Origin of the sequence: Nocardiopsis sp. NPDC006139, assembly GCF_040614155.1 — a bacterium.
Taxonomy (GTDB): Bacteria; Actinomycetota; Actinomycetes; order Streptosporangiales; family Streptosporangiaceae; genus Nocardiopsis; species Nocardiopsis changdeensis.
Genome location: NZ_JBEXTT010000015.1, coordinates 1 through 57,671 on the forward strand (window position 1 = coordinate 1; position 57,671 = coordinate 57,671).

Genomic DNA, 57,671 nt, shown 5'->3' on the forward strand with positions numbered 1-57,671 from the left:
ACCTCGTCCACCGACCCCGCCACCACGGCCAGGTCGTGCGAGACCAGGATCAGGGCCATCCCCAGATCCCGGCGCAGCTCGTCCAACAGGTCCAGAATGCGCGCCTGCACCGTCACGTCCAGCGCGGTGGTCGGCTCGTCCGCCAGCAGCACCTTGGGATCGCACATCAACCCCATCGCGATCACCACACGCTGGCGCATACCACCGGAGAACTCGTGCGGATACGAATTGATCCGCTTGGCCGGGAAGGGGATGCCGACCCGGTCCAGCGCTTCGGCCGCGTGCTTGCGGGCCTCCGTCTTGGACACGCCCGGCCGGTGCACGAGCAGCGCCTCGACCAGCTGGTTGCCGATGGTGTACTGCGGGTGCAGCGACTGCATCGGGTCCTGGAAGACCATCGCGATGTCGTTGCCGCGCATCGCCCGCAGCTGCCCGTCGGTCAGCTTGTTGACGTCCTTCCCGGCCACCTCGATGGCGCCGGTGATCTTCGCCCGGCTGCCGCGGTGCAGGCCCATCAGGGCCAGCGAGGTCACGCTCTTGCCCGAGCCCGACTCGCCCACGATGCCCAGCCCTCCCCCGGCGGGCACCTCGAAGGACAGCCCGTCCACCGCCTGGATATCGCCGTCCATGGTCGGGAACGCCACCCGCAGGTCGTCCACGCGGACGACGGGCTCGGGTGCGGATTCGCTCATAGGAGAGGCCTCTGCTCTCTGGGTCCGGAGTGGTGGATGCGGGAAGGGGCCCGCTAGTGGACCCGCACGCGCGGGTCGATGAGCGGGTAGATCAGGTCGACGACCAGGTTGCACACGACGATGAAGAACGCGCCGAACAGGGTCACGCCCAGGATCACGGGCAGGTCGCTCTGGGTGATGGCGTTCACCGCGTAGCGCCCGATGCCGTTGAGGGAGAACACCTGCTCGGTCAGGACCGCGCCGCCCAGGACCAGCCCCAGGTCCAGGCCGAAGATCGTCACGATCGGCGTCAGGGTGGGCCGCAGGGCGTGCTTGAGCACCACCTTGCGCTCGCTCAGCCCCTTGGCCCGCGCGGTGCGGATGTAGTCCTCGCTCAGGACCTCCAACATGCCCGCGCGGGTCTGGCGCGCGTACATGGCGGCGTGCAGGAACGCCAGGGTCAGCCACGGGAGGAACATGCCCGCGGCCCAGCCCAGCGGGTCCTGGGTGAGGGGGACGTAGCGCGGGGTCTGGAACCAGCCCCAGGCGTGCACCGGGAAGGCCAGCACCAGCAGGCCGGTGAAGAAGATCGGCAGGGAGACGCCGGCCAGGGCGATCGCCATCGCGATCCGGTCGAAGAGGCTGCCCTTCCACACCGCCGAGACCACGCCGACGGCGATGCCGCCGACCAGCCAGATGACGCCCGCCCCCAGGGCCAGCGAGAACGTGACCGGCAGCCGGGACACGATCTCGGGGAAGACCTCCTGGTAGGTCTGGAAGGAGTAGCCGAAGCAGGGCGCGGCGCACTCGATGGTGTCCCGGCCGAACCGGTACTCGGCGCCGAAGAAGATCCCGCGCACGAACTCGCCGAACTGCACGATGACCGGCTTGTCCAGTCCCAGCCGGTCGATGGTCGCCTGGATCGCCTCGGGGGTGGGCGCCCGTCCCACGTACATGGTCGCCAGCTGCTCGGTGGTCCGGCCGGCCCACTTGGGCACGACGTAGAAGATGCCGAAGGTGACCATGGTGACCACGGCCAGGAGCAGCAGACCGGCGCCCAAGCGGCGCAGGATATAGGTCAGCAAGGCGCGTGTCTTTCTGTCGTCGGGCCCGCCCTGGAAGGGAAATCGGCAGGGGCGCGAAGTTTCGGCCTGAGACGACCAAGATAACGCAGCGTGTTTGAATGATCACGCTTGATCGCGCGGCGTGTACCTGTGCCCCCGAGACGGCCGGGGACGGCGGCCCGGGCACAGGTGGGGAAGGTGTCCCGCGGCGTCGTCGGCGCCCTCGAATTCCACGGGACCGGGATCGAATGATCCCGGAACCGCCCCCTCCCGCTTCCCCTCAGATCTGCGGCCCGGTCGAGGACACCCCGGCCACCGGGACAGCACGGTTCCGGATATCTACAAGCACTCCACGGAGAAGGGCCGAAAGCGACTGAAGGAGGACTTTGAGGAGCTGTGGGGGGAGTCTTTGGAGGAACGGCGGCGTGGTCCGTGGATTCGCCGGTACCCACTCCGGACCGGTTGTTGAAGGTGCGTGGAACGGGCCGGTAGCGCCCTTCTGCCCCATAGATGCCCCACAAGGGGCAGAGGAACGCTACCGGCCCGCGCCGTACTGGGTTTTACCGGCTGTTTTCTACTCCCCCGTCGTACCGAGCGACATGTAGTCGTACATGCTGTAGCCGGCGTGGTAGTACACGTTGGTCAGGTTCGGCGGCCGGTACATCACGGTGCGCTCGAACACCGCGGGCAGGATGACCGCCTGCTCCATGGCCCGCTGGTCGATCTGCGTGTAGATCGAGGCGCGCTCCTCGGGGTCCTCGACCGTGACGACCTCGTCGAACCAGCCGTTGACCTGGTCGTCGTCGAACTCGGAGATGTTCGCGTTGCCCGCGTCCTGGATGGCGTCGCCGTCCAGGATCTTGCTCATGAACCCGTAGCCGGTGGCCCAGTCCGGGGCCCAGCCGTACACCGTGAGCCCCAGGTCGTTCTCGTGGACGAAGTCCGGGGACCCGGCCTGGGTGTTGGTGTAGGTGTCGGACGGGTACTGCTTGATCTCGACCTCGATGCCCACCCGGGCCAGCGCCTGCTGGACGGCCTCGGCGGTGCTCACGTCCGAGGGCCGGTCGGCGCGGGCGCCGATGGAGGTGGAGAACCCGTCCGGGTGCCCGCACTCCTCCAGCTTCTCCCGGGCCCTGTCCAGGTCGCCCTTGTTGTCGTCGGACGGGTACGGGTCGATGCTCGGGTCGGCGCCGGGCAGCGCCGAGGGCATGATCTGGGTGGCGATGTCCCCACCGGTCTCACCGCCCCAGGCCCGGTGCAGGGCGTCCCGGTCGGCGGCGAACATGACCGCTTCGCGGCAGGCCAGGTTGTTCAGCGGCTCGACCACGGTGTTGATGTTGACGTAGCGCAGGGTGTTGGTCTGCGGGTTGTCGACGCTGGCGCGCCGGGCCTCGTCGGTGATGAGGGTGCCGCGCATCGCCGGACCCACGCCGACACCGCCCAGGTCCACGTCCAGCTCGCCGTTGACCAGGCGCTGGTCGATCTCGTTCTGGTCGACGCCCAGCTGCACCTCGATACGGTCGGGCAGCGCCCGGCGGGTGGGGTCGGTCGAGGCGTCCCACTGGTCGTTGCGGACCAGGTTCAGGGACACGCCCGGCCGGTACTCCCCGTCGAACTTGTACGGCCCGGAGGAGACCACCCGGCTCTGGTACTGCTCGCCGCGGTCGGCGTCGGGCGGCACCGGCGCGGTCTGCGGCTGGATGAGGATGTAGGGGAACTCCGAGAAGCTCTCGTTGAGGTGGAAGACCAGGGTGTGGTCGTCCGGCGTCTCGATGCCGTCGAAGCCCTCCAGCGGGTCCCCGTCGGTGGCGTAGGGCCCCTCGTAGTCCTCGCTGTCCGCCAGCAGCTGCTGGAAGTACTTGGGCCCGTTGGGCAGGGCCTGGTCGCCGAAGTTGCTGCGGGCGATCGCGTACTTGACGTCCTGGGCGGTGATCTCCGTCCCGTCCTCGTACTTGAGCCCCGGCTTGAGGCGGACGGTCCACTCGGTGGAGTCCTCGTTGGCCTCGGGCATGGCCTCGGCCAGGTCGGGCTGGAGCTGGGTGCCCTCCTCCCCCGGAGCCTCGGTGTAGGTGAGCAGGGTGCGCGCGTAGTAGCGGGTGAAGTTCCAGCTGAACGCGTAGTAGGTGTTGCCCGGGTCCGGGGAGTCGAAGTCCGAGGAGATGGCGTACCGGAGGGTGCCGCCGGTCTGGTCGGACGGGTTGACCATCTCCGTCTCGGCCTGGTTGAACTCCGCGTCGACCTCCCCTCCTCCGCCGCCTCCGCCCCCGCCGCCGCACGCGGTCAGCATCAGGGCCAGGGCCGTGCCGGCGGCCGCGGGGGCCGCGAACCGGCGCCTGCGGGGCGCCGGGGGTGTGCCGTGGTGGTGGGTGTTCACCTTGCCTCCAGGATCGGGTTGCTGCGGAACCGGGATCGGTCCCGCCGGGGCCGTGAGCGGTGCACGGCCCGAGGCCGGCCCGCCCTGGGCGGGCGGCGGCCGGGGAGGTCAGTCGGAGGAGCGCGGGTCGAAGGCGTCCCGAAGGCCGTCGCCGAACAGGTTGAACGCGAGCACGGTGACGAAGATGGCCAGACCCGGGATGATCACGAAGTGCGGCGACGTCGTGTAGAAGCGCAGCGCGTTCTCCAGCATGCCGCCCCAGGTGGCCGTGGGCGGGTTGATGCCCACGCCCAGGAAGCTCAGGGCCGCCTCGAACAGGATGTTGGTGGGGATGAGCAGGGTGGAGTAGACGAGGATCGGAGTGACGAGGTTGGGCAGGATCTCTTTGAACACGATGTGCGCGCTGCCCGCGCCCAGGCTGCGGGCGGCCTCGACGAACTCGCGTTCCTTGAGGGTGAGGGTCTGCCCGCGCACGATGCGCCCGATGTAGGGCCAGTTGAAGAACCCGATGATGAAGATCAGCACGCCGATGCGCAGCCCGTTGCCGGTGAGGCCGAAGGCCCCGTCGGGGATGACGCCCACCAGGGCGATGGCGAAGAGCAGCAGCGGGAAGGCCAGGAAGATGTCCATGGCCCGGCTGATGACGGTGTCGACCCAGCCGCCGAAGTACCCCGCCACGACGCCCAGGACGGTCCCGATGACGACGCACACGAGGGTGGCGACGGTGGCGACCAGCAGCGAGGTGCGGGCGCCGTAGACGATGCGGCTGAACAGGTCGCGGCCGTTGACGGGCTCGACGCCCAGGAGGTGGTCGGCGCTGATCCCGCCCCACGGGTCCAGGCCCAGGGCGGGGTTCGCGGGGTCGCGCAGGACCCCGCCGGTGAGGGGGTCGACGAGCTGCTGGTTGAACTGGTTGGGCGGGTAGCCGAACCAGGCGGTCAGCAGCGGGGCGAAGACCGCGACGAGGATGAGCAGGATGACGACGATGCCGCCGGCCATGCCGACCTTGTCCTTGCGGAACCTCTGCCAGGCGATCTGGCGCAGCGAGCGGCCGGCGGCGTTCTTCGCCCCCGCGGCCACGGCTTCGGGCTCGGCGTGCTGGGACGACTCGGGCACGTCCATCGGCGCGGTCATGTGTGGCCCTGCCCCCCGTAGGTCGCTTTACGTAGTAGATCGACTACGTAGAGCTTGCACGAGTGGCGTGCCGATTTCCAACATCCGCGCCGGAACCCCGGCCTGCGCCCGGAACGCGCAGGACGCCCCGGAACCCGCCGTACCGCCGCGGCCCGATCCCGGCCCCGCGTTCCCCCGTTCCCGCCGGTCCGGGGCGTGCGGCGCCCCGGCCGTCACCGCCCCCACCGGCCGCCGGCCCGGAGGCTCGTCGACCCCGGTCCGGGGCTCGGCGGACCGGCAGGGCACCGGGTCCCGAAGGCCGGCGGCCTAGAAGCTCGGCGCCCGGGAAAACAACGGTTCGGGGTTCGGCGGACCGGAAGATCGGCGGCCTGGGGACTCCTGGGTCCGCGGGGCCAGCGGCCCCGAAGGGCACCGGTCCGGGGCGGGGCGGTGCGGTGCGTGAGCCCGCCGGTCTGGAGGTTCCGCGGCCCGCGGGACCGACGGCCCCGAGGGGCACCGGCCCGGGAGGTCGACAGCCTGGGAGGGCGGTGCCCCGGCGCGCCATCCGGGGGCGGGCGCGGCCCGGGGTGCGTCCGCCGGGGCACCGGCCGTACCTTCCCGGGGAGGGACCCGCGGCAGGCCCGGCCCCCGCCCGCGGCGGCGGCGGGGGCGGGGGCCGCCGCCGGTCAGCGTCCGCGCAGCGTGCGGTACCGGGCCACCAGCCCGGCCGTGGAGGCGTCCAGCCCCTCCACCCGCGCCCCCTCGGTCAGCGCCGGCTCGACCCGCTTGGCCAGCACCTTGCCCAGCTGCACACCCCACTGGTCGAAGGAGTTGATGTTCCACACCGCCCCCTGGACGAACACCTTGTGCTCGTACAGGGCCACCAGCTGCCCCAGCACCGATGGGCTGAGCCGCTCGGCCAGGATGGTGGTGGTGGGGCGGTTCCCGGCGAAGGTGCGGTGCGGGACCAACCCGGCCGGGACCCCCTCCCCGGCGACCTCCTCCGCGGTCTTGCCGAAGGCCAGCGCCTGTCCCTGGGCGAACATGTTGGCCATCAGCAGGTCGTGCTGGGGCACCAGCGCCTCGGGCAGGTCGGGCGCCGGCTCTGCGAACCCGATGAGGTCGGCGGGCACGAACCGGGTGCCCTGGTGCAGCAGCTGGAAGTACGCGTGCTGGCCGTTGGTGCCCGGGGTGCCCCACACGATCGGCCCGGTCGCCCACCCGACCGGCCGCCCGTCGCGCTGCACCGACTTGCCGTTGGACTCCATGTCCAGCTGCTGGAGGTAGGCGGCGAAGCGGGACATGTGGTGGCTGTAGGGCAGCACCGCGTGGCTCTCGGCCTCCCAGAACCCGCCGTACCAGACGCCGAGCAGCCCCAGCAGGAACGGCAGGTTGCGCTCGACCGGCGCCGTCGCGAAGTGGGTGTCCATCAGGTGGAACCCGGCGAGCATCTCCCGGAACCGCTCCGGACCGATGGCGACCATCAGCGACAGGCCGATGGCCGAGTCGTAGGAGTAGCGGCCGCCCACCCAGTCCCAGAAGCCGAACATGTGCCCGGTGTCGATCCCGAACCGGGCCACCTCCTCGGCGTTGGTGGAGACCGCCACGAAGTGCCGGGAGACGGCCTCCTCCGCGCCCAGGCCCTCCACCAGCCACCGGCGGGCCGCGGTGGCGTTGGTGATGGTCTCGATCGTGGTGAAGGTCTTGGAGGAGATGACGAACAGGGTGGTGGCGGGGTCGGCGTCCACCAGCGCCTCGTGCAGGTCGGCACCGTCGACGTTGGACACGAACCGGAACTCCAGGCCCCGGTCGCTGTAGGGCCGCAGCGCCTCGTAGGCCATGGCCGGGCCCAGGTCGGAGCCGCCGATGCCGATGTTGACGATCCTCCGCACCGGCTGCCCGGTGTGGCCGAGCCAGCGCCGGGACCGCACCCGGTCGGCGAACTCCGCCATCCGGTCCAGGACCTCGTGCACCTCGGGGACCACGTTCCGGCCGTCCACCTCGATCACCGCCGAGCGGGGCGCGCGCAGCGCGGTGTGCAGCGCGGCCCGGTCCTCGGTGAGGTTGACGTGGTCGCCGCGCAGCATGGCGTCGCGCAGCCCGGCGACCCGGGTCGCCCCGGCCAGGTCGGCCAGCAGGCGCAGGGTCTCGTCGGTGACGAGGTTCTTGGAGTAGTCGGCGTGCAGGCCGCCGACGTCGAGGGTGAACCGGTCGGCGCGGGCGGGGTCGGCCTCGAACAGGTCGCGCAGGTGGGTGCCGGCCAGCCGTTCGCGGTGCGCGCCCAGGGCCGCCCACTCGTCCCTGCGGTCCAGGGCCGGGGCCGTCCCGGCCCGTTCTCCGGTGTCCTCTGTGCGGGGGAGTGGTGTGGCAGACATCCGGTCGCTCCTCGTCGTCCGTAAGGTCCAGGTGCGCGGCGGGCGGCACGGGGCTCGGACCGTGCCCGCACGTCCGCGCCGCGGCTGTGAAGACCACCTTGCCACGTCCGCGGGCCCGCGCGGCGTTTTCCACAACCCCGGCCCCGGCGGCCTTGTTCCGCTCCCGCCGGACGGGGCGGGTCAGCCCCGGCCGACCTCCTCGCGCTCGCGGCGCAGCTGCGCCACCTCGGCGCGCAGGGCGCGCAGCTCGGCGAGGATGAGGCGCTGCCCGTCGGGCCCCTCTCCGTCGGGGCCGGCGCGGCCGCCGCCGACCGGGCCCTCACCGCCGCCCCCGGGCCGGTCGTCGTCCTTCTCCAGCGCCTCCACGGCCACGGCGATGAACAGGTTCAGGGCGACCAGTGTCGACACCAGCACGAAGACGACGAAGAAGATCCACGCCATCGGCATGTGCTCCATGACGTCCTTGGCGATGGTGCCCCACCCGTCGGCGGTGGCGATCTGGAACAGCGTGAACAGCGAGGTGGGCAGGTCGGCGAAGTACTGCGGGGACACGTCGGCGAACAGCCGGGTGGCCATCACCGCCGCCACGTACAGCAGCAGGATGACCAGGAACAGGATCGACAGCATGCCGGGCAGCGCCCGGAACAGCCCGGCGACCACGTGGCGCAGGCTGGGGATGACCGAGAGCAGCCGCAGGACCCGCAGCACGCGCAGCACCCGCAGGACCGAGAACGGCCCGGAGGTGGGCAGCAGGGCGATGCCCACGATCACCAGGTCGAACCAGCTCCACGGGTCGCGGAAGAACTCCGCCCGGTGGGCGTAGATCCGCAGCAGCAGTTCGACCACGAACAGCGCGAGGATGCACAGGTCGATGCCGTGCAGGAGCGTTCCGTGCTCCTCCATGATCCGGGGCGAGGTCTCCACACCGAGGATGACGCCGTTGACGAGGATGAGGGTGACGACGGTGCCCTGGAACCAGGAGGCGTCGACGATCGTGCGGACCCGTTGGCGCAGTGTCACGGGACAGGGGGCTCCGTTCCTGGGGGAGGGTCGGGGTTCGGCCGGAAAAGCCTACCGTCCGTAACCGACACCGCTTTCCCCCTTACCCTGCTCTGTCCGCTCCGGCACTGGAATACCCCGCCTCGACCAGGCATGATCGGAAAGTAGGGATGACCGAGGGTGAGGGGGACGCCCGTGGCCGGAGCAAGCGAGGGGTCGGACGGGGAGCGCTGGGAGCGGTCCGAGGACATCGACGACGTGGACGCCGACATGGACGTGGGCGCCCCGGACCAGGACAGCGCGGTGGCCGAGTACCTGCTCGACCACCCGCACGGCCTGCGGATCGACGAGATCGAGGACCGCGGCTCCCTGGGGATCGGCGACGAGCTGCGCAGGGAGGTCGCCGAGCAGGCGCCCGAGCCGCAGGACGGGACGCAGGACGAGCGGGCGCCCGCGCCGCGGCGCGAGGACCTGGCCCGGGTGCTGCGGGCCGAGGAGTTCGCCGAGCGGCTGCGCGAACGCGGTGTGTGAGGGGCGGCCGCGGCTCAGGCCCCCGGGGCCCCGTCGCGGTCGGCCAGGTCGGCGGCGAGCCAGCGCTCCACCCGCATGACGTGGACGGTGGCGGCGGCGCGGGCCGCGTCGGGGTCGCGGGCCAGCAGGGCCTCGTGGATGCGCCGGTGGTCCTCGCGCAGTTCGTCGGTGAACCCGGCCTCGCGGTGCCCGGCCCACACCCGGGCGTTGAAGGTCCGAGACGACAGGCCCTGGCTGACGGCGGCCAGGGTGGCGTTGCCGGTGCTGGCGACGATGGCCTGGTGGAAGCCCAGGTCGGCGGCGACCGTCTCGGCCTCGGTCGCGGGGGCGCCGTCGATGCGGTCCAGGAGCGTGCCGATGCGCCTCAGGTCGTCGTCGGTGGCGCGGGCGGCGGCCAGGGCGGTGGCGGCGGGCTCGATCATCCGGCGGACCTGGAGGACCTCCAGGAGGGTGTCGCCGCGGGAGACCTCGGCCAGTACGGAGAAGGTCTCCAACAGGTCGGCGGGGCGCAGGGCGGTGACGTAGACGCCGGCTCCGTGGCGGGCCTCCAGGACGCCCAGGGTGGTGAGGGAGCGGATGGCCTCGCGCATGGAGCTGCGGGAGATGTCCAGGCGGGCGGCGAGGTCGCGTTCGGTGGGCAGGCGCTGGCCGGGGCCGACCTCGCCGGAGGCGATCATCTCCTTGATGCGCTCGACGGCCCGCTGGGTGACCGGGGTCCGGTCGTCCATGCAGCACCCCTCCGCTCCCTGTGGTCGTCGCGCCGGGGACGCCTTCCGATCACCTCCCCGGGCAAGTGATCATACCAATTTGATCCGACGACACCTCCATATCCGAACAAAGGGCAGGTTCTTGCTCTTTTCCGTTCGTGTGTGACAAAGTGGTCTGACCACTCAGAGGCTCGTGGCGAGCAGGCCGCCGCCGGTCCGGCGCGGCGCGAAGGAGGCCCATGCGGATCGCGCTCTTCATCACCTGTGTCAACGACACGCTCTTCCCCGATACCGGCCGGGCCGTGGTGCGCCTCCTGGAGCGGCTCGGCCACGAGGTCGTCTTCCCCCCGGACCAGACCTGCTGCGGGCAGATGCACTACAACACCGGCTACCGCCGCCCCGCGAGCAGGCTCGCCGTGCGGTTCGTGCGCACCTTCGAGGACGCCGACGCGGTCGTGGTGCCCTCCGCCTCCTGCGCGGCGATGGTCCGCGACAACTACCCGCGCCTGGGCGGCAGCGGCAGCCGCCTGTCCCGCAAGGTCGCCGCCCTGGCCCCGCGCGTGTACGACCTCACCGAGTTCCTCGTGGACGTCCTGGGCGTCACCGACGTGGGCGCCTACTACCCGCACCGGGTCGTCTACCACCCCACCTGCCACGGGCTGCGCATGCTCGGCCTGGGCGACCGCCCCTACGAGCTGCTGCGCGCGGTGCGCGGCCTGGAGCTGGTCGAGCTGCCCGGGGCCACCGAGTGCTGCGGGTTCGGCGGCACGTTCGCGGTCAAGAACGGCGACGTCTCCTCGGCCATGGGCGCCGACAAGGCCCGCCACGCCCTGGAGACCGGCGCCGAGGTGCTGTGCGCCGTGGACAACTCCTGCCTGATGCACATCGGCGGCATCCTCTCGCGCCAGCGCGCCGGGATGAGGGTCGCCCACATCGCCGAGATCCTGGCGAGCACCGAGAAGGACTTCGAGGGCGCCGGGACCGAACAGACCGGCCGGGGCCGGACCGAGAAGGAGGGCGCGACCCGATGAGCAGCGCCACGTTCCTGGGCATGCCGCCCTTCCCCGAGGCGGCCCGCACCGCCGTGCGGGACTCGCGGCTGCGCTACAACCTGCGCAAGGCCACCCACACCATCCGCGACAAGCGCGGCCTGGTGGTGGACGAGCTGGGCGAGGACTGGGCGCGGCTGCGCGCCGAGGGCGCCGAGATCAAGAACCGCACCCTGCGCCACCTCGACCATTACCTGGAGCAGCTGGAGGAGTCGGTGACCCGCGCGGGCGGGCACGTCCACTGGGCCCGCGACGCCGCCGAGGCCAACCGGATCGTCACCGGTCTGGTGCGGGCCACCGGCGAGACCGACGTGGTCAAGGTCAAGTCCATGGCCACCCAGGAGATCGAGCTCAACAACGCCCTGGAGGCCGCGGGCATCACCGCCTACGAGACCGACCTGGCCGAACTGATCGTCCAGCTGGGCGAGGACCTGCCCTCGCACATCCTGGTGCCCGCCATCCACCTGGGGCGCTCCCAGATCCGCGAGATCTTCCTGGAGCAGATGGCCGAGTGGGGCACGCCCGCCCCGCCCGGGCTGACCGACGATCCGCGGGCGCTGGCCGAGGCCGCCCGGACGCACCTGCGCGAGCGGTTCCTGCGCACCCGCACGGCCGTCTCGGGCGCCAACTTCGCGGTGGCCGACTCGGGAACGCTCGTGGTGCTGGAGTCGGAGGGCAACGGGCGCATGTGCCTGACCCTGCCGCAGACCCTCATCTCGGTGGTGGGCATCGAGAAGATCGTCCCGACCTGGAACGACCTGGAGGTGTTCATGCAGCTGCTGCCGCGCTCCTCCACGGGCGAGCGGATGAACCCCTACACCTCCACCTGGACCGGGGTGACCCCGGGCGACGGCCCGCAGGAGTTCCACCTGGTGCTGCTGGACAACGGCCGCACCGACGTGCTGGCCGACACGGTGGGCCGCCAGGCGCTGCGCTGCATCCGCTGCTCGGCCTGCCTGAACACCTGCCCGGTCTACGAGCGCACCGGCGGCCACTCCTACGGCTCCGTCTACCCGGGCCCGATCGGCGCGATCCTCACCCCGCAGCTGCGCGGGATGGGCTCGGAGGTCGACGAGGCCCTGCCGTACGCGTCCTCGCTGTGCGGCGCCTGCTACGAGGTGTGCCCCGTCGCCATCGACATCCCCGAGGTGCTGGTGCACCTGCGCGAGGAGGTCGCCGGGCGCCGCGGCCACGCGGGCGAGAAGGCCCTGATGGCGGGGGCGGAGACGGTGTTCTCGTCCTCCCGGGCCCTGGGCGCGGTCCAGCGCGCCGCCGGGCTGGGCCGCGGCCTGGTCCCCCGGCACCTGCCCGGGCTCGCCGGGGCCTGGACCGACACACGCGACGTCCCCGACGTCCCGGCGGAGTCGTTCCGACGCTGGTGGAACGAGCGCGACAGTGCGCGGGAGGAGGACCGATGAGCGCCAAGGAGGCGATCCTGGCCCGGGTGCGGGCCGCCCTGGCCGACGTCCCCGCCGACGAGCCGGTGCACCGTCCGCGCGAACGGACCTACCTGGACTCCCACGCGGTCGGCCCCACCCTGGAGGTGTTCGAGGACCGGCTGGTCGACTACAAGGCGCTGGTGCACCGGGTGCCCGCCGACCGGGTCGGCGCGGAGGTGGCCGCGGCCCTGGCCCGGCGCGGCGCCCGCCGTGTGGTGGTGCCCCAGGGGCTGCCCGGCGAGTGGACGGAACAGGCCGGCGTCGAGACCCTGGCCGACTCGCGGGAGGCGCCCCTGGGGGTGCACGAGCTGGACGCCGCCGACGGGGTGGTCACCGCGTGCGCGGTCGCGATCGCCGAGACCGGGACGATCGTGCTGGACGGCGGCCCCGACCAGGGCCGGCGCGCCATCTCCCTGGTCCCCGACTACCACCTGTGCGTCGTGCGCGCCGACCAGGTCGTGGACGGGGTGCCCCAGGCGGTGCGCCTGCTCGACCCGGCCCGCCCGCTGACCTGGATCAGCGGGCCGTCGGCCACCAGCGACATCGAGCTGAACCGGGTGGAGGGGGTGCACGGCCCCCGCACCCTGGAGGTCCTGCTGGTCGAGACCGGCCCCTGAAGCCCTCCGCCGCGCCGGCCCGGGAGAACCCCGGGCCGGTGCGGCGGGCGTTCAGCCGCGGGGCCGCCAGTGCGCCAGGAGCCGGTCCAGCGGGTCGGGGGCCGCCTCCTTCTCCGCGAAGGGCGCCTGGTACCGGGCGCCCGCGCCCTGCGGGGACCGGTGCCTGCGGGGCCGGGGCGCGACGGCCACCGCCTCGGTCCGCTCCCCGTCGCTCCCGTCCTCCCCGCCCGACCGGGCCAGCGGCGCCTGGTACCGGGCGCCCTGGGCCGCGGGGCGGCGCCTGCGCCGGATCCAGGTGCGGGCCGGCCTCCTCTCCCGGGGCTCATCTCCCTGTCCCTGCTCCACCCGCTCGCCGGTGGCGGTGAACCACACCGGCAGCTCCTCCAGCCCGTGCACCGACAGCGAGTGCCGCCACCGCAGGTCGGCCGGCTCCACCGCCAGCACCATGCCGCGCAGCCGGTCCACGGCGAGGTCGACGGCGGTGCGCACCAGCTCCCGGGAGAACGCGGTGGCCGGGCAGCGGTGGGCGCCCGCGCCCCACGACAGGTGGGACCGGTTCCCGGCCAGGACCATCGCGTCCTCGCCGTGCCGCGACACCGACGGGTCGGTGTGCGCCGAGGCCAGCCCGAACAGCAGGGGCTCGCCCCGGCGGATGTGCGCGCCCGAGAACCGGATGTCCATGGTGGAGTAGCGCCCCGCCAGCACCTGGAGGGGAGAGTCCGTCCACATGACGTAGTCGATGAAGTCCTCCGGAGTGAGGGTGCCGCCCAGGTAGGCGGTCCACACGCCGGGGTCCTCCAGCAGCTTGAGCAGGGCGTTGCCGATCAGGTGGGTGGTGGGCTCGTGCCCGGACCGCCACAGCAGGGTCAGCGCCTCGACCGCCTCCTCGTCGGTGAGCGCGTTGGGGTGGGCCAGCAGGTGGCCGGCCAGGTCCTCGCCGGGTTCGCGGCGCTTGCGCTCCACCAGCCCCTGGAAGTAGCCGCGCACCGCCCGCGCGGCGAGCGCCGTCTCCTCGGGGTCCCCGCTCCAGGACCGCTCGGCGAGGTCGGCGAGCATCCGCCCGTACTCGTCGGGCAGGCCGAACAGTTCGTTGAGGACCATCGCGGGCAGCGGGGCGGCGTACCGGCCGATGAGGTCGGCGGCGCCCTCGGCGGCGACCCGGCCCAGCAGGTGCACCGCGGCGCGCTCCACGACGGGGACCAGCTGCGAGGTGCCGACCCTGGCCAGCGCGTCCACGATGGGGATCCGCAGGCGCTGGTGCTCGGCCCCGTCGTGTCCCAGCGCCTCGGTGCGCGCCGGTCCCCCGCCCGCGCGCCAGGGGCGCGGGTCCGCGGAGAAGTGGGTCTGGTCCCGCAGGGCCTGGAGATTCTCCTTGTAGCCCAGCAGGAGCCAGCCCGGGACGCCCGGGTCCAGCTCCACCGGGACCAGTCCGCCGTGGCGTTCGCGCAGCTGCCGCCAGGGCAGCTCGCCTCCCCGGTGCAGTGCCAGGGCCCCGTTCGCACTGTAGGGGCAGCGGGCCGGGCCCGCGGCCGAGGGGCCCTCATGGTCGGCGGGGCCGGTTCCCTGGTTCATGGAGACTCCTCGGTGGCGGCGGATGCAGGAGACGCTAGGACCGGGATGTTTCCGGAATGCTTCCGCGAGGAAAGGTCCACCTTTCCGCGACCGACACTCGATCCCGGTCGGGGGCGAGACCGGATTGAGGGATATGGCACGTGTTCGGCGTTCCGGCGGACCGACGGTGACGTTCCGGCCGTTGCGGACCGGGGCGCACGGAACCGCCGCCGACCGGGCGGATCGGGCGCCGGAAGCGCGATCCGTACGGCCGGCGGGGGCGGTTGTCGGGCGAATGCGCGGCACGGACCCCTTTCCCCGGCGAAGCCGGGGATACTCCGGACCGGACGTTTTTCACGGGTATTTCCGTTCTCTCACGTGCGGGGCGGGCCTGCGCCGCTCGGTAGGATCGTCCACCGACCACGAACGACGGGACACGGGGGCCACGGGTGGGGAGCAGGAAGCAGCGGCGCGCGCCGCGCGAGCGGGCCGTGCCCGACTGGGACGGCCCCGCGCCCGCGTCCCCCGCGGCCGACATCGTCACCGAGGCCGTCGACGCCCTGGTCACGGGTCGCGGCGGCGGTGGCGTCGACCTGGCGGCGGCGCTGCTCGCCGACACCGAGGACCCGGCCCGAGCGCGCGCCGCCGAAGAGGCCCTGACCGCGGCCCTGCGCGACGCGGCCGGGTCGGTGTGGGCGCGCGGCTGGCAGCCCGCCGAGGCCGTGCGCCGCCTGGACCGCCTGCTGGGTCCGGCCGCCGCGGCGGTGGGAGCCCACGCGGCCGCCGCCGACCTGGAGCGCCACTCCCCCGCCACCGTCGACCCCGCCTGGACCGCGCAGGTGCGCGCCCTGGAGACCGTCGCCGACCCGTTGGAGCACCTGGGCCGGGCCCACGGCCTGCTGCGCTTCGAGGCCGTCGAGCTGGTGCTGCGGACCCTGGCCGCGCTGCGCGCGCTGCCGCCGCTGCAGCGCCTCATGGACGTGCCCGGCTCCCACCGCCCCGGCCGGGTACGCCCCTCCCGCGCGCGCACCGAGGTCGACCGGGGCAAGCTCGCCCGGGTCCGGGCCCTGCTGGCCAAGGCCGAGTCCACCGAGTTCCCCGAGGAGGCCGAAGCGCTCAGTGCCCGCGCCCAGGAGCTCATGGCCCGGCACAGCATCGACCGGGCGCTGCTGGAGGCCGACGAGGAGGAGTCCTCCGAGGCCGGGTACGCCCGGCGGGTGCCCGTGGACGCCCCCTACGACGACTCCAAGGCCGTGCTGCTGCACGAGGTCGCCGAGGCCAACCACTGCCGGGCGGTGTGGCACCGCGAGCTGGAGACGTGCACCGTCATGGGCTTCCCCGACGACGTCGACGCCGTGGACCTGCTGTTCACCTCGCTGCTGGTGCAGGCCGAGGCGGCGATGCGGGCGGGCAGCTCGGTGCGCGACCGGTCCGGGCGCCGGGCGGGCAGGGACTTCCGGTCCTCGTTCATGTCGGCGTTCGCGGTGCGCGTGGGCGAACGCCTCGCCGAGGCGGCCCGCAGCGTCCGCGACGCGGCCCAGGCCGAGGCCGGACGCGACCTGGTGCCGCTGTTCGCCGCCCGCGAGCGCGAGGTGGAGAAGGCCGTGGAGCAGGCGTTCGGCGAGCTCACCTACTCGCGGATGCGCGGGCCCTACAGCGAGGACGGGTGGAACGCCGGGCGGGCCGCCGCCGACGCCGCCTCCCTGGGCTCGCGCCGCCCCGTCACCGGCCGCTGAGCCCGGCCGGGGCCGCCCGGCGGGGTCCGGCGGGCACCGGCGGGGGCCGGAAAATCCCTGGCCGCCGGTCCCCGTGCCGCGCTAGAACGGTCCCCATGCACAAGTACCCGCGGACCCGGCACATCCACGGATCGCGCCTGCAGCCCGGTGACCGGGACCTGTCCGCGGTCCCCTTCTCCGCCATCGCCGGACGGCACCTGGTCGTGGAGGAGAAGCTCGACGGCGCCAACGCCGGGATCGGCTTCGGCCCCGGCGGCGAGCTGCTCCTGCAGAGCCGCGGGCACTACCTGACCGGCGGCCCGCGCGAGCGGCAGTTCGCGCCGTTCAAGGCCTGGGCCGCCACCCTCGCCCCGCGCCTGCGCGAGCGCCTGGGTGACCGGTACGTGCTGTACGGCGAGTGGATGTACGCCAAGCACACCGTGTACTACGACGCGCTGCCCCACCTGTTCTGCGAGTTCGACATCCTCGACACCCGCGACGGCGCCTTCCTGGACACCCCCGCGCGGCGGGAGATGCTGGCCGGGCTGCCCGTCGCGTCGGTGCCCGTGCTGCACACCGGCCCCCTGGACCGTCTGGCCGACCTCACCGCCCTGGTGGGCCCCTCCACATGCCGCACCCCGCGCTGGCGCGAGGCCCTGGCCGAGGCCGCCCGCGCCGGCGGCGCCGACCCCGACCGCGCCCTGGCCGAGAGCGACGGCTCCGATCTCATGGAGGGCCTGTACATCAAGGTCGAGGAGGGCGGGCGCACCGTCGACCGCTACAAGTGGGTGCGCGCCGACTTCACCACCGCCGTCCTGGACTCGGGGACGCACTGGATGGACCGCCCCCTCATCGCCAACGGCCTGGCCGACCCGGAGGTGCTCTATGCGGACGCCCACTGAGTACGCCGACCTGGCCGGGCTGTGCCCCGCCCCGCCCTCCTGGGACCTGGACTGGGACCGGGTGCGCGACGCCCTGCCCGAGGTCCGCGCCCTGGAGGGCGTCGAACAGGACCCGGTCCACCACGCCGAGGGGGACGTGGCCGTGCACACCCGCATGGCCTGCGAGGCGCTGGCCTCCCTGCCCGAATGGCGGGCCCGGCCCGCCGACGAGCGGGCGCGGCTGTTCGTCGCCGTACTGCTGCACGACGTCGCCAAACCCCTGTGCACCCGCCGCGAGGACGACGGCCGCGTCACCGCCCACGGCCACTCCCGCCGCGGCGACCTCATGGTGCGCGCCCTCCTATGGCGGCTGGGCGCCCCCGTCGCCGAACGCGAGCACGTGGCGGCGCTGGTACGCCACCACCAGGTGCCGTTCTGGGCACTGGAACGCCCCGACCTGCGCAGCATCGCGTTCCGGGTGAGCCTGACCGCCCGCAACGACGACCTGGCTCTGCTCGCCACCGCCGACATCCTGGGCCGCCACTGCCGGGACGCCGCCGAGGTGCTGGAGAACATCGGCCTGTACCGCGAGTACTGCGCCGAGCAGGCCTGCCTGGACCGCCCGCGCGCCTTCCCCTCCGACCACGCCCGGTTCTGGTTCTTCCGCCGCCCCGACCGCGACCCCGACCACGACGCCTACGACGACACCCGCATGACCGTCACCGTCATGTCCGGCCTGCCCGGCGCCGGCAAGGACACCTGGATCGCCCGCGAACGCCCCGGCCTGCCGGTGGTGGGCCTGGACGCGATCCGCGCGGAGCTGGGCGTGAGGCCCACCGACGACCAGCGGCCCGTGGCGGCCGCCGCCCACGAGCGCGCCCGCGAGCACCTGCGGGCACGGCGGTCCTTCGTCTGGAACGCCACCAACATCTCCCGCTCGCTGCGCGACCGCTGCACCGGACTGGCCGCCGCCTACGGCGCCCGCGTGGAGATCACCGCCGTGGAGGCCCCGCCCGGGGTGCTGCGCGCCCGCCTGGACCGCCGCCCCGCCCCCGTCCCGGCGGCGGTCGTCGACCGCCTCGTCGGCCGCTGGGAGCACCCGGACCCGACCGAGGCCCACCGCCTCACCCTCGTCGGCACCGGGCCCTGATCGACTTCACCCGCTGTTGACGTGTTGCGGGCGCATGCGCTCCCGCAGCGCATTAAGCTGTCGCCGTCCCACTGCGGCGCCGCACGGACGACACACGGTCGCGGCGCCGCCTCACGGCCCATCCGGCCACCGAGGCAGGTAGGAGAAGACGGCACCACGGGGATGCCACCGGGTCCCCGGCCGCCGTCGGACAACGACGTCGACTTCCTTCCGAGGCCATGCCCGAGACCTCCGCATGGACGGGGTGACCGCCCGGACCCGCGCCGCGGCACCGCCCCCCGTTCCCGAGAACACCGGCGCCCGCCCCCCGTGGCGGCGCCACTTCGCCCTGCTGTGGAGCGGCGGGGCGCTCAACGGCCTGGGCACCATGACCTTCACCCTGATGGTGCCGCTGCTCGCCCTGGCGCAGTCGGGTTCGCCCGTGACGGCGGCCTGGATCGCCGCGGCCGGGCTGGTCCCCAACCTCGTGCTGCACCTGCCCCTGGGGGTCCTGGCCGACCGCGGGGACCCGCGCCGGATGATGCTGGCCGCCCAGACGGGGCGGCTCATGGTCATCGTCCTGCTGGTGGCCCCGGTAGTCCTGTGGTCGGCGCCGGTCCACCTGCTCGCCGCGGCGACGGCTCTGCACGCCGTCTGCTCGACGCTGTTCGAGGCGGCGGCGACCATCGCCGTCCCCTGCCTGGTGCCCAGGAGCGAGCTCGCCGCCGCCTCCGCCAAGAACGAGGCCCACGTCCACGGCACCCAGATGATCGGCCGGCCCCTGGGCGGGTTCCTGTTCGGGCTGGCGGCGTGGGCGCCCGTGCTGTCCAACGCCGTCGTGTCGCTGTGCGTGCTGGCGGGGACCGTCTTCCTTCCGCGCGGGATGCGCCCGGAGGACGGGCCCGCGCCCGATCGGCGCCCTTCCCTGGTCCGCGAGTTCTCCGCCGGACTGGTCCTGCTGCTCCGCGACCGCCTGCTGACGCTGACGCTCGTGGTGTGCGCCGTCACCAACGCCGTGTTCCAGGTGGTGTGGCTGGTCATCATGCTGGTGGCCACCGACCGGGGGCTGCCGCCCCACCTCATCGGCGCGATCCTGGCGGCCACCGGGGTCGGGGGGCTGCTCGGCTCGGCCCTGGCGCCGCACCTGGTGAGCAGGGTCTCGGTCCCGCGCATGGTGGCCCTGTGCGTGTGGACCTGGGTGCTGTCCCTGGGCGTGCTGGTGCTGGCCCTGAGCCTGGACCCGCACTGGCTCATGGTGGGGCTGCCCCTGACCTGGGGGACCATCGGGTTCGTCGGCGCCCACATCAACGTCACGCGCGGCACCTACCGCGCCCTGCACGTCCCCCCGCGGCTCCTGGGCCGGGTCGTCGGCACCGACCGGGTCTTCACCAGCGGCGCCCTGCCCCTGGGCATGGTGTGCGGCGGCTACCTGCTGGAGTACCTGTCCCCGAGGACGGCCTCCGTGCTGCTGCTGGCCGGGGTCGGGGTGGTCGCGCTGGCCGTCACGCTCCTGCTCCCTGTTCTGGAACGGTCGGCGGCGGGGAGACCGCGTCCAGCAGGCGCCGCAGCGCCGCGTCCGGCCCTTCCCTGATCTCGTCGGGGGTGATGTGCTCCCGCGAGATCACCCGGGTCGAGACCTCCTCCACCGCCCCCGCCAGCTCCGCGGCCAGGCCGCGCTCCCGCTCGGGCAGGGCCGTCCGCAGCCGCTCGACGGCGGTGAGCGCGGCGAACACCTCGTCGGGCAGCCGCTCCAGCAGCCCGGCCAGGTCGTCCCCTCCCTGTCCCGAGGGACCCGTCCTGCGCACGTGCAGGATCCACCGGGCGGTGACGTTGAAGCGCAGCACCGTGCTGCGGACGTCGTCGACCCGCTGCTCGAAGGACTCCGCCCCGCGGTCCCGGTCCTCCCGCTCCCAGCGGACGCGCTCGGCCTCCAGGGCGTGGCGGGCCCGTTCGCCCTCGGCCCTGACCGCCCGCCCGCCGGTGACGGCCGAGGCGGTGATGGTGGCCGTCGCGGTGGTCACCCCCGTGATGAGCGCGACGAGCACGGTCGGATCGGACAGCTGGGCCAGGACTCCCGTCACCCCTCCTCCGACAGCCGCGCGGCGGTGGACACCTGGTGCGGTGGCAGGGGCGGATGGTGCGCCCTGACCGCGCGTACCGCCAGCCGGGCGGCGAGGTCGCGGTCCCCGCGCAGGCGTCGCACCCGGGCCGCGCGCAGCAGGACAGGGCCGCTGTCGGGGGCCTGGGCCAGGGCCTCGTCCAGCTCCTCCGACCAGGTGCCGACACCGGACAGGGTGGCCTGGGCCAGGGCCCGGGCGGTCCGGGTGGACGGGCTGTCCGGGGTCCGCAGACGTTCCAGGTCGCGCAGCGCGGAGGCGGCCTCCCCCTGGTCGGCGAGGATCTCGCCCCGGGTCCGGCGGGCCTCGGTGCTGGTCGCGTCGCGGGCCAGCACCCTGTCCAGGACGTCCAGGGCCGACTCGGCCTGGCCCGCGTGCCACAGGGCCTGGCCCAGGCCCGTCTGCAGCCCGGGGTCGGTGCCGGCCCGGCCGGCCGAGGCCCCGAGGACGTTCAGCGCGGCGGGCCGGTCGCGGGCCAGCAGCAGGCAGCGGGCCTGTGCGACCAGGACGTACCCCACGGCCGTGCCCTCCCCCGCCGAGGCCCACAGGCCGGCCGCCTCCTGGTACAGACGGGCCGCGGAGGGGAGGTCGCCCTCCTGGAAGGCCAGGTCGCCGAGCAGGGAGACGATCCGGGCGCGCCCCCCGGACCGGGGCACCGGCCGGGCGGCCAGGGCCCTGCGCGCGTGCTCGCGGGCCACCGGGAGATCGCCCTGCTCCCTGTTGCGGCACGCGAAGGAGAAGTGGGCGCCGGCGTCGCGGGGGATCTCGGGAAGCCGGCCCGGGGAGGCCAGGGGCCCGGCCAGGCGGGGGTGCCGCACCACATAGGCGCCGTCGGCGTGGTGCCGGGTCAGCAGGTGCCCGTCCTGGAGCGCGCGGGCGGCGTTCTCGCCGCCGCAGAAGGGCCGCATCCCCTGGTCCCCCGACGCCAGGACGCGGTCGAGCCAGCCCCGCAGCGCGCGGGGGGACAGGAGGCACTCGGCCGCCGTCTCCGCCAGGACGCGGGCCGTATGGGCGCGCAGGGCCCGGTCGGTGTCGGTGTCCGGATCCCCGCTGAGGGACCGGTCCCGGTCGGCGCGTTCCTCCCACATCGCCCGGCCGGCGAGCTGGAGCAGCCCCGGGTCCACTGTCCCGTCGCCGTCCCCTCCCGGGGCCGCGGCGGCCAGCGCCCGGGCGAGCAGCCGTCCCTGTCCCGGGTCCAGTCCGTGCCCCACGCGTTCCAGGGAGCGGTCGACGGCGTCGGCCGCGGCCCGGACCGACAGCGGGCCCAGGGAGACCTCGGCGAACCGCAGGGCGTGCTTGTCGAGCAGGCCGCGCAGTTCGTCCCAGTGGTCGGCCCGCACGCAGAGCAGCAGGCGCAGCTCCCCCGGTTCCTCCAGGCAGGAGAACAGCTCCTCCAGCAGGTCGCGCCGGCTCTGTTCGTCCGCTCCGCCGGGGCGCAGGAGGAACTCCAGCCGGTCCACGGCCGCGAACACCGGGACCGGCAGACCGTAACGGTCGGCGCGGGCGCGGGCACGGACCAGGTCCGCGACGGAGCGGCCGGGAGGGCCGTCGGGGTCCCAGGAGGAGACCAGCGCGCGGGTGTAGGGGTTCTGGTCGGGCAGGACGGCGGCGGGCAGCCCCGCGTCCGACCACCGCCGGCCGCCGTCGGCCAGCACTTCTCCGGCCCGGTCGGTGATCGCGGGGACGGCGCCCGCGTGCAGCAGGGAGGTCTTCCCGACCCCCGTGTCGCCGTGCAGAACGGTGAGGCGGTGGTTCCGCCACGCGGAGACGAGTTCCGCGGTCTCTTTCTCGCGTCCGTGAAAGAAAAGGCGATCCAGGGCACGGAAAGGCCGCGAACCGATGAACGGCCCCGGGGGCTTCTCACGATCGATGTCGTCTTGTTTCATGGAATAGCACCTGACCAGCGACAACAGAACGTCGGAAGCAACCGTGCGAGAAGTGGGGGCGAATCCCGCCCGGCCGCCCTCGCGAACCGGAACGGCTCCCGCACGGAATCCGCCGCCCCTGAGCAGAGGCGCCGGTCCCGGAAGCCTCGTGGACACCGCCGCCCCGGCACCGCGCCGGAGCGCGGTCCCCCTCCCCTACTTGTCGTTCTCGAAGGCGGCCACGGCTTCGCCGTCCGCTCCTTCAGGATCGAGGATCGTCCGCAGCGCGGCTGCGATGGCGGTCTCGCCGAAGGCGTCCACGTCGTGCAAGGTCCATCCCGAGATGGGGAGCTCGGGAAGACACCCGACCGGTTCCTGGATTCTCACCGTCCACTCTTCCCCGCACCTGGGCAAGTGCGATGTTCGACGACTTTCACAGACCATTGTCGCGCGCCTCCCGTGAACTTTCCAGCCCTCTCCCCACTGTCCTTCCACTGGTCGATGTCCTACCCTGAAGTCCACCTGTCTTCATTAATACACCGGGAATCGGAAGCCCCGAACCGCAATCTGCCCCCGAACCGGAATCAGAAGAGAAGTTTCCGGTGTGACATATGTGAATCCGGAGGATAACCGAGTGACCGATGTGCACAAGCCGAAGAGCAACCGGACCTCCGAACGCCTTCCCGAGGTCTGGGGCGGGGTGCCATCACGCAGCAAGAACTTCACCGGACGAACCCGGCAGCTCGAACAGCTCAGGTCGGGGCTGATGAACCAGATCACCGCCGTCGTTCCGCACGCGCTCCACGGCTACGGCGGTGTCGGCAAGACCCTCATGGCGGTGGAGTACGCCCATCTCTACCGGCACGAATACGACGTGGTGTGGTGGATCAACGCCGACCAGCCGGGCCTGGTGCGCTCATCCCTCGCGCACCTGGCCCCCTACCTGGGCCTGCCCGGAGCGAACTCCTCCGGCATCGAGGAGGCTTCAGAGAACGTCCTGGACGCACTCCGCCGGGGGGAACCGCACAGCAGGTGGCTCCTGATCTACGACAACGCGGATGAGCCCGAGGACCTGCACAACGTCATCCCCGAGGGCGGGGAAAACGGGCATGTGCTCATCACCTCCCGCAACCATCGCTGGGAGGCGATCGCCGAGACCGTTTCCGTCGACGTCTTCCCCGAGTCCGAGAGTGTGGAGTTCCTCAAGAAGCGCATCCCGCGCGGCATCAGCCGCAAGGAGGCCGAGGAGCTCTCGGAGGCGCTGGGGCACCTCCCACTGGCCCTGGAACAGGCCGGCGCCCTGCGTGCGGAAACGGGCATGTCCAACGCCGAGTACCTGAGGCTGCTCGCCGACCAGCCGGCCTCCCTGCTGCGCGAGGGCAAGCCGTCCGAGTACCCGGCGCCCATGACCGCCGCCTGGCAGCTGTCGGTGAGCAAGCTCCAGGAGAACCTGCCCGAGGCCACGGAACTGCTCCGATGCTGCTCGTTCTTCGGTCCCGACCCCATTCCCCGGGACATCTTCTTCCCGATGGAGGACGAGCGGATCCGCCCGGTGATGACGGAGCTGCTGAACAATCCCATCCGGCTGAGCCGCGCCATCGGCCACCTGGCCCGCTACGCCCTGATCCGGCTGGACAACGCCAACCGCACCATCCAGGTGCACCGGCTGATCCAGGCCCTGGTGCGAGCGGAGCTGAGCGAGGAGCAGCGGCGTCCCATCCGCGAGGAGGTCTGGGTCCTCCTGGCGGCTGCGGCCCCTCCCAACCTGGTCGACCAGACCTCCCGTGCGCGTTACCTCGAGCTCATCCCGCACCTGAACCCTTCGAACGTCGCCGAGAGCACCTTCGCCGACGTCCGCCAGTTCGCTCTGGGCATCCTGGACTTCCTGTACGCCTCGGGGAACTACTCGATGGTCGAACGCTACGCGAGCGGCTTCATCGACCGCTGGACGGCGGACTCCGGCCCGAACATCCCGGAGGTGCTGGAGGCTCAGATCAAGTACGGCAACCGGCTGCGCGAGTCGGGCCGCTACCAGGAGGCCTACGACCTGAACCGGTCGCTGTTGGAGCGGGCGGAGGAGCACCTGGGACGCAGCCACCCCCTGACCCTGATGGCACTCTCGGGTCTGGGCGCCGACATGCAGGCGGCGGGGGACTTCCACCAAGCGCGGACCCATGCCGAACAGACCCTGGAACTCCACAAGGAGGCCCTGGGCCCCACGGATCCCGCGACTCTGCGCGCCATGCACAACCTGTCCATCGATTACACGCTCACCAGTGAGTTCGAGAAGGCCAGGGAGCTCAGTGAGCGCGTCTACCTGCTGCACAACCGGCAGACACGGACGCCCGGGTCACCGATCCTGCTGGCCTACCTCACGGGCCTGTCCATCGTCATGCGGCTCCTGGGGAACTACACCGAGGCCTGCGACCTGGGAGAGGACGCCCTGGCCTACGGGCGCGAACAGCTCGGCGCCGATCATCCGCGTACGCTCCGGGTCCAGATCGACCTGGCCACCTCCCTTCGGTTGCAGGGGGACGTGGACCATGCCCTGGACCTGGCCCAGGACGGCCATTCCCGGCACCTGCGGCTGTACAACCTGGACCATCCGCACACGCTGGCCGCGGCGATGTGCCTGGCCAACACCTGGCGCATGTCCGGGGCGCTGAGCGAGGCCCTGCAGCTGGCAGAGGACACCGACCAGCGCTACGACAGCGTCTACGGTGCCGCCCACCCCTACAACCACGGCTGCACCAGCAACGTCGCCCTCCTGTACAGAATGCTGGGAGACCCCGAACGCGCCCGGCAGCTCAACGAGAAGTCCCTGGCGGGCCTGGAGGCCAAATTGGGCCGCGACCACCACTTCTCCCTGGGCGTCGCCCTGAACCTGGCCGGCGACCTGGCCGAACTCGGGGACTCCAAGAACGCGGCCCTCCTGGGAAGAGGCACCCTGCGACGGCTTCGCGCGCTGCTCGGCGAGGAGCACCCGCTGACCCTCAACTGCGCCGCCAACCTCTCCCTGGATCTGCGGGCCGAGGACGAGGCGGAGCAGGCGGAGGCGCTGCGCGAGCAGGTCGAGCCGCTGTTCGTCCGGGTCCACGGTCGCGAGCACCAGTTCACCCAGGCCTTCCTCAACGGACGGCGGCTGCACTTCGACTTCGACCCCATCCCGATCTGATACCGGGGCCGGTCGTGTGTTCCGGAACGCACGACCGGCCCGGTCCGCACCCCCGTGGGGAGCCGCACCCTTGGGGAAGGGGGCGGATCAGACCGCCTCCTCTTCCCGGATGCGGGCCACGTCGGCGGCCACGGCGCGGTGGACATGGGTGATCAGGCGTGCCAGGTCCGCGCAGTACACGGACGGGTTGCGGAAGCCGCTGCCGCTCCGGTAGCGGTGCGTGTACAGGCCCCCGCCGCACACCCGGACCAGGGGACAGGCCGTGCAGGTGGCGCTCAGGGCGCGCAGGCCGATCTGCCGGGCGACGATGCCCGGTGAGTACAGGGCTTCGGCGAAGCTGTGGGTGAGGGTGTGGAAGGAGGTGGCGGCAGCCCCCTCGGCCACGGCCTTGAGGGTGTCGACCTGTTCGATCGACCCATCGGTCTCGATCACCGCCATGGCGGCCGGGGACAGGCCGATGGTCTCCGTGCGCGAGTGGGAGCCCAGGACGAGTCGGATGATCTCGGTGAACAGGCGGATGTCGGTCTCCCGCACGGGTGCCCCGTACCAGCGGTCGAAGACGGCGACCAGCCAGTCGCCGTAGGGGGTGCCCTCCCCCGTCAGCCCCGGGGGCGGCGCGTCCCAGGTGCCGTGGGGCAGCAGGAAGTCGACACCGGGCGGGTCGAACTCCAGCAGTGCCTCGTAGGTCGTGACGGGGTCGGACTCCAGGTCGACGGTGGCGAGCAGCCCGGAGAGCAGGCGGCGACCGTTGAGGCGCTCCAGCCCTGCCCTGACCTCGGCATGGGTACCGCGTCCGTTGGCGCGTCGGCGGTGGCGGTCGTGGTCCTCCTCGGCGCCGTCGATGCTGACGCCGACACGGATCCCCTCCTCCTCGAACAGGTCGAGGAAGGCGTCGTCGATGAGGACGCCGTTGGTCTGCAGGCGCAGGGACACGTGCACGTCGGGGTCGCAGGTCTTGTGCAGGGCGTCGGCGACGTAGCGGAGGTGGTCCACCCCGGCCAGCAGGGGTTCGCCGCCGTGGAGGATGACGTCCACCCGGGAGCGGCCGTAGGCGCGGGCGTGCTCGGCGATGCGTTCGGCGACCCTGTCGACGATCGGCCGGGCCATCCGCCGGGGTTGGCGGCGCCACCCCTGGTCTGCCATCTCGTACATGTAGCAGTAGTCGCAGGCGAGGTTGCAGCGGCTGTGGACCTTGAGGATGAACTGGAGGAAGGGTGTGGGGCGCCATCCCTGGGCGAGCAGGTCCTGCACGTCCAGCCCGGCGGGCCATTCCTCCTGGTGGGGACGGGCTGTCGTGACGGGGTCGTCGGTCACGAGTGTCCTCCTGGGGCGAAAGCACACTAAAGGGGGAACGGGACCGATTCCCATTCCTATGTGCTCATATGCGAGCGGGGTCAAACCTTGCTCTCGGACGGTGCCATCGGATGATCCGTCCTCGCCCGCATCCCTACACCGGAGGGGACATGAAAGGAGAGCGTTCGCCTTTCTGCTTCCTTGGAACGGTTTCATCACGTTAAAAGGCGTTTTATCCCTTTGCCACCGATGACACCGCTGACCACCCTTATCACCCACTTCGTTCCTACCGTGGGACGATGACCCGGACCGGCCTGCGCATCCTGTCCCTGCTGACCGCGGCGACCCTGGCCCCGACCGCCTGCTCCGCCCCCCGGGTGGAGAACACCGCCGGCGCGGCCCCGCCGGGCCCCTCCCCCACCGCGCACGTCCCCCGCACCCTGAGCGTGATCGGCGGCGGCGACGTACTGGTGCACGCCTCGGTCTGGGAGCAGGCCCGGCAGGACGGGGGCGGCGAGTTCGACTTCGCCCCGCTCTTCTCCGGCATCTTCCCCGCCCTGGAGGGCGCCGACCTGGCCCTGTGCCACCTGGAGGTGCCCCTGGCCCCGGAGGAGGGGCCCTTCAGCGGATACCCCGTGTTCAGCGCACCCCCGCAGGTCGCCCAGGGGCTCGCCGACTCCGGTTACGACGGCTGCTCGACCGCCTCCAACCACACCCTGGACAACGGCGAGGCCGGAGTGGTCCGCACCCTGGACGCCCTGGAGGCGGCCGGGCTGGGCGCGGCGGGCAGCGCCCGCACCGAGCAGGAGTCGCGGGATCCGCGGATCTATCGGGTCGAACCCGCCGACGGGGGCGACCCGGTACCGGTCGCGCACCTGTCCTACACCTACGGCTTCAACGGGTTCCTGCCGCCGGAGGGCAAGGAGTGGATGGCCGACCTCATCGACGAGGAGGCCATCCGCGCCGAGGCGGCGCTGGCCCGGGAGCTGGGCGCGCAGATCGTGGTGCTGTCGATGCACTGGGGCACCGAGTACGCGCACGAGGCCGACGGGTTCCAGCTGGGACTGTCCGACCTGATCGCCTCCCCCGACATCGACCTGATCCTGGGCCACCACGCGCACGTGGTGCAGTCGGCGGAGCGGATCGGCGGCGAATGGGTGGTCTACGGGCTGGGCAACCAGGTCGCCGGGCAGTCGTCCCCGCCCATCGACTCGCGCCGCGAAGGCGTGCTGGCCCGGGTGGAGTTCACCGAGGTGGAGCCCGGGGTCTGGGAGTCGTCCGCGCTGGAGATGCGGCCGACCTGGGTCGCCCTGGAGCCGCTGCGCGTGGTGGACCTGGCCGACGAGCTGGCCTCGCCCGACCTGCCCGGGCACGAACGGGAGGTGTACCGGGCGGCGGTGGAGCGGATCACCGGGTACGTCGACGGCCTGGGGGTGAGCGGCGACCCGGGCTTCTCCATGGCGGGGTGAGCGCGGGCCCCGGGTCCACGCGCCCTGTGCGGGTGACCGGTGCCCGGACCTGGTGCGTTTTCGGGGTTCCCGGCCCCGCGGGTTCCGCGCACGGCTAGTCTGAAGCCGTGAGTACCACCACTTTCGGTGAGGGGGCGATGACCCAGGGCGTCGCCTCCGCGGTGCGGGCCTGCCTCGACTGGGCGGAGGACGCCGACACCGGACCCGCCCCGGACCCCGGCGCCCTGGCCCTGCTGCTCACCGCCCACCGGGACCTCGGGGCGCCCGAGCCCGGGGACTGGTGCGTCGACGACGTCCGGGAGGTGGCGCGCGCGGTGCGCGCCGGGGCCCTGCCCCTCGACGGCCTGCGCGGCGCCGACGGGTCGGGCGGGGGCGCCGAGGTGCTGCGCTCGACCTGGCTGACCTGGTGCGACCACCTGGTCGACCAGGGCGGCCTGCTCTCCGACGAGAGCCCGCGGCGGCTGCGGGCCGCCGTCGAGGAGGCCGACCTGGACCCGTGCTCCGACGCCGCCCCCGCCGCCGTCCCGGCGGCCGCACCGGTGCTGGCGGACCGGTTCGAGGAGGCGCCGCCGCGCCCGGTCACCCCCGCGGAGCCCGGGGACCTGGACGACGCCGCCCGCCGCTGCCGCACCCTGGCCGACGCCGCCCGCCTGACCGTGTGGGTCGACCGGGGCAGGGTGCTGCGCCCCGACCCCGGGGGCCGCGACGCCCTGTGCGCCGAGGACGTACTGGCGGCCGCCGCCCACCTGGAGACGACGCCGGCCGACGTCGACCACCTGTTCTGCGTGGCCCGCGCCGCCCGGCTGCTGCGCACCACCTACACCCGGGTGCTCACCGGGCGCGCCGCCTACGCCTGGTCCTCGGGGGTGCCCGGGGCGGTCGCCGACGCCTGGGCCGACGCACTGCCCGCGATGGCCGCCGAGCACGGCACCGCCGCTCTGCTGGCGCTCACCGACCTGTTCCTGTCGGGCCGCGAGCGCACCGCCGCCGAGGTGGCCGCCGCCTACCGCGGGCGGGGCGGGGCCGGTCCCGAGCGGGTGCGCGCGGCCCTGGAGGTACTGGCCGAGCTGGACGCGGTGCACCGCGCCGGCGGGCGGTTCCGCATCGCGCGGCTGGGCGACCACTTCATGGTGCGCCAGCTGCAGCGCGCGGGCGCCGCCGTGCGGGTGACCCGCGCCATCTCCGACATGGGCGTCCGCGAGGTGCTGGCCCTGCTGGAGGAGGGCCGCCCGGTGGACACCGACGGGCTGTTGGACCGGTGGGCCCGGGACCGCGACATCGGCGCCGTCGCCGGGGAACTGCTCCAGGCCTGCACCGAGCCCCGGGCCTGGCACCGGCGCAGGAAGGTCTTCGCGCTGCTGGCCGAGCGCGGCGCGGACCCGGAGGTCGCCCTGCGCGCCCACCTGAACCACCCGGTGCTCGGCGGGTGGGTGCGGCGGCTGCGGCCGGGCACCCCCGAACCGCCGACCTCGCCGGTCACCGCGTGGGCCCTGCTGGACGACTACGCCGCGCTCGCCGAGGCGGGGCTCCCGCTGCCCGCCGGCGATCGGGAGCGGCTGGCCCCGCACGCCACCCGGTTCGTCCGCTCGGTGCGCGCGTCCGGGCATCCGGCCGCCGACGGCGTCCTGGACCGCCTGGCCGACGGGGAGCTGGGGCTGGACCTGGCCCGGGCGGCCCGCCGGGTCCGCGCGGGCTGACCGCCGGGCCGCGGGCGGGCGGCCCGGCCCCGCCCTCAGTCCTTGATCACCAGCTCGTAGGTGAGCAGCGTGACGTCGGGCAGCGGGGACCAGTCGCGCTCGGGCACCCGGACGAACCCGCGCGCCCGGTAGACGTACTGGGCCGAGAGCATCTGCGGCTGGGTGGACAGCAGCAGCCGGGAGACGCCCTCCTCGCGGGCCCGCTCCACCAGCGCGTTGACCAGGGCGCGGCCCACCCCCCGGCCCCGGGCCTGGGGCGCGACCGCGAACGCGCGCACCTCCGCCTCGTCCGCGCCCCGGGCGATCTCGCTGCGCGGGGACCAGGGCTCGAACATGATCGTCCCCAGCAGGCGACCGCCGTCCTCGGCGACCAGGACCTCGCCCTCACCGTCGGTGCCCAGCAGCCGCAGCGTCTCGACGTAGACCGGGTTGACATCCAACAGTCCGTCGGCCGTATAGGCGATCACCCGCAGCTCGCTGACGGCGCTCATCTCATCGGGAAGTACTCGACGCACGATCATGGTCGACATTCAACATGATCGGAGGGGGCGGCGTGTGGGTTCGCCGCGCCTCCCAAGGCGCCGAAAACGTCACCGTGAGTGACTTTTTACGTGGGTTCATCCCCTCCTCGGATCGGCCGTGCCGCCCCCTCCGAACAGCGGATCCGAGCCCGGCGCCGGGCCGCGGCCGTCACGGAGCGCGTTCGGGGACGGGCCGCGCGGAACCCCCGGCCGCAGCGGCCGGAAGGGTTGTCCACAGGCCCCCGGCACGATCCCGCCGTCCGTGCCACCCTTTGGGGAGAAGCCCTCCGGAAGGTGCCGCACATGACCACCGACACCGGTCACCCTCCCGTCGTCCGCCTCCTCAGCGACACCGCCGTCCTCCCCCTCGGCGGCTGCCCGGCGCACCGCCGGGTGCGGGCGGACCTCTCCCTGGGCCCAGCCCGCCACCGGCCGCGGGAGGTGCCCGCGGCCGTCCTGCACGCCGTCCTGGACCTGGTCGAGCACCGGGGCTGGTCGCTGGAGCGGGCCTGCGCCCATCCGCCGCCGGGGCGTCCGCCGGTCACCGTGCTGGGCGAGCGGGTGCCGCCCGTGCACGAGGGGGTGCGCCGGTGGGTGCGCCACGCCGCCCGCACCCACCTGGCGGCGACCGCCGGGCGCACCCCCGTCCCCGACTTCCGGGTGCGCCAGTACATGCCCGAACGCGGGGCCCGGCACCGCCGCCCGTACGAGGTGCGCGCCACCGGCCGCTGCTACACCCTCGGCGCGGTCCGCGAACTGTGGGTGCCGGTGCCGGGCCGACTGCGCCGGGCGCCCGCCGACGCGGGGCTCGCGGTCGCCGCGTACGTGCTGGCCACGGGGGCACCGGTCGACCGGGAGGCCTACGCCGCGGCCCCGGAGCGCTTCCACGGCGGCGCCCCGTACCCGATGCGCCGCCGCGACGACCCGCCGGAGCGGGTGCGGGTGATCCGCGTGTCGTGCCTGGACGGCGCCACGGAGGTCCGGTTCGACGGCACCGCCGCCGACGCCGAGGCGCTGTTCGTCGCCCGGGGCCGCGAGGGGCTGCGCTCCGCCCTGGTCGGCGGGGCCCGCGCCCCGGGGGCGGACTGCCTGGCCTGCGCCGTCCGCAGCGGCTGCGGCCGCCTGCCCCGCGCCCCGGGGCTGCTGGGCCTGGGACCGGGCGGCGAACGCCGCTCCTGGTCCCCGGCCACCACCCGCGAGCACGCCCTCTGCCCGGCCCGCGCCCACTTCCGCGCCCTGGGCCTTCCCTCAGCCCCCACCGGCCTCCGGCCACCGGCGCCGCCGCCCGCACCAGGAGGCGCCGGGCCCGCCCCCCGTGCCGCCGCCGCGTCCGGCATGCCCGGAGCAACCGGCCCGTCCGGAAGCCCCGCCCACCGCCCGGGCGCGCGGGAAGCCGGCCCCGTGCCCGAGGGTGCGGTTCCCGCCCTTCGCGGCATAGCCGTCCCTCACAGCGAACCCGCCCCACGCGGGGTGCCCGCCCCGCACAGCGAGACCACCCCACGCAGCGAGGACGCACCCCGCGGTACACCCGTCCCATACGGAGCCCCCGCCCCGCACGACGAGGACATCCAGCGCGGCACGCCCGCCCCACACGAGGAGGTCGCACCGCGCGGCATACCCGCCCCATGCGGCGTACCCGGCCAGCGCGATGAGGCCGTTCCGCGCAACGTTTCCGCCCTGCGCGCCGAGGACCTCCCGCACGGTGTGCCCGCCCCGCATGGCGAGGACGTGGCGCCGGCGGTCCCGGGGCGGGCCGGTGGCGGGGAGCCCGGGGAGCGCGTTCCCTCTCGGGCCGCGGGGGCCGAGCGTCCAGGCGCGGGCGGTGGGTCCGGCGGCGGCCCGCCGCCGGGCGGGCCCGGGGACGGGGTGGTGGCGGGGGCGGTGCGGGCCTGGTTGGAGCGGGCGCACGAACGGCTGCCGCGACGGGCCTGCGAGCCCGCCGACCTGCCGGTGGACCCCGCGCGGTGGGCGTGCGCCGGACGGCGGCTGTTCGGCGCGCGGGCCCGGCGGGCCGCCGCCCTGCTCGCCGCGCACATCCCCGTGTGCCCGCTGCGCGACCTGCCCGCGGGCGACCACGTGCGTTCCGGGCCCACCCTGACCGCCGACGACACCGAGGCCGACGTGCTGGTGGTGTACCGCACCGACGTCCTGCACCACCGGCGCGGCTCCTGGGTCCACCGCAGCGTCCTGATCTCCGAGGAGGGACCGCCCGGGGCGACCGGCCCCGCGCTCTTCGCGCAGGACCCGCGCGCCGCCCTGGGGGTGCTGTTCTTCGCCTCCGGGGTGATCGCCGCCGGCCCCGAACCGGCGGTGGAGGTGGAGGTCCTCGGCCCCGACGGCGCCCGCGTCGACACCATGGACCCGGCCTCGCCGCAGGTCCTGGCGGCCGCCGAGCGCACCGTCCGCGCGCTGGTCGCCCCCTGGCACCGCGACCGGGTTTACGCCCCCGTGCCCGGACCGGCCTGCCGGACCTGCCCCTACCGGGGGTGGTGTCCGCAGGGGGAGGGCGCCTCCCCGTGACCCGGCCCCGCGCGCCACCACCGCGACCGGCGCCCCGCGGCGCCCCATACCGGATCCCGCGGCTCCGCGAGAGGGTTATTCGGATTACGGGTCGCCCCCGGGATTCCCTCCGACAACCGCTCCCCGCGGGACCGGTACCGCTAGTCTCCTTGCCATGACGCAGCACAACGGGACCCCGGGGACGGCCCCCGCCGGTCAGGTCCGGCGACCACGGTTCCACAGGCCCAATCCGGACCTGGCCGCGGCGATGGAGTGCGTCCGCTGCCACGAGCAGGGTGTGGTCAACCCTCCGGGTTGGCCGCCCAAGCCGCCCAGGCGCCGGGAGGGGCCGCCCCCGCCGACCCCGCACCCCAACCGGGACCTGCCCATCACCCTGCACAAGATGGAGTTCCTGCGGGAGGTATGGGCCTACGTCGCCGCCAAGCAGGTGGGCGGCGACCCCGACAGCCGCTACCTCGCCCTGGTCTGCGCCCTGCGGGGGGCGATCCGCGGAGCGGTCTACCTGCTCGGACAGGACATGCGGATCCTGCGCCTGGAGGACCCGCGCGCCTCGCTCGGCGACCTGATCGCCTCGGGCTGGCTGGTCACCACCCCCGAGCGGGTGATCGAGTCCCACCCCTCCGACCCGGCGCTGTGCGACCTGCCCGACCTCCAGGGCAATCCCTGGAACATCGGCCAGGGCGTGCGTTCGCGCGCCTCGGGCTGGGTGGGCCGGGCGATGGGGCACAAGAAGATGCGCAAGAAGCCCAACCGGCTCCGTCTGACCGGCGCCTACCTGGCGTCGCGCGCCCTGCCCGGCGGCCGCATCCGGGTCCCCCGGGTGGAGGTCACCGTGGCGTGCGCGCTGTCGGGCCCCGACGAGCTCACCGAGCTGCTGGAGTGGCTGGAGCGCATCGAGTGGATCGTGTCGGTCCGCGACGACGGCGCGGTCATCGAGGCGGAGCTGGGCGAGACCACCGCCTGGCTGGCACCCCTGGCCCCGCCGCCGCCGACCCCGCCGCGGACCTCCCCGGCGACGACGCCGCTGGACACCCCGGTGTCCGAGCGCGCCGACGCGCTGCTGGGCGGGCGCGCGGCCGAGGTGGTCGACTGGGTGGCCCGGTACCGCTCCGACCACGGGCACGGACCGAGCTGGTCCACCGTGGCCGAGCACTTCGGGTGGCCGCCCCGGTCGGCCCCCGACCACGACGTCACCCAGGAGATCTTCGACCGCCTGGAGCGCACGGGCCGGCTCACCGGCTTCGGCGTGCCCTTCGGCCTCAGACCGGGCGCGGCGCTCGACCGCGAGAACGCCGCCTAGACCCTTCCCCTAGCGGCGGCACCCCGCACCTCCGGTGCCGCCGCCACCGTCGGCCCGCCCTCCGGCAGCCCCCGCGCGGACGGCGGGCCGAGGTGGCGGGGTCCTCCGTGACCTCCGTTCATGGAAGACCCTGCCACCGGCGGTGCACCCTGCGTGTCCGCATGCCTTCGCCGCGTGTTCCCGGCCTCCCCCGGCCCCCGGGGAACCACCGGCGGATACCGCCCCTCTCATCTGGAGAAGGGGCTTCGGCGGTCGGGTCTCCTCCATGTCCCCTGTTCATGAGGAGGCCCGGCCGTCCCCGTCTCGCACGGGTTGAGGCAAAAGGTTCCAGAGTGGCCTCATGTGGCCCCTGAGGAACCGGTGGCATAGACCTCACGTCAAAAGAAACGACCGACCCCGCCACGAGGCGGGCGTCGATTCCGGTCCGTCGAGCCCCGAGTTTCCCCTGCTCACCCCTGACAGGACCACCCCTTCACCGGGGAACGCGGCGCCAGGCCAACGGCCACCCCCGGCGCCCAGTCCGTCCGGTCCTGACCGTCGGTGGGAGATCCGTCCCTCCCCCGCTCCGGTCCCCGGGCGCGCCCCTCCGCACGTCCCCGATCCCCGGCCCCGGGCCGTCACGGCACCAGGTTCCAGGAGGAGATCACCGGCCGACCGTGTTCCCGGTCCAGCGTGCACACCGCCCCGGTCCCCAGCCGGAACAGCGCCCCCTCCCGGCCCTCCAGCCCCAGCCACCGCGCCGTGAGCACCCGCAGTACGTGGCCGTGCGCCACCAGTGCCGTGTCCGCCACCCCCGGGTCCCCCACCTCCGCGGCCAGCGGGGCCAGCACCCGGTCGACCCGCGCCGCCACCTCCTCCACCTGCTCGCCGGGGTGCCCGGTATCGCCCGGGACCACCCCGTCACGCCACAGGTACCAGCCGGGCCGTTCCCGGCGGATCTCCTCGGTGGTCACCCCCTCGTATCCGCCGTAGTCCCACTCCCGCAGGTCGGGATCGGTCCGCGTCACGGTCAGACCGGCGAGTTCGGCGGTGCGCGCCGCCCGGCTCAGCGGGCTGGTGATCACCCGCCCGATCCCGCGGTCCGCCAGCAGCGGCCGCAGCGCCTCGGCCTGCCGCTCCCCCTCCCGCGTCAGTGGAACATCCGTGAGGCCGGTATGCCGATGCCCCTTGCTCCACTCGGTCTGTCCGTGCCTGACCAGTACCAATACACCCATGGTCGGTGTTGTGCCCCGCCCCGCCCTCGGCACTCCGCCCGTTCCCCTTCGACACCGGCGCAACGGTCCACCGAGCACCCCGGGCACGCGTCCCCGCCCCGCGCACCGCGTTCGTCCGGGAGGCGGGCCCGCCGTGCCGCGTCCACGGGGGCGCACGGTGACACGGACGCCCCGGCCGGCCTCCGGCCGCGTCCCCGGCCGCGGCACTCGGCGCACCACCGCCGCACCCCCATTACCCTGGTGTTCCGCGCCGCCCGCCCGGGCCGCGCACCCGGACCGACGACGTGAAGGACATGCGTGGCCACTCACGGTTTCGCTGCTTACCGGCTGTGGGCGGCCCCGCCCGGACGCCCGGACGACCACCCTCCGGTGGACCGCCTCGACGACGAGGGGACCGACCTGCTCGACCTCCTCCACGGCGCCGTGCGCGAACTGCAGGAGAGACCGGTGACCGACCCCGAGCGCCGCTCCCACCTGTCGGTGGGCGACCACCGCCGGACCGGCGACCGCGAGATCGAGATCCGGCTGGACTACGGCAGGTTCGGCACCCCGGGCACCATCCGCAGCGTCGCCGAGGACCGGGACCCCTACCACTACGGGGCGCAGGAGGCCGCCACCACCCACCTGCGCGCCCTGCTGGTGGTGCCCCGGGGCGGCGCGCACGCCCTGGCGATGACCGAGCGCCACCAGGGCCGCGGCGCCGGGACCATCCTGCTGGACCACCTCAAGCGGTGCGTGGACGCCCGGCTGGGCGGGCGCCTGTCGCTGCGCTGCGCCCCGCTGTCGGACTCGGCCGCCTACCGCAGGTTCCTGGAGGGCGCCCACGCCGTGAAGGTGGAGGTCGTGGAGGTCACCCGCGGCGCGGACCTGTTCAACCTGGAGGACCCCCGGCCGATGGGGACCTTCCGGCACGTCCTGACCCCGCCGTCGGGGCAGCGCCACCTGCCCGCCCCGCTGACCGAGCAGATCCTGGCCCGCCGGGTGGACCTGGCCGGGCTGTTCCACCTGCGCAGCGCGGACAACGTCACCGAGGTGCGGCTGACCCTGCGCGACGGCGCCCGGCAGAAGACGGTGGTCCTGGACGACGGCGGTACGGCCCCGCCGCTGACCCACCTGCTGGCCGAGGACGGGGCGCCGCGCCCCTCCGACGACGCGGCCTACCGGCGCATGCGCGAGGTCGCCGCCGAGGCCCCGCTGCCGTGGGCCGACCCGACCCCGCCCGCCGCCGGGGCCCTGCTGCCCGACTGACCCGTACGGGCCGGCCGCGCCCCCGGGCGCAGGGCCTCGCCACGCCCCGTGCCGCCCGGGCGCGGCGACCGGGGGCCGCCGTACGGGCCGCAGAAGGCACGGCCCCGAGCCGGAACGCCGTCGGCGGCCGCGCCGGGCACCGCCCCGCCCTTGGGCCCGGTCCCGCCTCGGCTCCGCGCCGGGGAGGAGATCAGACGGTACGGCCCCGCGCCAGGGCAGGAGTCAGGCGGCGTGGTCCCGGGCCAGGGCGGGAGCCAGGCGCTGCGGTCCCGGCCCGGGGCGGGAGCCAGGCGCCGCGGTTCCAGTTCTGGTCGGGAGTCAGGCGCCGCGGCTCCAGCTGGGGGCAGGGGTCAGGCCGCACGGCCCTGGCCCGGGGCGGAGGGCAGGTGCCGCGACCCCGCGCCAGAACGGGGGTCAGGCGGTACGGTCCCGGGCCGGGGCCAGCCCCAGGGCCTCCCGCAGCCGCTCGCCCTCGGTCGGCTCCAGCCCCTCCCGTGCGCACGCCTCGGACAGCGCCCGGTCCAGGCGTGCCGACCGGCGCGCCACCGCGTCCGGTTCCGCGCCGGCCAGCCCGGCCACCGCGCACCCCAGCGTGTACACCACCTCGTCGAACCCGGCGGCGTCGGCCAGCGCCGCCCGCAGCCACGGCCTCAGGGCGCCGCGCACCCGCTCGTGCGCCCCGAACTCCAGCAGCGCGTACCAGGCCGGGCCCAGCAGCCGCTCCCCCTCCTCGCCGGGTTCGCGCAGGTGCCGGGCCAGCAGCACCGGCACACCATCGGCCTCGGCCGCCATCAGGCCCTCCAGCAGGCGCACCCCGGCGTCGGCCCGCACCGGCGAGGTCGCCTGGGTGTTCCAGGGCAGCGCGCCGCCGATCCACTCCAGCGCCGCCCGCACCAGAGCCGGGTGCAGGCCCTCGTGGCGGGCCAGCTCCCCCAGCGCGGCCTCGGCGTCCTCGTCCACCTCCACCAGCCACTTCAGCCGGGTCAGCGCGCCCACCGGGTCGGCCTTGCCGTACTCGGCGCACACCCGCGCCACCACGCGGGCCGTGACCACCGATGCGGGCGCCCGGGCCTCCTCGTACAGGCGCTCGCGCAGCGCCCGCGCGAACCGGGGGTGCACCAGGGCCGCCGAGGACAGCGCCACCACCGCGTCCACCAGGTCCGGCTCGCCCACCCAGGCGTCGAACAGGCCCACCAGCGCGGCCGGGGCGTCGCACCGGTCGAACAGCGAGAACAGCCGGGCCCCGATCCGGTGCGCGGTCTCCCCGCCGCGGCGCACCGCCTCGGCGGCCGCCCACCGCACCAGGGCCGACCGCACGCCCGGGTGCTCGGCCCACAGGTGCTCCAGCACCCCGTCGGCGCGGTCCTCCCGCTCGAAGAGCACCTCTCCGGCGGCGGTGCGCCGGGCCCCCACGCGCTCCAGGGTCGGCCCGACGCCGGCCCCGGCGATGCCGTCGGTCTCCCGGGGCTCCACCCCCAGTTCCCCGGCCAGGCCACGGGCGCCCGCCAGGGCGGCCTCGACCGGCTCCCCCTCCAGGACGGCCAGCGCCGCGACCACCACCCGGCTCCACACCCCGTCGGGGCCGGTGGCGCCGGCGAACCAGGCGGCGACCTCGCCGCTGCCCCGGTGCCGTTCGCGGATCAGGGCGATCTGCTCCTGTTCGCCCGCCCCGCGCTCGCGGCCGGTGAGCACGGCGTGCGCGCTCCTGGCCAGGGCGGCCGCCTCCCCCGGGGTCGCGCCGCGCAGCATCCCGCGCCCGTCGAGCTCGCGCGCCCAGCGCGCCGCCCGGTGGCGGTCGCCCAGCAGGCACCCCAGGTGCGCGGCCAGCACCTCCCGCCGTTCGGGCGGCCGGACCCGCAGGTGCACGGCCCCCGGGACGGGGGCGGCGTCCCACTGCCCGGGCTCTGCGACCACCACCAGGGCCGCCCCGCCGTGGGCGGCGACTCCGGCGAAGCCGCCCAGCGCGCGCAGGAACGCGTCCGGCAGCGGCCCGGCCCCGGACACGTCCACCAGGTAGCCGCGCCCCTCCTCGGGCCACACCCCCTGGAAGGGGTCGTCCTCGTCGGTGTCGGCCATCAGCGGCCGCACCACCAGCCCGGCCCGGGACAGGGCGGCCACCGCGGTGGCGGTGCGGCCCTCGCCGGGCAGGCCCAGGACCACCCCGCAGCCGGGGCCGCCCTCGCGCAGCCCGGCGCACAGCTCCGCGAACCCGGCACCGTCCCCGGGCACGAAGGAGGAGGCCGTGAACTCCTGGTGCTCGCGCAGCAGCCAGCCCAGGCCGACGCGTTCGGAGGCGGTGAGCCGCACGTCCTCCATCACCAGGGCGCAGTGCAGGACGCCCTCGACGCCGTCGCGCACCGCCAGGCGGCCCCGCCCGCCCTCCATCGGCAGCGCGGCGTCCAGCGGCGACCCGGGGACGACGCGGACGAGCCCCTCACCCGAACCCGGTGCGACGGCCACGGACCCCTCCAAAGAGAAACCTCCGGGCGCCCGCACGCACCCTCAGGGACAGCATCGTAGGCCACGGGCGGGCGCCGTGGGGCGGCGCCGGGGTCCGTCGGGCGGCCGCTCCGGGCACACGATCGGCCCGGCCGGGGCGGGCCGCCGCGGCCGGGGCCGCGCCGTCAGGCCCCCGGTCCGGGGGGCGGCCACGCCTCCCCCTGGCGCTCGCTCCAGAACCTTCCGGCCGCCTCCAGCGCCACCAGGTCGTGGCCGTCCGGCTCCAGCCCGGCCTCGCCGCGCAGCCGGGCCCGCCCCACCAGGGGGCCGATGTCGTACACGCTCGCCCCCGCCAGGGACTCGTCCGGGTGGGCCAGCAGCTCCCGGGCCGCGATGTTGTAGCAGTGCAGCGCCCGGACCGGGTCCCCGTCGCCCTCGAACAGGTCGGCCAGCAGCCCGGCCGGGCCCGGCTGCAGCCCTCCGGTGCGCAGCAGGTCCTCCACCATCCGCTCCGACTCCGTCCCCCGACCCTGCTCGCGCAGGTCGCGGGCGATCTCGATGAGGGCGTACTGGGCGTCCTCGGGGGCCGGCGGGTGGTCGCGCAGGGCCTCCAGCAACCGCAGCCCCTGCTCCCGCTCCCCCTCGTGCAGCAGGTGCTCGGCGGTCTCCACCAGGATGGTGCCGGCCTCCTCCGGGTAGCACTGCAGCTCCCGGAGCAGCCCCTCGCGCAGATCGAGTTTCTCCAGGGTCTCCGCCAGGGCTGCGGGGACCGTTGCGGGGTAGGACGCCCCGATCGTGTCATCGGCCATGGAAACGAAGCTAGACCGCGCGGGGCCGCCGTGCGGGGTGTTCGTCCGAATCGGGACCGACGCCTCCGCCGCCGTCCCCGCCCCCGCCCGGAGCACCGGATGTGAATCCGGCCAACCACCTTTTCGGCTGTGCCCGGACCGGTGTTCGGAACCGCATGTGTACACTCGTGCCCTGTTCGTTCGCCAGCGTGGATGGGACACCTCATGGACACCGGTGACGTGGAGGTGACCTCCGCCGACATCGCCAGGATCGCCGGGGTCAAACCCACAGCGGTCAGCAACTGGCGGCGGCGCCACGACGACTTCCCGCGCCCGGTCGGCGGCACCGACCGCAGCCCCCGCTTCGACCTCGCCGCCGTGGAACGCTGGCTGTCCGCCCACCGCGGCGCCCCCAGCATCGACCCCGACCAGCGCCTGTGGCAGGCGGTGGACTCCCTGCGCTCGTCCATGCCCGCCGAGTCCGCCCTGGCCTGGGTCGGGATCCTGCTGCTGCACCTGCACCGCCACGGCACGCCCGCCGCCGGGGCCGCCGACCCCGACGCCCTGTTCGACGCCGCCCGCACCGGGTTCGCCGCGTCCCTGGCCGACGCGGGCCTGGAGCACCTGGTCGGGCCCGACTCGCCGCCCCGGGCCCAGCTGCCCGTCCTGGCCGACGCCGCCGTGCGCGCCGCCCGCGGCAGCAGCCCCGCCACGGCCTTCGAACGCCTGCTGGCCCACCTGGACCAGCGCGCCCCCTCCGGCTCCCACACCCTGCCGCCCGCCCTGGCCGACCTCATGGTCCGCCTCGCCGGACCCGCGGCCGGCGACGGCGCCGTCGCCGACCCCGCGTGCGGACGCGGCGAACTCCTGCTCGCCGCGGGCCGGGCCGGGCACTCCCCCCTGCACGGACAGGACCGGGACGCCCCCTCCGCCCGGCTGGCCGCCCTGCGCGCCGGGTTCGCCGGCCTGCTGGACCACCGCCTGCACCTGGTGGTCGGCGACGCCCTGCGCTCCCCGGCACCTCCCGTCGGCGGCGCCGGCACCGTCCTGTGCGCGCCGCCCTTCGGCGAACGCAACTGGGGCACCGAGGACCTCGTCGAGGACGAACGCTGGGTGTACGGGATCCCGCCGCGCCTGGAATCGGACCTGGCCTGGGCCCAGCACTGCCTGGCCCTGGCCCGCCCCGGCGGCTCCGTCGTGATGGTAATGCCGCCCGGCGCCGCCGCCCGCCCCTCCGGGCGCCGCATCCGCCGCGAACTGCTGCGCGCGGGCGTGTTCCGGGCCGTCATCTCCCTGCCTCCGGGCCTGGCCGCCCACTACGCCGTCCCCCTGCAGCTGTGGGTGCTGCGCCGCCCCGAACCCGGGCGGGCCCCCGGGCCGGTCCTGCTCGCCGACACCTCCCCCCACGACCCGGGCGCCCCCGCCGACGAGGCCTCCGTCGTCGACCGCGTCGACCGGCTGTGGCGGGCCTTCCTCGCCGACCCCGACGCGGTCGCGGAACCCGGCGTCGCCCGCGGCGTGGACGTGGTGGACCTGCTGGACGAGGACGTCGACCTCACCCCGCGCCCGCGCCTGCCCGTCCCCCGCGGCGCCGCCGTCGACCTGGAGACGTTCGCCCGCGACCGCCGCCGCGTGGAGTCCGCGCTGCGCGCCCTGCGCACGCTGGTGCCCCGGCCCCCCGGGGAGGAGTCCGGCGCCGAGCCCACCCGGGTGGTCACCCTGGCGGAGCTGGCCAAGGCCGGGTCCGTGACGATCCGACGCCCCGCCGCCCGCCGCACCGACCGGGACCACCGGACCGGGGACGCCCGGACCACCGCCCGGGTGATCTCCGGCGAGGACGTCGCCCGGGGCCGCCCCGCCTCGGGCACCGAGGAGGTCGACGCCGACCCCATGCGCAACCCCCCGGTCCAGGAGGGCGACGTGCTCATCCCCGCGGTGGCCGCCCGCCCGGTGGCCCGGGTCGCCACCGCGGCCGACGCGGGCGCCTACCCGGGGCCGGGCCTGTACGTGGTGCGCACCAACCCGGGCGCGGTCGACCCGTGGTTCCTGGCCGGGTTCGTCACCAGCACCGCCGAGAGCCGCACCATCGCCCGGGTCGGCAGCAGTACGCGCGGCAGCCTGCGCGTGGACCCGGCACGCACGCGCCTCCCGGTCCTTCCGGTGGAGGAGCAGCGCCGCCACGGGGAGATGTTCCGGCAGGTGGCGCGGTTCCGCGACGCCCTGCACGAACTGGACGCCCTGGGCCAGGACCTGGCCGACCGCAGCGTGGACCTGATCGCGGGCCGCTGGGCCCCGGCCCCGCCCGCCCACTGACCCCGGCCGGGACGGGGCGGGCCGGCCGCCCCCGGCGGGACCGGCCGACCTGCCCCTTTTCCCACCGAACGCGCGGTTCGCCGCCCCCGCCGGCCGGGTTTTCCGGACCGATGTCACGGAAAACCGCCCGAGACCCGGCCCCGGGGCGATAGAGAAGGTGACGTCGGTTCCCTCCTCGTAAGGAGAATCCGGGAGTGGACACGCCCTCTCACCGCCCGCCCCCGCCGGACCCGCCCCGGGTCTCGGCCCGCCCGGTGCGCCTGCACCCCCGCACACAGCTGGCCTTCGCCGCCTCGCACTGCCCCCTGTACGCCAACGCCCTGGCCCTGGCCCGCTGGACGGGGCCCACCGTCCCGGTCACCGCGCGCGGGTTCCCCGACACCCCGCTGATCCGCGAGGCCGTGCGCACCCTCTCCCTGCGGCCCGCCGATCCCCCGCCGGGCGGAACCCCCGGGCCGGACGGCGACCGGGCGTCCGACCCGCCCGCCCCCGCCTTCGCCCTGCCCTGGTGGGAGGCGGTCCGGCTGGGCATGGTCGAACTCGCCGCGGGACAGGCCCGCCCCGCCCCCGACCTGGAGGAGCGGGCCCGCGACCCCAGACAGATCCTGCTGTGGTGGACCGACATGTTCGAGGCCGCCGTCGAGGGCGCCCGCGGCGACCTGACCACCACCGAGCCCGGCACCACCGGCCCCGACCTGCTCCCCCCGGTACTGCGCTCCCTGTACGAGGCGCCCGACCGCTCCCGCGTCCCCCTCACCGACCTGATCGCCGCGCTGCTGGCCGCCCCCGGAGCGGTGCCGGTGACGGCGCGGATCCGCCGCCGCCTGCCCGACCTGCTCCTGCACATGCTGTGCCAGCTGGCCGAGACCGGGGCCGTCCACCTCGACCACCGCCGCCCGGGCGGCGGCCCGTGCCTGGTGCGGCTCACCCCGCTGGGCCGCTACGGGGTACGCCAGATCCTGCTGTCGGTGGGGGTCCCCGCACCGCTCGTCGACGACGTCGGCCGGGTGGAGGCCGGCGCGTTCCTCGACTCGCTGCAGTCCTTCTCCCCCGACGGGCGGATCATCGCGATCGACTCCTGGCTGGCCGCGCGCACCCCGGCGCGCGCCCTGCGGGAGATCTGCGAGGCCGTCGACCGGCCCGGCGCGGAGCCGCGCCGCTGGGAGGGCGCCGCGGTCCTGGAGCTGACCAGCTCGCACCTGGGCCCGCAGCTGCGCGCCCTGCTGACCTGCGACCGCCCGGCCCTGGCGCACCTGGCGGCGATCGTGCTGCTGGGCTCGCGGATGCTGCGCCAGGACGAGATCGACCGGATCATGGCGGGCCGCGGCCCGTGGGTGGTCGTGGACATGCTCGCCGCCGCGCTGTCCGCCGGGGAGGACGGCCTGGCGGACTTCCTCGCCTCCCCGGCCACCGGCGGGCTGGAATCCCTGATCCTGGACGACGTCGACCGGCTGCGCCGCACCGACCACCCCGACACCGTGCAGGTCCTGGAGGCGCTGGGCCGCCTCCACCCCGACCCCGAGCGGGCCGCCCGGTCCCGCACCGCCGCCTTCCTGGCCCGGGCCCTGCGCCGCCCGGGATGACCGCTCAGGCGGGCAGCGCGTCCACGTAGACCCACGCTCCGCCCAGGCGTGTGAAGCGGCTGTGCTCCACCATCTCCCCGGTCCGGCCGCCCTCCCGGTAGCGGGCGCGGAACCGCACCGTGCCGTCGGTGTGGAAGGGGGTGCCGCCGCCGGTCTCCAGGATCTCCAGCCCGGTCCACTCGGTGCCCGGACCGGCCTCCACCCGGGCCGGCCGGGTGTCGGGGTGCCAGGTGCGCTCCAGGTAGGCGCGGTCCCCGACGGCGAACGCGCTGTAGCGCGAACGCATGAGCGCCTCGGCGGTGGCGGCCGCCCGGTCCCCGCGGTGGGCCGGGCCGCAGCAGGAGCCGTACTCCCCGCCCCCGCAGGGGCAGGCGTCGGTGTCCAGGGGGCGGCGGGTACCTGTGGGTGTTCTGCGCTGCGACATCCTCCCATTGTGGCGCCCCGCGGGCGCCGGGAAATCCGCTCGCCCCGCGGGCCCCGCCGCCGTTAGGGTCGCCGGGTCCCGCCCCCGAGGAACCGGACGGTGCCCCATGGGAGGCCGCGCCCTCCTGCTCGTCGCCGGACTCTTCGTCGCCTCCGTCGGCGACCGGTTCGCCGACATCGCCTTCGCCCTGCACGCGGCGGAGACCGGATCCAGCGCGCTGCTCGCCGCGATCCTGCTCGCCTCGGCCGTCCCCGAGATGCTCCTGGGCCTGGTCGGCGGGGTGGTCGCCGACCGGCACCTGCGCGCGTGGTGGTGGCCCGCGGCCCTGGCCGTGCAGGCGGCGGTGCTCATCGCCCTGGCCCACCTGCACACCCCGTGGCACCTGGTCGCCGGGGTCGCCCTCAACGGGAGCATCACCGCCCTGCTCGGCCCGGTGGGGAGCAAACTCCTGGGCGCGCTGTGCCGGGGGCGCGAGGAGCGGGCGGCCCGCGCCCACACCGCCGCCACCGGGGCCGCGGCGGTGGTCGGCACGGCGCTGGGAGGGGTGTCGTTCGCGGCGGGCAGCCGGGGGACCCTGCTCGTCGTCGCCGGGTGCGCGCTGCTGGTCCTGGCGGTGTGCGCGGCGGCGGTGGCCCGCGGCGCGGTGATCGCACGCGCGGCCCCCGCAGGCCGGGCCTCGGCCCTGCTGGGGTTCCGCCGCCTGGTCTCTCCGGCGGTGTTCGGCGCGACCGGGGCCCTGTGCACGGTCGGGGTGCTGCTGGGCACCTCCGTCGAGGCGGTCGCGGGCGTGTTCGTCCTCACCGGGTTCACCGGCATGGGCCCGGGCGGCTACGGACTGGCCCTGGCCGCCTGGTCGGCGGGGGTGGCGGCGGGCGCCGCCCTGGCGGGCGGACGGGCCCGCCGCCGGGCCGCGATGCCGGTGTCCGCCATGGCCATGGGCGCGGCCATCGCCCTGCCCGCGCTGGCGCCCCTGCCCTGGGCGGCCCTGGCCGCGTTCGCCGTCGGCGGGCTGGCCAACGGGGTGTTCAACACGGCACTGGCGACAGCGATCTGGACCCGGGTCGCCCCGGCCGAACACGGCCGCGCCTGGGCGGCGTTCCGCTGGACGCTCACCGCGTGCCTGCTCACCGGCCACCTGCTGGGAGCCGCCGCGGGCGCCGACGGGGCCCGCGCCCTCATGGTGTGCTCGGGGGCGGCCACGGTCCTGGCCGGGGCCGCCTTCCTCCTGGCCCGTCTGCGGACTCCGGGCGGGGAACCGGCGGCGGCCCCCTGAGAGGTCCCACCGCATCGTTCGGTCCGGGCCCCGGTTCGCTGTGCGGGCACGGCGCGCCTCCCGTCGGCGCCGTCCGGCGGCCGGACGCGGGACACTGGCCCCATGGCCTCCTTCCCGGACACCCCCGACCTGCCCGACGAACTCCTCCCCGGCCCCGACCCCCTGGCCCTGCTGGCCGACCCCGCAGCCGTCCCCGACCGCGCCGAGGAGTACACGGCGGCCGTCCGCGACGTGGTGGGCGAGGTGGAGGCGCTGTCCGGGCTGGGCGAGTGGGCCGCGGCCGAATCCCTGGCCCGCCGCGCCATCGTCCTGATCGACCACACGGTGCCGCTGCTGGCGGACCCCGCCGCCCCGGCCGCGGAGGCCGCCGCCCTGGTCCCGCTGCACGCCGCCGCCTGCGCCAGGGCCGGGCTCGCCCCGGACGAGGTCGCCCGCTGGCTGCTGACCGCCCAGGCCAACGGCCAGGAGGTCCCCGCCGTCTCCGCGGACGCCTACGCCGAGGCCCTGGGCCCGGAGGGCGCCGCCGCCTACGCCGCGTCCCTCGCGGCGCTGGACGACCTCGACCCCGCCACCGCCGCCCGCCTGCGCACCCCCTGACCCCCGCGGGGCACGGCCCGGCCGGAGACCGCGTTTCAGGGCCGTGCCCGGGCCGTGCGCGGCGCAGGACGGGATCCGCCCGTTATCGGATCGAATGAACGCACGGGTGTGCACATCGACTCATGCGCCACCTTTATAGCGTAGATCATTACATTTCACCATTTTCCGGGACGCCCTGAACGGCAGCATCCCTGGGGCCGCCCCGGGCGCACCACACTCCCCGCACGGAGCACTCCGCACCTCCGAAAAGAAAAGAGAAAACACTCCTCCGACAACCCGGGAGTAGGATTCGGAACGCACATTCTCCGCTTCGGAGGGAAATTCCCAATACTCCCACGGGGCACGTGAACAGGAGGAACAGAGAAAATGCCGACAGTCGAATGGAATCGCAAGGCGTGGGGCAAAACGCATTCCTGGGACAAGAACGGCGACGAGTGGTCCTTCATGGCCGCCTACTGCGGCCAGCCCTACGAGGAGTGGAAGGCCTCACTCATCGACACCCTGCTCGTCCCGGGCGCCTCCCGGGGCCCCTCCCTGGAGATCGGCCCAGGCCACGGCCGCTGGACCGAGCACCTGCTGGAGCGCTCCCCGCACGTGTGGATCGTGGACGTCAACGAGAACTGCCTCGACCACTGCCGGGAGCGGTTCGCCGACCACCCCGGCCTGCGCGTCCACCACACCGCCGACTGCGGCATGGCGCCCGTCCCGGACACCTCCATCGCGTTCGTGTGGTCCTTCGACGTCTTCGTCCACCTGGACCCGGACGTCGTCACCGGCTACCTCCGCGAGATGTCCCGGGTCATGGTGCCGGGCGCGACCGCGGTCGTCCACCACGCGGGCAAGCCCGACTGGTCGCTGCGCCTGGCCCCGGCCACCCGCCGCGCCGGGCGCGCGGGCCGCGTCGCCCAGCGCTGGATCAGCCAGCGGCGCTGGCGCGACGACGGCAACCGCTCCGACGTCTCCGCCGAGTCCTTCGCCCGCTGGGCCGCCGACCACGGCCTGGAGGTCGTCGAGCAGCGCGACTCCTGGGGCGACCGCGGCCAGTACACCGTCGCCAAGTACCGCGACCGCATCACCGTCCTGCGCAAGCCCGGCTGACCGGCCCCGGACCGGCCGGCGCCCCGCCGCGGGCCCGGCCGGGCACCCCGCCGACCATGGGAACCCGTGCGGCCCCGCGCGGATCCGGCCTGTGGACAACCCGATCCGGGCGGCCCGGGGAGCACATACTCGGAGCATGCTGACCTCACGCGCCCGCATCCTGTTGTCCGCCCTGCTCAGGGACCTTCCCGACCGGCACCACATCCTCACCGTGCACACCGACCGGCCGGCGTCCACCTCGGTCGTCCTGCACACCGGCGGCTGGGACATCGAACACCCGCCGGTGGTGGAGCGGCTCTCCGCCGTCCTGGCCGGCGGCCACGGCGCCGCCGTGATCCTGCGCAGTTTCACACCGCGGATCTCCCACACCCTCCCGGACGGGACCGAGATCCCCGTCAAGGTCGTCCGCGGCTGGCGGGCCGCCGACCACACCCTCGTCCCCCTCGACGAGGCCCAGATGTTCGACGCCCACTGCACCGACGCCGCCTCCGGCGAACCGGTCCCGCCCGAGCACGGTGTGGAGTTCGCCCCGGCCCCGGCCGTCGACCTCTCCGCCTTCCACGCCCGGTGAGGCCGCGGCGCCCCGGCCCCTCCCCCGCGCCCCCGCGCGCCGGGCACGGCCGGAACCGGACGGGCGTCCCCCACGGGACCGCCGCCTCTGCCATGATCGGGGCCGACCACCCCCGAGCGGAAGCGGTGCCATGCCGGACCCCCTGCGCGATTCCGACCCCCGGGAGATCGGCCCCTACCGCCTGCACGCCCGGCTGGGCGCGGGCGGCATGGGGCTGGTGTACCTGGGAAGCTCCCCGGGCGGGCACACCGTCGCCGTCAAGGCGGTGCGCCCGGAGCTCGCCGACGACCCGGACTTCCGCCGCCGCTTCGCGGTGGAGATCACCGCCGCCCGCACGGTGGGGAGCCTGTACACCGCCCAGGTCGTGGACGCCGACCCCGACGGCGACCCGCCGTGGCTGGCCACCGCCTACATCCCGGGCCCCTCCCTGCACCGCGCCGTCGCCGACCGCGGCCCCCTCCCGCCGAACTCGGTCTCCGCGCTCGGCGCCGGGCTCGCCGAGGGCCTCGCCGCCGTGCACGCCCAGGGGGTGGTGCACCGCGACCTCAAGCCGGCCAACGTGATCCTGTCCGCCCAGGGTCCCAGGCTCATCGACTTCGGCATCGCCCGCGCCCTGGACGCCACGTCCCACACCCGGACCTCCACCGTGCTGGGCACCGCCGCCTTCATGTCGCCCGAGCAGGCGAGGGCGGAGAAGCAGACCGGCTTCGCCTCCGACGTGTTCTCCCTGGGCTGTGTGCTGGGTTTCGCCGCCACCGGGCACAGCCCCTTCGGGGAGGGTCCGGCGCACGCCGTCGCCTACCGGGTCGTGCACGCCGACCCCGACCTGGAGGGGATCCCGGGTCCCCTGGCCGACCTGGTCGCCGCCTGTCTGGCCAAGGAACCCCGGGACCGGCCCCGGCCGGAGGACCTGCTGCGGCGGTTCCCCGAGGCGGCGCCCCCGGAGCCGGGGAGCCCCGGGCGGCGCTGGCTCCCCGACGACCTCACCGAGGTCATCGGGCGGCACGAGACCCTCCTGGAGACCCTCGTCTACCCCGGGACGGCACCGGGCGGTCCCGCGAACGGCGGCCGGGCGCCGTTCCCGCCGCGGCCGCGCGCGGCACCGAGCGGGGCCAAGGCTCCGGAGGGGGCCGGGGCCTCGGAGGAGGCACGGGACCCGCAGGACGTGCCGCGGGCCTTCGAGATGACGACGGCCGCCGCCAGGGTCGTCGAACGGTTCTCGGAGGTGCGCTACGTGGTCGCCCTGGTGGCGGCCCTGTTCGTGGGCGCGGTGCTCTTCGGCCTGCTGTTCGGCGGCCCGGACGCCGGCTTCGACGAGGCCCTCGCGTTCGCCGGGGACATCGTCACAACGCCCCTGTTCGTCGTGCTCTACAGCGCGGCGGCCGTCCTCGCCCTCCTCGACGGGGGCTCCGCCGGACACGACCTCCTCATCGTGGACGGCGGGGGCATCCGCGTGGTCGACAGGAGGTGGCTGCGCCTGCGGGACCGCTCCTTCACCCTGGCCTGGGACCGCCTGCGGTCCGTCCGGGCCCAGGCCGCCCGCCCCGGTTCCGGGAAGGGGATCGAGGTGAGCGTCACCGTGGAGTTCGCCCGGGGCCGGGCCCCCGACGAGGCGTGGCTGAAGCGCCACGGCGTCCTGGGATCCGACAGGGGCCACACGATCGCCACCACGTCCCTGCCCGACGCGGCCGACACGCTGTACCGGGTGCGCGAGGCGCTGGACCGCTTCGGCGGCGGCATTCACGTCCTCCCCTGAGCGCCCGGTTCCCGGTGCGCGGGGCCCTGGGGGCACCGCCCCGGGCCCCGCTCAGGCGGACGGCTCCTCGGCCGCGAGGCCCTCCCCCGCCTCCTCGGCGCCGCGCCGGGGCACCGCGATCTCCAGGGAGACCCCCAGGTCGCGGACGGCGCGCGCCGACGACTCCGGAAGGCGGTCGTCGGTGATGACGGTCGAGAAGCGGGTGAGCGCCGCGACCTTGAAGGTGCCGAACGCCCCGTACTTGTCGGCCCCCGCCACCAGCACCGAGGTCGAGGCCGCCGCCATGGCCGCCCGCTTGACCGCGACCTTCTCCCTCGAGGGCGTGGTCGAGCCGCGGTTGAGGTCCCAGGAGCTGGTGGAGATGAACGCGGTGTCGATGTTGAACTCGGCGACGGTCGCGGCCGCGATGTCACCGACCGACGAGCGGTTCTCGCGGTCGATCCGCCCCCCGATGAGGAACAGGGTGACGTCCGGGTGGTCGCTGAGCGAGGCCGCCGTGGTGATGTCGTTGGTGATGACGGTGAGCCCGAGGGTGTTCCACAGCAGGGGGACCAGGTGCCCCAGCGTGGTACCGGCGTCGAGGTAGAGGGTCTGGCCGTCGCCCACCAGGGCCGCCGCGGCGTGCGCCATCGCCCGCTTCTCCGCCACGTCCGCGCGCGACTTGTCGCGGTAGGAGGGCTCGGCGCGCACCTGTGAGACCAGTTCGACGCCGCCGGGGACGGAGCGCACCCGCCCCTCCCCCTCCAGGGTCATGATGTCGCGGCGCACGGTCATGTGGGAGACCCCGAGGATGTCGCAGAGTTCCCGCACGCTCAGCACCCCCGTACCGCGCAGCTCCCGCAGTAGCAGTTCACGCCGTTGCGCCGGGATCATCGTCCTCCTTCGGGTCGGTCTCACCCGTCAGGGTAATCCAGAGTTCCCAGATGATCTCAGATGTTACGCCGCTGTACCTCCGCGTGCTCGCGGTGGTACCCCCGGCGCACCACCCCCCACAAGCGCGGCAACACCCGGACCGCCCCGCCGGGGCCGTCGCGCCGCCGGACCAGGCGGGAGCAGGAACGAGTGGGGCTCGCGGACGGACGGGCCGCGCACCGGATCGCCGTTCCGCCCGCGGACCCCCGGGCCCCCGCCCCGTTGCGCGTCCATCATCGGCCAGCGTTACCAGATGATCTCAGATGTGACGATTATTGACTCTTATGTGCATGCAATGTTAAGACTTGGGTCATCGTCGTCGCGGGACGCCACCACGCGCGCCCTCCGCACGGCGGGAGAAGGAGAACCCATGCAAGACACCGACGCCGCCACCGCGCCGACCTCCACGGTGCGGTACGCGCTCACCGGAGCACGCGGCGGATTCGCACGCACGCTGCTCGCCCAGACCAGGGGCATCGACCGCCTGCACCCCGCGGTCCTGTGCGACCTGGACCCGGAGGGCACCGTCGCCCTGTGCACCGAGCTCGGCTACGACCCCGCCGACCTGCACGTGTGCGCCGACGCCGCCGAACTCGCCGCAGCGAAGGACGGGGGCATCGCCGTGATCGCCGACGCCGCCCTCCTCGCGCACGCCGACTACGAGGTGCTCGTCGAGGCCACCGGCAGCCCCGGCGCCGGGACCCGGGCCGCGCGCACCGCCATCACGACGGGACACCACGTCGTCATGGTCTCCAAGGAGGTCGCCTCCGTCTCCGGGACCGCGCTGGCCGACCTCGCGGACGAACACGGCGTCGTCTACACCCCCGGCATCGGCGACCAGCCCGCCAACCTCATCGAATGGTACGAGCGCACCCGGCTCCTGGGCCTGGACGTCGTGGCCGTCGGCAAGTCCGGTGAGTACGACCTCGTCTTCGACCCCGCGACCGGACGCGTGAAGCAGCTCGACCAGGAGGTCGACGCCCCCGCCCTCGCGGACCTGCTCACCCTCGGCCCGGACGTGCCCGCCACCCTGCGCGCCCGCGCCGAGGCCGTCTCGGGCCTCACCCGCGCCGCCACCGCCGACTACTGCGAGATGGGCGTCGTCGCCGACCACACCGGCCTGGTCCCCGACACGGAGTCGCTGCACTACCCGGTGGCCCGGGTCGCCGAGCTCGCCGACGTCTACGCGCTCGCCGAGGACGGCGGCGTGCTCTCCCGGCCGGGCGCGGTGGACGTCTTCAGCGTCCTGCGCCTGCCCGAGGAGGCCTCCTTCGCGGGCGGCGTCTTCGCCGTCGTGCGCACCGGCGACCCGGTCACCTGGGAGCTGCTCGCCCAGAAGGGGCACGTGGTCTCCCACTCGGGCCGCTACGCGTGCCTGTACCTGCCCTACCACCTCATGGGCGTCGAGACCCCGCTGAGCATCCTCGACGCGGCCGACCGGCACCGCGCCGCCGGGCCGCGCCGCCCCCGCCCCCACGCCGTCCTGGCCGGGCGCGCAAGGGGCCCGCTGGCCGCCGGCACCCGGCTCGACATGGGCGGCCACCACCACGACGTCGCCGGAGTGGCGCCCGTCCTGCTGGACGCCGCGCAGGCGCCCGCCGACACCGCCCCGCTCTACCTCGCGGCCCACACCACCCTGGCCCGCGACATCCCCGCCGGAGCCCTGCTGCGCCTGGACGACCTCGCCGACCCCGACGGCGTCCTCGTCGACGCCTGGCGGCACGCCCGGACCCGCCTCGTGAACGATCGGAACCGGTGACATGTCGGACCTCTACACCCTCGGGGCGTTCCTCGCCGCCATCGTCGTCCTCGTCCTCCTCATCGCCCGCTTCAAGGTCCACCCCGTGGCCACGCTCTTCATCGTGGTCGTCACCCTGAGCCTGGTCCTGGGCATCGGCGGCGAGGGCACCATCGAGCTGGTCACGACGGGCTTCGGCAACACGCTGGCCAACGTCGGCCTGCTCGTCATCTTCGGCTGCGTGCTCGGCAAGATGCTCGAACTCAGCGGCGCGGCCCTGAAGATCACCGAGACCGCGCTGCGGATGTTCGCCGAGAAGCGCGTCCCGTGGGCGATCGCCCTCGCCTCGGTGGTCCTGGGCATCCCCCTGATCGCCGACACCGCCGTCGTCATGCTCATCCCGATCGTGTCCGCCCTGGCGTACCGCACGGGCATCTCGATGATGAAGCTGGGGCCGATCCTGTACATCGGCGCCTACGTGATGACCTCGGTCGTCCCCCCGGGCCCCGGGCCGCTGGCGTCCGCGTCGCTGCTCGACGTGTCCATGGGCGAGGCCATCCTCTACGGCCTCGTGGTGGGCCTGCCGGGTGTCTTCGCGGCCACGCTCTACCTGTCCCGGATCAAGACGTACGTGGCGCCCAAGCCCGAGTTCGTCGAACACCTGGCGAGCGGCTCCGAGACGGTCCCCGGCGGTACGGGAACGGGTGCGGCCGGCCCGGGCGCGGCCGGCACGGGAACGGGCTCCGCGGGGACCGGCTCCGCCGCGGACGGCACCCCGGGTGTGGGCCTGTTCGGCTCCCTGGTGCCGATCCTCGCCCCCATCCTCCTCATCGTGATCGCCGCCCTGGCCGCCCCGGTCCTGCCCGAGGGGTCCCCGGTCACCTCCGTCATCCTGTTCGTCGGCGAGCCCACCATCGCCCTGTTCCTGGCCTGCCTGCTCGCGCTGCCGCTGTTCCGCGGCCGCTGGCACGACAAGGCCACCCTGAACGACCTGTTCGAGTCGGGCCTGCGCATCGCCGCGATGCCCATGGCGCTCACCGGTGTCGGCGGTGCCCTGGCCACCGTGATCCGCGACACCGGCGTGGCCGAGAACATCGCCGCGGGCATCGAGAACGCCGGCCTGTCGCCGATCATCATCCCGTTCCTGGTCGCCGCCGCCGTGTGCACCATCACCGGCTCGAACATCCTCGGTGTGATGACCTCGGCGGCCATCATGCAGCCCCTGCTCCCCGAGCTCGACCTCGCACCGCTGGCGGTCTACCTTGCCTGCGCGACCGGCGCCCAGATCATGAAGCACGCGAACTCGTCGGGTTTCTGGGTCACCACGACCCTGTCCAACATGACCGTGGGCCAGGGCATCCGCTCCATCGGCGTCGCCTCGGCGATCTCCGGCGTCACCGGGTTCGCGGTGCTCTACGCCATGACCACCCTCGGCGTCATCTGATCCCCCGCCCCTGACCGAAGGGCCGCCCCGCCTCCCCCGGCCGCCGTGCCGCGGGGAGCGGGAGCGGCCCGCATGAACGAGAGAACCCAGCACAGGAGGACACCATGGCGACCCTCGGCGTGATCGCCGACGATCTCACCGGCGCCACCGACATCGCGATCGCCCTCACCTCCGCCGGCCACCGGACCGCCGTCGTCCTGGGGGAGGGCGTCCCGCTCGGGGGCGCGGCCGCCGACGCGGACGCCCTCGTGGTGGCGCTGAAGTCGCGCACCGCCCCGGTCGGGGAGGCCGTCGCGGCCTCCCTGGAGGCCCTGGACCGGCTGCGCGCCGCCGGATGCGAACGGTTCTACGTGAAGTACTGCTCGACCTTCGACTCCACTCCCGAGGGCAACATCGGTCCGGTCTGCGAGGCGGTGCTGGAGGCGCTGGGCGAGGAGGCCACGGTGATCGCCCCGGCGTTCCCCGCCAACGGGCGCACCGTCTACCGCGGCCACCTCTTCGTCGGGGACGACCTCCTGGAGGAGTCCCCCATGCGCCACCACCCGCTCACCCCGATGACCGACTCCAGCCTGGTGCGGCTGCTCGAACCGCAGGTGTCGCGGGGCGGGGACGACATCGCCCTGGTGCCCTGGCCGGTGGTCTCGCGGGGAGTGGACGCGGTGCGCGCGGCCCTCGCCCGGGCCGCCGCCGGGGGTGCCCGGTTCGCCGTCGTGGACGCCCTGTCCGACGACGACCTGGACGTCCTGGCCCGCGCCGCGTCGGGGCTGCGGCTGCTCACCGGGGGCAGCGCCCTCGCCCGGTGGCTGCCCGGGCCGCACCCCGTCGGCCACCTGCCGCTCACCCCGCCCGAGGGACCGCGGGTGGTGCTCTCCGGCAGCGCCTCCCGGGCCACCCAGGGCCAGGTCCGCCACGCCCTGGCCGCCGGCTCCGGGCACCGCCTGGCCCCCGGCGACCTGCGCGCCGACTTCGACGGCACCGTGGCGCGGGCCGCCGAGGCCGCCCTGGGCGCCCCCGCCGACGCCCCGTTCGTCGTCTACGCCACGGCCGCGCCCGAGCACGTCGTGGACGCCGCCGACGCCCCGCTCATCGAGGAGGCCCTGGCCGAGACCGCCGTGCGGCTCGTCGCGGCGGGCGTCCGCGCCCTGCTCGTGGCGGGCGGGGAGACCAGCGGCGCCGTCGTGGGGCGCCTGGGAGTGGGGCCGCTCGCGGTGGGACCCGAGGTCGACCCGGGGGTGGCCTGGATGCTGGCCCGGACGGGGGGCTCCGGTGACGGGGACGACCTGCGCCTGATGCTCAAGTCCGGCAACTTCGGCCGCGAGGACCTGTTCGTCCGCGCGTGGGAGGAGGGGGCGTGAACCGTGCGACACGCGAGGCGGCCGAGGAGCTGTGCGCGGCCGGACACCGCGCCGTGGAGCTGGGGCTGAGCCCGGGCTCCTCCGGCAACGTGTCCGCGCGCGTGGACGGCCTCGTCCTGATGAGCCCCACCGGGGTCCCCCTGGACCGCCTGGAGCCCGACGGCCTGTCCGTGGTGGCCGCCGACGGGACCCCGGTCTCCGGTCCGCCGCCCTCCAAGGAGCTGCCGCTCCACCGGTCGATGTACGACCGGCTCCCCGAGGCCGGAGCGGTGGTCCACCTGCACTCGCCGCACGCCACGGCGGCCTCGTGCCTGCCGCCGTGGTCGCCCGCCTCCGCCCTGCCCCCGATCACCCCCTACCTGGTGATGCGGGTCGGGCGGGTGCCCCTGGTCCCGTACGCGGCGCCGGGGAGCACACGGCTGGCCGAGAACCTGTCCGCCCTGCCGGGGCGGTTCGCCGCGGCGCTGCTGGCCAACCACGGGTCGCTGGCGGCCGCCGCCGACCCGGCCGCGGCCCTGGAGGGGGCCGTCGAGCTGGAGGAGGCCTCGCGGATCGCCGTCTCGCTCCACGGCCGGGAGTACTCCGTGCTCGCGCCCGAGGACGTGAAGGAGCTGACGGTGAGGTACGGGACCACCTGGGACCTGTGACCGGCCCCCGCCGCGGACCCGCTCCGGTCCGGCTCCGCTCCGGCCCCGGCCGCGCCACCCGCGCGGCCGGGGTCGCGGCGTCGGTGGCGGTGGCAACGGCGGGGTGACGGTGGCGGGATGGACTTCCGGTCGCGCCCCGGAACGTCCGAGGCACCGGGCACCATGGACGGCACCGACACCCCCAGCCCGCCTTCGACTTGAAGAAATCCGACCACGATCGCGGTAGGGTTCCTTCAAGTGCACAGACCTCGAGAGGTGTCTCTTGCTGATCGCCGCACACGAACTCCCCCGACGGGACGACCGCCTCGCCCTCCTGGGCACCTCCTGGCCGGTCATGGAGAAGGCCCTGCGCATGAGCGAGGCGGGCCTGCGCCGGGTGACCGAGAGCCACGGCCGCACCGCCTCCGGCCAGTACGCCTACCACGAACGGCTCGCCGCGCTGCGGTCCGAGCAGAAGGTCCGGTACGGCTGGGAGAACGTCAGCCGCTTCCAGATCGACCTCACCGTCAACCCCGAGCGCACCGTCGGCATCCAGACGCTGAGCGGCGACGCCAACACCGGGAACCCCGACCCGACGGCCGTGCCGCACAGCCAGCACCCGCGCGGCCCCAACGGGCGCCACCTCCTCACCGACGAGACCGCGTTCGAGCAGCTCTCCCTGCCCGGCCTGCCGACGGAGTTCCTGCCGCCCCCGGCGGAGCCCTCCGACCTCGACGGCCTGGAGGTGTGGGTCTTCCTCACCTACCGAAAGCAGGTGCCCGAAAGCGATCTCGTGGTCTGGCATAGTGAACTGTCCCGCCCCTGCCCGCCCGACGAGCGGGGGTACATCACCGCCTGGTACGACCGCATCCTGTTCCCCGAAGTGACGATCGGGAGCGTGGTCTTCCCCGACGAGGGCGGGGGCATGGAGCCGATCGACGTCCCGGTCGACTTCCGTTAGCGACGAACACGCCCGGTGGCGGCCCCGCCGGGCCCACAACCGACAGGGCAGCGCACACCATGGTCACGCCGTCACGCATCCGACTCGCACGGGAGCGAAGGGCGCTCACCCTGGCGCGATTGTCGGCCCTGACGGGGATATCGCAGCAGAGCCTGTCGAACTACGAGAACGCCCGCACCGCCCCCACCGGGCCCACCCTGGGCCGGATCGCCGAGGCCCTGGGGTTCCCGGTGGGGTTCTTCTCCGCCGACGAGGTCGAGGAGGTGGCCTCCGAGGCGGTGGCGTTCCGGGCCCGGACCAAGACCTCGATGCGCAAGCAGAAGGCCGTCCGCTCCCAGGCCGCCCTGGCGATCGAGTTCAACGACTGGCTCACCGCGCACTTCGCCCTGCCCGCGCCCAACGTCCCCACCTACGGCCGCCCCTCCCCCGAGGACTGCGCCGAGACGGTGCGCGCGCTGTGGGAGCTGGGCGACACCGCGGCCCCGAACATGGTGCACCTGCTGGAGGCGCAGGGGATCCGCGTCTTCTCCCTGGACACCGAGCACCACGAGGTGGACGCGTTCGGGTTCTGGCGCGACTCGGTGCCCTATGTCTTCCTCAACACCGCCAAGAGCGGCGAGCGCGGGCGCTTCGACTGCGCCCACGAGCTCGGCCACCTGGTGATGCACGGGGACGAGCGGCCGCTCAGCGGCCCGGAGGCCGAACGCGAGGCCAACCGGTTCGCCAGCGCCTTCCTCATGCCGCGGGCCGACGTCGTCGGCCGCATGCCCGCGGGCGCCCAGGTCGACCAGATCCTCAAGGCCAAGTCGATCTGGCGGGTCTCCGCCATGGCCCTGACCCACCGGCTGCACGACCTGGAACTGCTCACCGACTGGCAGTACCGGTCCACCTGCCGGCAGCTGGCCGAGATGGGCTACCGCACCGCCGAACCGGACGGGATCGCCCGCGAGACCTCGCAGCTCCTGCCCAAGGTCTTCTCCCTGCTGCGCGGCAGGGGCACCACGCCGGGCAGGGTGGCCGAGGAGCTGAGCATCCCGCTCTCGGAGCTCAACTCCCTCATGTTCGGGCTCTCCTTCACCTCTCGCCCCGGCCGGGGCGGCGGCCCGGGACGGGACCGCGGCCGCCCCGCGCTGCGCGTGGTGCCCGCCCCCCGGTGACG

The 57,671-nt window shown here is 74.6% G+C and carries 45 protein-coding genes; 27 read left to right on the forward strand and 18 right to left on the reverse strand.

What is annotated here, in order from left to right; genetic code table 11:
* The 6 genes from ABZ249_RS20060 to ABZ249_RS20085 form a co-directional block, all read right to left on the reverse strand.
* Nucleotides 1-692, reverse strand: a 692-nt coding sequence (locus tag ABZ249_RS20060; RefSeq protein WP_355264997.1) for an ABC transporter ATP-binding protein, incomplete at its 3' end; no start/stop codon positions are given.
* 53 nt (nucleotides 693-745) lie between these two features.
* Entirely contained in the window at nucleotides 746-1,756 is a 1,011-nt protein-coding gene (locus ABZ249_RS20065) for an ABC transporter permease (protein ID WP_355265000.1), read from the reverse strand.
* Between the two features lie 553 nt (nucleotides 1,757-2,309).
* The gene (locus ABZ249_RS20070) at nucleotides 2,310-4,022 is read right to left on the reverse strand and encodes an ABC transporter substrate-binding protein (protein ID WP_355265369.1); all 1,713 of its coding nucleotides are present in this window, start codon (nucleotides 4,020-4,022) and stop codon (nucleotides 2,310-2,312) included.
* A gap of 195 nt (nucleotides 4,023-4,217) precedes the next feature.
* On the reverse strand, nucleotides 4,218-5,243 hold the full coding sequence (locus tag ABZ249_RS20075) for an ABC transporter permease (RefSeq protein ID WP_355265003.1): 1,026 nt from the start codon (nucleotides 5,241-5,243) through the stop codon (nucleotides 4,218-4,220).
* A 665-nt stretch (nucleotides 5,244-5,908) separates the two neighbouring features.
* Entirely contained in the window at nucleotides 5,909-7,597 is a 1,689-nt protein-coding gene (gene pgi / locus ABZ249_RS20080) for a glucose-6-phosphate isomerase (RefSeq protein WP_355265006.1), read from the reverse strand.
* Nucleotides 7,598-7,777: 180 nt separating this feature from the next.
* Entirely contained in the window at nucleotides 7,778-8,617 is an 840-nt protein-coding gene (locus tag ABZ249_RS20085; RefSeq protein ID WP_355265009.1) for an ion transporter, read from the reverse strand.
* 174 nt (nucleotides 8,618-8,791) lie between these two features.
* On the opposite strand from ABZ249_RS20085, the gene ABZ249_RS20090 reads away from it, so the two are divergent.
* A complete protein-coding gene (locus ABZ249_RS20090) occupies nucleotides 8,792-9,127 on the forward strand; it encodes a hypothetical protein (RefSeq protein WP_355265012.1) in 336 nt (111 codons plus the stop codon).
* A 14-nt stretch (nucleotides 9,128-9,141) separates the two neighbouring features.
* Here ABZ249_RS20090 and ABZ249_RS20095 read toward each other — a convergent pair whose 3' ends face one another.
* Complete coding sequence (locus ABZ249_RS20095) at nucleotides 9,142-9,855, reverse strand: FCD domain-containing protein (RefSeq protein ID WP_355265015.1); 714 nt, start codon at nucleotides 9,853-9,855, stop codon at nucleotides 9,142-9,144.
* Between the two features lie 218 nt (nucleotides 9,856-10,073).
* Between ABZ249_RS20095 and ABZ249_RS20100 the strand changes: the two genes are divergently transcribed.
* The 3 genes from ABZ249_RS20100 to ABZ249_RS20110 are packed head-to-tail and all read left to right on the forward strand — an operon-like array spanning nucleotide 10,074 to nucleotide 12,939.
* Complete coding sequence (locus ABZ249_RS20100) at nucleotides 10,074-10,865, forward strand: (Fe-S)-binding protein (RefSeq protein WP_220560422.1); 792 nt, start codon at nucleotides 10,074-10,076, stop codon at nucleotides 10,863-10,865.
* On the forward strand, nucleotides 10,862-12,301 hold the full coding sequence (locus tag ABZ249_RS20105; protein ID WP_355265019.1) for a lactate utilization protein B: 1,440 nt from the start codon (nucleotides 10,862-10,864) through the stop codon (nucleotides 12,299-12,301). The genes ABZ249_RS20100 and ABZ249_RS20105 overlap by 4 nt, the downstream gene beginning before the upstream one ends.
* Nucleotides 12,298-12,939 carry a lactate utilization protein C gene (locus tag ABZ249_RS20110; protein WP_355265023.1) on the forward strand — a complete coding sequence of 214 codons (642 nt, stop codon included), beginning with the start codon at nucleotides 12,298-12,300 and terminating at the stop codon, nucleotides 12,937-12,939. Before ABZ249_RS20105 ends, ABZ249_RS20110 begins: the two co-directional genes overlap by 4 nt.
* Before the next feature lie 51 nt (nucleotides 12,940-12,990).
* Here the strand turns inward: ABZ249_RS20110 and ABZ249_RS20115 are convergent, their stop codons facing one another.
* Nucleotides 12,991-14,511, reverse strand: a complete 1,521-nt coding sequence (locus ABZ249_RS20115) for a cytochrome P450 (RefSeq protein WP_355265026.1) — start codon at nucleotides 14,509-14,511, stop codon at nucleotides 12,991-12,993.
* Nucleotides 14,512-14,981: 470 nt separating this feature from the next.
* Here ABZ249_RS20115 and ABZ249_RS20120 point away from each other — a divergent pair, with 470 nt between their 5' ends.
* From ABZ249_RS20120 to ABZ249_RS20135, 4 genes are all read left to right on the forward strand, one after another.
* Nucleotides 14,982-16,226: a DUF2786 domain-containing protein gene (locus tag ABZ249_RS20120; protein ID WP_355265372.1), complete on the forward strand. Its 1,245-nt coding sequence runs from the start codon at nucleotides 14,982-14,984 to the stop codon at nucleotides 16,224-16,226.
* Nucleotides 16,227-16,321: 95 nt separating this feature from the next.
* Nucleotides 16,322-17,107: an RNA ligase family protein gene (locus tag ABZ249_RS20125; RefSeq protein ID WP_355265029.1), complete on the forward strand. Its 786-nt coding sequence runs from the start codon at nucleotides 16,322-16,324 to the stop codon at nucleotides 17,105-17,107.
* Entirely contained in the window at nucleotides 17,091-18,236 is a 1,146-nt protein-coding gene (locus tag ABZ249_RS20130; protein WP_355265032.1) for an AAA family ATPase, read from the forward strand. Before ABZ249_RS20125 ends, ABZ249_RS20130 begins: the two co-directional genes overlap by 17 nt.
* A 235-nt stretch (nucleotides 18,237-18,471) precedes the next feature.
* Nucleotides 18,472-19,806: an MFS transporter gene (locus ABZ249_RS20135; protein WP_355265035.1), complete on the forward strand. Its 1,335-nt coding sequence runs from the start codon at nucleotides 18,472-18,474 to the stop codon at nucleotides 19,804-19,806.
* On the opposite strand, the gene ABZ249_RS20140 is transcribed toward ABZ249_RS20135, so the two are convergent.
* The 3 genes from ABZ249_RS20140 to ABZ249_RS20150 all read right to left on the reverse strand — a co-directional run bounded on the left by ABZ249_RS20140 (nucleotide 19,718) and on the right by ABZ249_RS20150 (nucleotide 22,584).
* Nucleotides 19,718-20,296, reverse strand: coding sequence for a hypothetical protein (locus ABZ249_RS20140; RefSeq protein ID WP_220560412.1), 579 nt, complete (start codon nucleotides 20,294-20,296; stop codon nucleotides 19,718-19,720). The two genes, ABZ249_RS20135 and ABZ249_RS20140, sit on opposite strands and share 89 nt — an antisense overlap.
* Entirely contained in the window at nucleotides 20,293-22,218 is a 1,926-nt protein-coding gene (locus ABZ249_RS20145; protein ID WP_355265039.1) for a tetratricopeptide repeat protein, read from the reverse strand. The genes ABZ249_RS20140 and ABZ249_RS20145 overlap by 4 nt, the downstream gene beginning before the upstream one ends.
* A gap of 195 nt (nucleotides 22,219-22,413) precedes the next feature.
* Nucleotides 22,414-22,584, reverse strand: coding sequence for an FXSXX-COOH protein (locus ABZ249_RS20150; RefSeq protein ID WP_355265042.1), 171 nt, complete (start codon nucleotides 22,582-22,584; stop codon nucleotides 22,414-22,416).
* 247 nt (nucleotides 22,585-22,831) lie between these two features.
* On the opposite strand from ABZ249_RS20150, the gene fxsT reads away from it, so the two are divergent.
* Nucleotides 22,832-25,372, forward strand: a complete 2,541-nt coding sequence (fxsT, locus tag ABZ249_RS20155; RefSeq protein WP_355265045.1) for an FxSxx-COOH system tetratricopeptide repeat protein — start codon at nucleotides 22,832-22,834, stop codon at nucleotides 25,370-25,372.
* 87 nt (nucleotides 25,373-25,459) lie between these two features.
* On the opposite strand, the gene ABZ249_RS20160 is transcribed toward fxsT, so the two are convergent.
* Nucleotides 25,460-26,686, reverse strand: a complete 1,227-nt coding sequence (locus ABZ249_RS20160; protein WP_355265048.1) for an FxsB family cyclophane-forming radical SAM/SPASM peptide maturase — start codon at nucleotides 26,684-26,686, stop codon at nucleotides 25,460-25,462.
* Nucleotides 26,687-26,964: 278 nt separating this feature from the next.
* Between ABZ249_RS20160 and ABZ249_RS20165 the strand changes: the two genes are divergently transcribed.
* Entirely contained in the window at nucleotides 26,965-28,134 is a 1,170-nt protein-coding gene (locus tag ABZ249_RS20165) for a CapA family protein (protein ID WP_355265051.1), read from the forward strand.
* Between the two features lie 107 nt (nucleotides 28,135-28,241).
* The gene (locus ABZ249_RS20170) at nucleotides 28,242-29,831 is read left to right on the forward strand and encodes a hypothetical protein (RefSeq protein ID WP_355265054.1); all 1,590 of its coding nucleotides are present in this window, start codon (nucleotides 28,242-28,244) and stop codon (nucleotides 29,829-29,831) included.
* A 35-nt stretch (nucleotides 29,832-29,866) separates the two neighbouring features.
* Here ABZ249_RS20170 and ABZ249_RS20175 read toward each other — a convergent pair whose 3' ends face one another.
* Nucleotides 29,867-30,322 carry a GNAT family N-acetyltransferase gene (locus ABZ249_RS20175; RefSeq protein ID WP_220565688.1) on the reverse strand — a complete coding sequence of 152 codons (456 nt, stop codon included), beginning with the start codon at nucleotides 30,320-30,322 and terminating at the stop codon, nucleotides 29,867-29,869.
* A 333-nt stretch (nucleotides 30,323-30,655) separates the two neighbouring features.
* Here ABZ249_RS20175 and ABZ249_RS20180 point away from each other — a divergent pair, with 333 nt between their 5' ends.
* Together ABZ249_RS20180 and ABZ249_RS20185 are read left to right on the forward strand one after the other, a co-directional pair.
* Entirely contained in the window at nucleotides 30,656-32,872 is a 2,217-nt protein-coding gene (locus ABZ249_RS20180) for a hypothetical protein (RefSeq protein WP_355265058.1), read from the forward strand.
* Between the two features lie 154 nt (nucleotides 32,873-33,026).
* Entirely contained in the window at nucleotides 33,027-34,172 is a 1,146-nt protein-coding gene (locus ABZ249_RS20185) for a hypothetical protein (RefSeq protein ID WP_220560400.1), read from the forward strand.
* 617 nt (nucleotides 34,173-34,789) lie between these two features.
* Here ABZ249_RS20185 and ABZ249_RS20190 read toward each other — a convergent pair.
* On the reverse strand, nucleotides 34,790-35,386 hold the full coding sequence (locus ABZ249_RS20190) for a histidine phosphatase family protein (protein WP_355265061.1): 597 nt from the start codon (nucleotides 35,384-35,386) through the stop codon (nucleotides 34,790-34,792).
* Nucleotides 35,387-35,683: 297 nt separating this feature from the next.
* Here ABZ249_RS20190 and ABZ249_RS20195 point away from each other — a divergent pair, with 297 nt between their 5' ends.
* Nucleotides 35,684-36,634, forward strand: coding sequence for a hypothetical protein (locus ABZ249_RS20195; RefSeq protein ID WP_355265064.1), 951 nt, complete (start codon nucleotides 35,684-35,686; stop codon nucleotides 36,632-36,634).
* A gap of 414 nt (nucleotides 36,635-37,048) precedes the next feature.
* Here ABZ249_RS20195 and ABZ249_RS20200 read toward each other — a convergent pair whose 3' ends face one another.
* Entirely contained in the window at nucleotides 37,049-39,094 is a 2,046-nt protein-coding gene (locus ABZ249_RS20200; protein ID WP_355265067.1) for a hypothetical protein, read from the reverse strand.
* Between the two features lie 164 nt (nucleotides 39,095-39,258).
* A complete protein-coding gene (locus tag ABZ249_RS20205; protein WP_355265070.1) occupies nucleotides 39,259-39,882 on the reverse strand; it encodes a hypothetical protein in 624 nt (207 codons plus the stop codon).
* A 204-nt stretch (nucleotides 39,883-40,086) separates the two neighbouring features.
* Here ABZ249_RS20205 and ABZ249_RS20210 point away from each other — a divergent pair, with 204 nt between their 5' ends.
* Both ABZ249_RS20210 and ABZ249_RS20215 read left to right on the forward strand, forming a co-directional pair.
* Nucleotides 40,087-42,174 carry an N-6 DNA methylase gene (locus ABZ249_RS20210; protein WP_355265073.1) on the forward strand — a complete coding sequence of 696 codons (2,088 nt, stop codon included), beginning with the start codon at nucleotides 40,087-40,089 and terminating at the stop codon, nucleotides 42,172-42,174.
* 194 nt (nucleotides 42,175-42,368) lie between these two features.
* Nucleotides 42,369-43,757: a hypothetical protein gene (locus tag ABZ249_RS20215; RefSeq protein ID WP_355265076.1), complete on the forward strand. Its 1,389-nt coding sequence runs from the start codon at nucleotides 42,369-42,371 to the stop codon at nucleotides 43,755-43,757.
* Between the two features lie 4 nt (nucleotides 43,758-43,761).
* Here ABZ249_RS20215 and ABZ249_RS20220 read toward each other — a convergent pair whose 3' ends face one another.
* Nucleotides 43,762-44,181 (reverse strand): YchJ family metal-binding protein, encoded by a 420-nt coding sequence (locus ABZ249_RS20220; RefSeq protein ID WP_355265079.1) that lies wholly within the window; start codon nucleotides 44,179-44,181, stop codon nucleotides 43,762-43,764.
* Nucleotides 44,182-44,287: 106 nt separating this feature from the next.
* On the opposite strand from ABZ249_RS20220, the gene ABZ249_RS20225 reads away from it, so the two are divergent.
* From ABZ249_RS20225 to ABZ249_RS20245, 5 genes are all read left to right on the forward strand, one after another.
* Entirely contained in the window at nucleotides 44,288-45,454 is a 1,167-nt protein-coding gene (locus tag ABZ249_RS20225; protein WP_355265082.1) for a hypothetical protein, read from the forward strand.
* Nucleotides 45,455-45,556: 102 nt separating this feature from the next.
* Complete coding sequence (locus ABZ249_RS20230) at nucleotides 45,557-46,051, forward strand: hypothetical protein (RefSeq protein WP_355265085.1); 495 nt, start codon at nucleotides 45,557-45,559, stop codon at nucleotides 46,049-46,051.
* A gap of 366 nt (nucleotides 46,052-46,417) precedes the next feature.
* Nucleotides 46,418-47,149: a class I SAM-dependent methyltransferase gene (locus tag ABZ249_RS20235; protein ID WP_355265088.1), complete on the forward strand. Its 732-nt coding sequence runs from the start codon at nucleotides 46,418-46,420 to the stop codon at nucleotides 47,147-47,149.
* A gap of 136 nt (nucleotides 47,150-47,285) precedes the next feature.
* A complete protein-coding gene (locus tag ABZ249_RS20240) occupies nucleotides 47,286-47,720 on the forward strand; it encodes a hypothetical protein (RefSeq protein ID WP_355265091.1) in 435 nt (144 codons plus the stop codon).
* Nucleotides 47,721-47,850: 130 nt separating this feature from the next.
* Complete coding sequence (locus ABZ249_RS20245; protein WP_355265093.1) at nucleotides 47,851-49,476, forward strand: serine/threonine-protein kinase; 1,626 nt, start codon at nucleotides 47,851-47,853, stop codon at nucleotides 49,474-49,476.
* A gap of 51 nt (nucleotides 49,477-49,527) precedes the next feature.
* On the opposite strand, the gene ABZ249_RS20250 is transcribed toward ABZ249_RS20245, so the two are convergent.
* Nucleotides 49,528-50,349: a DeoR/GlpR family DNA-binding transcription regulator gene (locus tag ABZ249_RS20250; RefSeq protein WP_355265096.1), complete on the reverse strand. Its 822-nt coding sequence runs from the start codon at nucleotides 50,347-50,349 to the stop codon at nucleotides 49,528-49,530.
* 409 nt (nucleotides 50,350-50,758) lie between these two features.
* Between ABZ249_RS20250 and ABZ249_RS20255 the strand changes: the two genes are divergently transcribed.
* The 6 genes from ABZ249_RS20255 to ABZ249_RS20280 all read left to right on the forward strand — a co-directional run bounded on the left by ABZ249_RS20255 (nucleotide 50,759) and on the right by ABZ249_RS20280 (nucleotide 57,669).
* A complete protein-coding gene (locus ABZ249_RS20255; RefSeq protein ID WP_355265099.1) occupies nucleotides 50,759-52,147 on the forward strand; it encodes a homoserine dehydrogenase in 1,389 nt (462 codons plus the stop codon).
* Nucleotide 52,148: 1 nt separating this feature from the next.
* Nucleotides 52,149-53,570: an SLC13 family permease gene (locus tag ABZ249_RS20260; RefSeq protein WP_355265102.1), complete on the forward strand. Its 1,422-nt coding sequence runs from the start codon at nucleotides 52,149-52,151 to the stop codon at nucleotides 53,568-53,570.
* Nucleotides 53,571-53,674: 104 nt separating this feature from the next.
* Nucleotides 53,675-54,925: a 3-oxo-tetronate kinase gene (gene otnK, locus ABZ249_RS20265; protein ID WP_355265105.1), complete on the forward strand. Its 1,251-nt coding sequence runs from the start codon at nucleotides 53,675-53,677 to the stop codon at nucleotides 54,923-54,925.
* On the forward strand, nucleotides 54,922-55,572 hold the full coding sequence (locus ABZ249_RS20270) for a class II aldolase/adducin family protein (protein ID WP_355265108.1): 651 nt from the start codon (nucleotides 54,922-54,924) through the stop codon (nucleotides 55,570-55,572). Before otnK ends, ABZ249_RS20270 begins: the two co-directional genes overlap by 4 nt.
* A 262-nt stretch (nucleotides 55,573-55,834) precedes the next feature.
* On the forward strand, nucleotides 55,835-56,512 hold the full coding sequence (locus ABZ249_RS20275) for a hypothetical protein (protein WP_355265111.1): 678 nt from the start codon (nucleotides 55,835-55,837) through the stop codon (nucleotides 56,510-56,512).
* Between the two features lie 59 nt (nucleotides 56,513-56,571).
* Nucleotides 56,572-57,669 (forward strand): ImmA/IrrE family metallo-endopeptidase, encoded by a 1,098-nt coding sequence (locus ABZ249_RS20280; protein WP_220560381.1) that lies wholly within the window; start codon nucleotides 56,572-56,574, stop codon nucleotides 57,667-57,669.
* The last annotated feature ends 2 nt before the right edge of the window (nucleotides 57,670-57,671 follow it).

Bases quoted from the DNA above. Each gene is read 5' to 3' on its own strand.
- ABZ249_RS20070 (WP_355265369.1), bottom strand. From the start codon at position 4,022: ATGCTGACCGCGTGCGGCGGCGGGGGCGGAGGCGGCGGAGGAGGGGAG.
- ABZ249_RS20075 (WP_355265003.1), bottom strand. From the start codon at position 5,243: ATGACCGCGCCGATGGACGTGCCCGAGTCGTCCCAGCACGCCGAGCCC.
- pgi (WP_355265006.1), bottom strand. From the start codon at position 7,597: ATGTCTGCCACACCACTCCCCCGCACAGAGGACACCGGAGAACGGGCC.
- ABZ249_RS20095 (WP_355265015.1), bottom strand. From the start codon at position 9,855: ATGGACGACCGGACCCCGGTCACCCAGCGGGCCGTCGAGCGCATCAAG.
- ABZ249_RS20100 (WP_220560422.1), top strand. From the start codon at position 10,074: ATGCGGATCGCGCTCTTCATCACCTGTGTCAACGACACGCTCTTCCCC.
- ABZ249_RS20105 (WP_355265019.1), top strand. From the start codon at position 10,862: ATGAGCAGCGCCACGTTCCTGGGCATGCCGCCCTTCCCCGAGGCGGCC.
- ABZ249_RS20110 (WP_355265023.1), top strand. From the start codon at position 12,298: ATGAGCGCCAAGGAGGCGATCCTGGCCCGGGTGCGGGCCGCCCTGGCC.
- ABZ249_RS20115 (WP_355265026.1), bottom strand. From the start codon at position 14,511: ATGAACCAGGGAACCGGCCCCGCCGACCATGAGGGCCCCTCGGCCGCG.
- ABZ249_RS20125 (WP_355265029.1), top strand. From the start codon at position 16,322: ATGCACAAGTACCCGCGGACCCGGCACATCCACGGATCGCGCCTGCAG.
- ABZ249_RS20130 (WP_355265032.1), top strand. From the start codon at position 17,091: ATGCGGACGCCCACTGAGTACGCCGACCTGGCCGGGCTGTGCCCCGCC.
- ABZ249_RS20135 (WP_355265035.1), top strand. From the start codon at position 18,472: ATGGACGGGGTGACCGCCCGGACCCGCGCCGCGGCACCGCCCCCCGTT.
- ABZ249_RS20145 (WP_355265039.1), bottom strand. From the start codon at position 22,218: ATGAAACAAGACGACATCGATCGTGAGAAGCCCCCGGGGCCGTTCATC.
- ABZ249_RS20165 (WP_355265051.1), top strand. From the start codon at position 26,965: ATGACCCGGACCGGCCTGCGCATCCTGTCCCTGCTGACCGCGGCGACC.
- ABZ249_RS20175 (WP_220565688.1), bottom strand. From the start codon at position 30,322: ATGAGCGCCGTCAGCGAGCTGCGGGTGATCGCCTATACGGCCGACGGA.
- ABZ249_RS20180 (WP_355265058.1), top strand. From the start codon at position 30,656: ATGACCACCGACACCGGTCACCCTCCCGTCGTCCGCCTCCTCAGCGAC.
- ABZ249_RS20185 (WP_220560400.1), top strand. From the start codon at position 33,027: ATGACGCAGCACAACGGGACCCCGGGGACGGCCCCCGCCGGTCAGGTC.
- ABZ249_RS20190 (WP_355265061.1), bottom strand. From the start codon at position 35,386: ATGGGTGTATTGGTACTGGTCAGGCACGGACAGACCGAGTGGAGCAAG.
- ABZ249_RS20205 (WP_355265070.1), bottom strand. From the start codon at position 39,882: ATGGCCGATGACACGATCGGGGCGTCCTACCCCGCAACGGTCCCCGCA.
- ABZ249_RS20210 (WP_355265073.1), top strand. From the start codon at position 40,087: ATGGACACCGGTGACGTGGAGGTGACCTCCGCCGACATCGCCAGGATC.
- ABZ249_RS20220 (WP_355265079.1), bottom strand. From the start codon at position 44,181: ATGTCGCAGCGCAGAACACCCACAGGTACCCGCCGCCCCCTGGACACC.
- ABZ249_RS20225 (WP_355265082.1), top strand. From the start codon at position 44,288: ATGGGAGGCCGCGCCCTCCTGCTCGTCGCCGGACTCTTCGTCGCCTCC.
- ABZ249_RS20230 (WP_355265085.1), top strand. From the start codon at position 45,557: ATGGCCTCCTTCCCGGACACCCCCGACCTGCCCGACGAACTCCTCCCC.
- ABZ249_RS20235 (WP_355265088.1), top strand. From the start codon at position 46,418: ATGCCGACAGTCGAATGGAATCGCAAGGCGTGGGGCAAAACGCATTCC.
- ABZ249_RS20240 (WP_355265091.1), top strand. From the start codon at position 47,286: ATGCTGACCTCACGCGCCCGCATCCTGTTGTCCGCCCTGCTCAGGGAC.
- ABZ249_RS20245 (WP_355265093.1), top strand. From the start codon at position 47,851: ATGCCGGACCCCCTGCGCGATTCCGACCCCCGGGAGATCGGCCCCTAC.
- ABZ249_RS20250 (WP_355265096.1), bottom strand. From the start codon at position 50,349: ATGATCCCGGCGCAACGGCGTGAACTGCTACTGCGGGAGCTGCGCGGT.
- ABZ249_RS20255 (WP_355265099.1), top strand. From the start codon at position 50,759: ATGCAAGACACCGACGCCGCCACCGCGCCGACCTCCACGGTGCGGTAC.
- ABZ249_RS20260 (WP_355265102.1), top strand. From the start codon at position 52,149: ATGTCGGACCTCTACACCCTCGGGGCGTTCCTCGCCGCCATCGTCGTC.
- otnK (WP_355265105.1), top strand. From the start codon at position 53,675: ATGGCGACCCTCGGCGTGATCGCCGACGATCTCACCGGCGCCACCGAC.
- ABZ249_RS20280 (WP_220560381.1), top strand. From the start codon at position 56,572: ATGGTCACGCCGTCACGCATCCGACTCGCACGGGAGCGAAGGGCGCTC.